The sequence below is a fragment of the Ruegeria sp. HKCCD4315 genome, from assembly GCF_013112245.1.
Classification (GTDB): Bacteria; Pseudomonadota; Alphaproteobacteria; order Rhodobacterales; family Rhodobacteraceae; genus Ruegeria.
Genome location: NZ_WVRN01000002.1, coordinates 691,828 through 749,498, shown reverse-complemented (window position 1 = coordinate 749,498; position 57,671 = coordinate 691,828). Strand labels below are relative to the sequence as shown.

Annotated in this window: 46 protein-coding genes (2 of these 46 only partly in view); 32 read left to right on the top strand and 14 right to left on the bottom strand. The window is 58.0% G+C overall.

Features of this window, described 5'->3' with window-relative positions; all coding sequences use genetic code 11:
• The 22 genes from GS646_RS21195 to GS646_RS21090 form a co-directional block, all read left to right on the top strand.
• Positions 1 to 526, top strand: partial view of an FAD-dependent oxidoreductase gene (locus GS646_RS21195; protein WP_171187679.1) — the 3' end only. Its footprint begins 1,508 nt before the window's first position; 526 of the gene's 2,034 nt are visible here — the last part of the coding sequence; its start codon lies off the left edge, out of view; the stop codon is at positions 524 to 526.
• 70 nt (positions 527 to 596) lie between these two features.
• A complete protein-coding gene (locus GS646_RS21190; protein ID WP_171187681.1) occupies positions 597 to 1,616 on the top strand; it encodes a TRAP transporter substrate-binding protein in 1,020 nt (339 codons plus the stop codon).
• A 57-nt stretch (positions 1,617 to 1,673) separates the two neighbouring features.
• Entirely contained in the window at positions 1,674 to 2,177 is a 504-nt protein-coding gene (locus GS646_RS21185) for a TRAP transporter small permease (protein WP_171648069.1), read from the top strand.
• A complete protein-coding gene (locus tag GS646_RS21180) occupies positions 2,177 to 3,529 on the top strand; it encodes a TRAP transporter large permease (RefSeq protein ID WP_171095159.1) in 1,353 nt (450 codons plus the stop codon). Before GS646_RS21185 ends, GS646_RS21180 begins: the two co-directional genes overlap by 1 nt.
• Positions 3,529 to 4,716, top strand: coding sequence for a cytochrome P450 (locus GS646_RS21175; RefSeq protein WP_171187685.1), 1,188 nt, complete (start codon positions 3,529 to 3,531; stop codon positions 4,714 to 4,716). Before GS646_RS21180 ends, GS646_RS21175 begins: the two co-directional genes overlap by 1 nt.
• Before the next feature lie 117 nt (positions 4,717 to 4,833).
• Positions 4,834 to 6,864 (top strand): phenylacetic acid degradation bifunctional protein PaaZ, encoded by a 2,031-nt coding sequence (gene paaZ / locus GS646_RS21170; protein WP_171187686.1) that lies wholly within the window; start codon positions 4,834 to 4,836, stop codon positions 6,862 to 6,864.
• Between the two features lie 61 nt (positions 6,865 to 6,925).
• Positions 6,926 to 7,741, top strand: coding sequence for a PaaX family transcriptional regulator C-terminal domain-containing protein (locus GS646_RS21165; protein WP_171648071.1), 816 nt, complete (start codon positions 6,926 to 6,928; stop codon positions 7,739 to 7,741).
• A 221-nt stretch (positions 7,742 to 7,962) separates the two neighbouring features.
• Complete coding sequence (gene pcaF, locus GS646_RS21160; protein WP_171648073.1) at positions 7,963 to 9,165, top strand: 3-oxoadipyl-CoA thiolase; 1,203 nt, start codon at positions 7,963 to 7,965, stop codon at positions 9,163 to 9,165.
• Positions 9,166 to 9,180: 15 nt separating this feature from the next.
• Entirely contained in the window at positions 9,181 to 10,158 is a 978-nt protein-coding gene (gene paaA, locus GS646_RS21155; protein WP_171648075.1) for a 1,2-phenylacetyl-CoA epoxidase subunit PaaA, read from the top strand.
• An 18-nt stretch (positions 10,159 to 10,176) separates the two neighbouring features.
• Complete coding sequence (gene paaB / locus GS646_RS21150) at positions 10,177 to 10,461, top strand: 1,2-phenylacetyl-CoA epoxidase subunit PaaB (RefSeq protein ID WP_010437865.1); 285 nt, start codon at positions 10,177 to 10,179, stop codon at positions 10,459 to 10,461.
• Complete coding sequence (gene paaC / locus GS646_RS21145) at positions 10,461 to 11,219, top strand: 1,2-phenylacetyl-CoA epoxidase subunit PaaC (RefSeq protein ID WP_171648077.1); 759 nt, start codon at positions 10,461 to 10,463, stop codon at positions 11,217 to 11,219. Before paaB ends, paaC begins: the two co-directional genes overlap by 1 nt.
• A gap of 6 nt (positions 11,220 to 11,225) precedes the next feature.
• Entirely contained in the window at positions 11,226 to 11,684 is a 459-nt protein-coding gene (gene paaD, locus GS646_RS21140; RefSeq protein ID WP_171648079.1) for a 1,2-phenylacetyl-CoA epoxidase subunit PaaD, read from the top strand.
• Positions 11,685 to 11,697: 13 nt separating this feature from the next.
• Positions 11,698 to 12,771, top strand: a complete 1,074-nt coding sequence (locus GS646_RS21135) for a 2Fe-2S iron-sulfur cluster-binding protein (protein ID WP_171648081.1) — start codon at positions 11,698 to 11,700, stop codon at positions 12,769 to 12,771.
• Between the two features lie 13 nt (positions 12,772 to 12,784).
• Entirely contained in the window at positions 12,785 to 13,546 is a 762-nt protein-coding gene (locus GS646_RS21130) for a Phenylacetic acid catabolic protein (protein ID WP_171095143.1), read from the top strand.
• A 269-nt stretch (positions 13,547 to 13,815) separates the two neighbouring features.
• Positions 13,816 to 16,290, top strand: a complete 2,475-nt coding sequence (locus GS646_RS21125; RefSeq protein WP_171648083.1) for a CoA transferase — start codon at positions 13,816 to 13,818, stop codon at positions 16,288 to 16,290.
• Between the two features lie 9 nt (positions 16,291 to 16,299).
• Positions 16,300 to 17,940: a N,N-dimethylformamidase beta subunit family domain-containing protein gene (locus GS646_RS21120; RefSeq protein ID WP_171648085.1), complete on the top strand. Its 1,641-nt coding sequence runs from the start codon at positions 16,300 to 16,302 to the stop codon at positions 17,938 to 17,940.
• A gap of 132 nt (positions 17,941 to 18,072) precedes the next feature.
• Positions 18,073 to 18,348: a PepSY domain-containing protein gene (locus GS646_RS21115; RefSeq protein WP_171648087.1), complete on the top strand. Its 276-nt coding sequence runs from the start codon at positions 18,073 to 18,075 to the stop codon at positions 18,346 to 18,348.
• Between the two features lie 56 nt (positions 18,349 to 18,404).
• Positions 18,405 to 18,926 (top strand): LuxR C-terminal-related transcriptional regulator, encoded by a 522-nt coding sequence (locus tag GS646_RS21110; RefSeq protein WP_171648089.1) that lies wholly within the window; start codon positions 18,405 to 18,407, stop codon positions 18,924 to 18,926.
• Positions 18,927 to 19,148: 222 nt separating this feature from the next.
• Positions 19,149 to 21,245, top strand: a complete 2,097-nt coding sequence (locus GS646_RS21105; protein WP_171648091.1) for a hydantoinase/oxoprolinase family protein — start codon at positions 19,149 to 19,151, stop codon at positions 21,243 to 21,245.
• Positions 21,242 to 22,894: a hydantoinase B/oxoprolinase family protein gene (locus tag GS646_RS21100; protein ID WP_171187708.1), complete on the top strand. Its 1,653-nt coding sequence runs from the start codon at positions 21,242 to 21,244 to the stop codon at positions 22,892 to 22,894. Before GS646_RS21105 ends, GS646_RS21100 begins: the two co-directional genes overlap by 4 nt.
• Positions 22,891 to 23,958: a histidinol-phosphate transaminase gene (locus tag GS646_RS21095; protein WP_171187710.1), complete on the top strand. Its 1,068-nt coding sequence runs from the start codon at positions 22,891 to 22,893 to the stop codon at positions 23,956 to 23,958. The genes GS646_RS21100 and GS646_RS21095 overlap by 4 nt, the downstream gene beginning before the upstream one ends.
• Positions 23,955 to 24,695: an Asp/Glu racemase gene (locus tag GS646_RS21090; protein ID WP_171187712.1), complete on the top strand. Its 741-nt coding sequence runs from the start codon at positions 23,955 to 23,957 to the stop codon at positions 24,693 to 24,695. Before GS646_RS21095 ends, GS646_RS21090 begins: the two co-directional genes overlap by 4 nt.
• Before the next feature lie 32 nt (positions 24,696 to 24,727).
• Here the strand turns inward: GS646_RS21090 and GS646_RS21085 are convergent, their stop codons facing one another.
• The 7 genes from GS646_RS21085 to GS646_RS21055 are packed head-to-tail and all read right to left on the bottom strand — an operon-like array spanning position 24,728 to position 33,483.
• Positions 24,728 to 26,275, bottom strand: coding sequence for a trimethylamine methyltransferase family protein (locus GS646_RS21085; RefSeq protein ID WP_171187714.1), 1,548 nt, complete (start codon positions 26,273 to 26,275; stop codon positions 24,728 to 24,730).
• Position 26,276: 1 nt separating this feature from the next.
• Complete coding sequence (locus GS646_RS23270; RefSeq protein WP_171648093.1) at positions 26,277 to 27,242, bottom strand: D-2-hydroxyacid dehydrogenase; 966 nt, start codon at positions 27,240 to 27,242, stop codon at positions 26,277 to 26,279.
• Positions 27,239 to 27,790, bottom strand: a complete 552-nt coding sequence (locus GS646_RS21075; protein WP_171648095.1) for a hypothetical protein — start codon at positions 27,788 to 27,790, stop codon at positions 27,239 to 27,241. Before GS646_RS21075 ends, GS646_RS23270 begins: the two co-directional genes overlap by 4 nt.
• Before the next feature lie 2 nt (positions 27,791 to 27,792).
• Positions 27,793 to 30,615 (bottom strand): 2Fe-2S iron-sulfur cluster-binding protein, encoded by a 2,823-nt coding sequence (locus GS646_RS23155; RefSeq protein WP_171187720.1) that lies wholly within the window; start codon positions 30,613 to 30,615, stop codon positions 27,793 to 27,795.
• Entirely contained in the window at positions 30,612 to 30,872 is a 261-nt protein-coding gene (locus GS646_RS21065) for a sarcosine oxidase subunit delta (RefSeq protein ID WP_171187722.1), read from the bottom strand. The genes GS646_RS23155 and GS646_RS21065 overlap by 4 nt, the downstream gene beginning before the upstream one ends.
• Before the next feature lies 1 nt (position 30,873).
• Positions 30,874 to 32,115, bottom strand: coding sequence for an FAD-dependent oxidoreductase (locus GS646_RS21060; RefSeq protein ID WP_171187724.1), 1,242 nt, complete (start codon positions 32,113 to 32,115; stop codon positions 30,874 to 30,876).
• Between the two features lie 15 nt (positions 32,116 to 32,130).
• Complete coding sequence (locus GS646_RS21055; protein WP_371732120.1) at positions 32,131 to 33,483, bottom strand: MmgE/PrpD family protein; 1,353 nt, start codon at positions 33,481 to 33,483, stop codon at positions 32,131 to 32,133.
• A gap of 223 nt (positions 33,484 to 33,706) precedes the next feature.
• Between GS646_RS21055 and GS646_RS21050 the strand changes: the two genes are divergently transcribed.
• From GS646_RS21050 to GS646_RS21040, 3 genes are all read left to right on the top strand, one after another.
• On the top strand, positions 33,707 to 34,618 hold the full coding sequence (locus tag GS646_RS21050; protein ID WP_171187728.1) for a LysR substrate-binding domain-containing protein: 912 nt from the start codon (positions 33,707 to 33,709) through the stop codon (positions 34,616 to 34,618).
• A gap of 165 nt (positions 34,619 to 34,783) precedes the next feature.
• Positions 34,784 to 36,034: an aminotransferase class V-fold PLP-dependent enzyme gene (locus tag GS646_RS21045; RefSeq protein ID WP_171187730.1), complete on the top strand. Its 1,251-nt coding sequence runs from the start codon at positions 34,784 to 34,786 to the stop codon at positions 36,032 to 36,034.
• Between the two features lie 28 nt (positions 36,035 to 36,062).
• Positions 36,063 to 38,480, top strand: coding sequence for an FAD-dependent oxidoreductase (locus GS646_RS21040; protein ID WP_171187732.1), 2,418 nt, complete (start codon positions 36,063 to 36,065; stop codon positions 38,478 to 38,480).
• Positions 38,481 to 38,592: 112 nt separating this feature from the next.
• Here the strand turns inward: GS646_RS21040 and GS646_RS21035 are convergent, their stop codons facing one another.
• A complete protein-coding gene (locus tag GS646_RS21035) occupies positions 38,593 to 39,471 on the bottom strand; it encodes a LysR family transcriptional regulator (protein ID WP_171187734.1) in 879 nt (292 codons plus the stop codon).
• A 107-nt stretch (positions 39,472 to 39,578) separates the two neighbouring features.
• Between GS646_RS21035 and GS646_RS21030 the strand changes: the two genes are divergently transcribed.
• Genes GS646_RS21030 through GS646_RS21005 form a run of 6 tightly spaced genes read left to right on the top strand, consistent with a single transcriptional unit; the run spans position 39,579 to position 50,260 of the window.
• Positions 39,579 to 41,123 (top strand): trimethylamine methyltransferase family protein, encoded by a 1,545-nt coding sequence (locus GS646_RS21030; protein ID WP_171187736.1) that lies wholly within the window; start codon positions 39,579 to 39,581, stop codon positions 41,121 to 41,123.
• Entirely contained in the window at positions 41,120 to 42,412 is a 1,293-nt protein-coding gene (locus GS646_RS21025) for an aspartate aminotransferase family protein (RefSeq protein WP_171187738.1), read from the top strand. Before GS646_RS21030 ends, GS646_RS21025 begins: the two co-directional genes overlap by 4 nt.
• Positions 42,409 to 44,808, top strand: coding sequence for an FAD-dependent oxidoreductase (locus tag GS646_RS21020; RefSeq protein ID WP_171187740.1), 2,400 nt, complete (start codon positions 42,409 to 42,411; stop codon positions 44,806 to 44,808). Before GS646_RS21025 ends, GS646_RS21020 begins: the two co-directional genes overlap by 4 nt.
• Entirely contained in the window at positions 44,805 to 47,216 is a 2,412-nt protein-coding gene (locus tag GS646_RS21015; protein ID WP_171648097.1) for an FAD-dependent oxidoreductase, read from the top strand. The genes GS646_RS21020 and GS646_RS21015 overlap by 4 nt, the downstream gene beginning before the upstream one ends.
• Positions 47,217 to 47,219: 3 nt before the next feature.
• Positions 47,220 to 48,587 carry an amidase gene (locus tag GS646_RS21010; RefSeq protein WP_171187744.1) on the top strand — a complete coding sequence of 456 codons (1,368 nt, stop codon included), beginning with the start codon at positions 47,220 to 47,222 and terminating at the stop codon, positions 48,585 to 48,587.
• Between the two features lie 2 nt (positions 48,588 to 48,589).
• Positions 48,590 to 50,260, top strand: coding sequence for a thiamine pyrophosphate-binding protein (locus GS646_RS21005; RefSeq protein WP_171187746.1), 1,671 nt, complete (start codon positions 48,590 to 48,592; stop codon positions 50,258 to 50,260).
• Positions 50,261 to 50,448: 188 nt separating this feature from the next.
• On the opposite strand, the gene GS646_RS21000 is transcribed toward GS646_RS21005, so the two are convergent.
• The 6 genes from GS646_RS21000 to GS646_RS20975 form a co-directional block, all read right to left on the bottom strand.
• Complete coding sequence (locus GS646_RS21000; RefSeq protein ID WP_171187749.1) at positions 50,449 to 51,390, bottom strand: hypothetical protein; 942 nt, start codon at positions 51,388 to 51,390, stop codon at positions 50,449 to 50,451.
• Positions 51,391 to 51,397: 7 nt separating this feature from the next.
• Positions 51,398 to 52,711: a TRAP transporter large permease gene (locus tag GS646_RS20995; protein ID WP_171095090.1), complete on the bottom strand. Its 1,314-nt coding sequence runs from the start codon at positions 52,709 to 52,711 to the stop codon at positions 51,398 to 51,400.
• Between the two features lie 3 nt (positions 52,712 to 52,714).
• The gene (locus tag GS646_RS20990) at positions 52,715 to 53,248 is read right to left on the bottom strand and encodes a TRAP transporter small permease (protein ID WP_171187751.1); all 534 of its coding nucleotides are present in this window, start codon (positions 53,246 to 53,248) and stop codon (positions 52,715 to 52,717) included.
• Positions 53,249 to 53,316: 68 nt separating this feature from the next.
• Positions 53,317 to 54,294: a TRAP transporter substrate-binding protein gene (locus tag GS646_RS20985; protein WP_171095086.1), complete on the bottom strand. Its 978-nt coding sequence runs from the start codon at positions 54,292 to 54,294 to the stop codon at positions 53,317 to 53,319.
• A 52-nt stretch (positions 54,295 to 54,346) separates the two neighbouring features.
• On the bottom strand, positions 54,347 to 55,597 hold the full coding sequence (locus GS646_RS20980; protein WP_171187753.1) for an FAD-binding oxidoreductase: 1,251 nt from the start codon (positions 55,595 to 55,597) through the stop codon (positions 54,347 to 54,349).
• Positions 55,594 to 56,727 carry an enolase C-terminal domain-like protein gene (locus GS646_RS20975; RefSeq protein WP_171187755.1) on the bottom strand — a complete coding sequence of 378 codons (1,134 nt, stop codon included), beginning with the start codon at positions 56,725 to 56,727 and terminating at the stop codon, positions 55,594 to 55,596. The genes GS646_RS20980 and GS646_RS20975 overlap by 4 nt, the downstream gene beginning before the upstream one ends.
• A gap of 97 nt (positions 56,728 to 56,824) precedes the next feature.
• Here GS646_RS20975 and GS646_RS20970 point away from each other — a divergent pair, with 97 nt between their 5' ends.
• A protein-coding gene (locus GS646_RS20970) for a LysR family transcriptional regulator (protein ID WP_171187757.1) crosses the window boundary here: on the top strand, positions 56,825 to 57,671 show its 5' portion. The gene runs 74 nt beyond the window's last position; 847 of the gene's 921 nt are visible here — the first part of the coding sequence; its start codon is at positions 56,825 to 56,827; its stop codon lies beyond the right edge, outside the window.

Here is a 57,671-nt window from a genome sequence, read left to right as displayed (position 1 = left end):
GATGCCCATGGGACCTTATGAGCTGCAGGATCTGACTGGTCTTCAGATCGCCTGGGCCAACCGGCAGCGCAATGCCGCAACTCGCGACCCAAACGAACGCTATGTGCCCATCCCTGATCAACTGTGTGAGATGGAGCGTTTTGGTCAGCGTGCGGGCAAGGGTTGGTATCGTTACGCGGATGGCGACCGCACACCGACCCGAGACCCTGAAGTTGAGGCTTTGATCGAAACCTATTCAGCCGAACAGGGCATCACCCGCCGGACTTTCACAGAACAGGATATTTCATCCCGTATTCTGGCGGTTCTGGCTAACGAGGGTGCCCTGATCATCCAAGAGGGTATCGCAGAGAACGCAGACGCTGTCGATATGGTACAAATCCATGGATACGGTTTCCCGCGTTGGCGTGGAGGGCCAATGCACTACAGCAACAAGATCGGTATCGAAGTATCTCACGCAATGATGCTGACAGTTGCAAACGAAAACCCTGGGTCGTGGCGCATCGCGGACCGTGAAGGGAACCATTAACATGTTGATGGTTACAAAAGCGACCATTAACGCATTCTTGACTCATGTTTCACTGGGAGGAGACAGAACCATGAAATTCACCAAGATAAGCACATTATTGGCGTCGGCCGCGTTGGCCGTTTCGGGCACAGTGGCACTGGCTGCGGATTATACGCTGACCATTTCAAGCTGGGCGCCGCCGACCCATGGCATCAATGCCAAGATGTGGCCGAAATTCGTCGAGATGGTTGAAGAGGCAACCGACGGTAAGGTCACGGCAGAACTCAAGCTGGGCATTGCGCCGCCACCGGCGCAGATGGACTTGATCATGGATGGTGCAGCTGATGCGTCGATCATCTTCCATGGTTACCAGCCGGGTCGCTTTGTCACCACCAAGATGATCGAACTGCCCGGATATGAGGGTTCGGCCGAGGACGCCTCGGTCGCTTATTGGCGCACCTATGACAAGTTCCTCAAAGAGGCAGACGAACATCGCGGTGTGAAGGTGATCGCTCTGCACACGCATGGCCCTGCCCAGTTACATTCCAGCAGTCCTGTGACCTCTCTGGATGAGGTCTCGGGTCTCAAAGTGCGTATCCCGGGTGGCGTTGGCGGGGACGTCGGCACGGCTCTGGGTGCGACCGGCATTCAGGTGCCTGCGCCGAAAGTCTATGAAACCCTGGCCTCGAAAGCTGCGGATGGGGTTGTGATGCCCTTTGAATCCCGCAAGGGCTTCAAGCTGACCGAAGTGGCGCAGAATGTTTACGAAGTTCCAGGTGGTCTTTATCGCGGATCGTTTGCCTTCATCATGAACGAAGACACTTTTGCCGATCTGCCCACCGATCTGCAGGCTGCTTTGGAAGAGAACGTCTTTGGTGAACCGCTGAGCCGTGAGATTGGCAAGATCTGGGACGAGATCGACGCTATCGGTCGCGAAGCAACCGAAACCACCGAGGGCAACGCGATCAACGCGGCCTCTGTTGAAGATCTTGAGAAATTCAACACCATTGCCGTCGATGTGCGCGCCAAGGTCATTGACGAAGTCAACGGCGCGGGTATCGACGCTCAGGCCGCTTATGACATGATCGTAAATGAAATGGCTTCGCAGTAATGCAGCCCGGCTGGCGGGTGTGACCCGCCAGCCATTTTCACCCGCTGGGGACCAATCATGTACTCACTCGTGACCTTTGCGCGACGCATCAGTGTCGTTCCGACGATGCTGGCCTGCGTGGCGCTATTCATCCTGATGGTGATGACCTTCTTCGACGTCATCCTGCGCTCTGTCTTCAACGCGCCAATCGAGGCTGCAACCGAGCTGACGCGGATTCTGATGGCGATCCTTGTCTTTTCGGTCCTACCGATAATCTCGGCCGGACGCGGACAGATCGCTGTGGACCTGACAGATGGAATTTTCGCACGTTTGCGGCTAAGCCGAGCGCGTGACGCGATTGTATTTCTGGTATCCGGTATCATGCTGATCTGGCCAATTCAGCGCGTGTGGGTGCTGGCAGAGCGGGCGCGGGATTACGGCGATGTCACCGAATACTTGTCGATCCCTGTCTTCTATGTGGGCTGGTTCATCGCCGCCTTCACCGCGATCACTGCTTTCGCGATGATCATCACCGGGATTTTGCACATTTTTGCCCCCCAAGCCTTGTCGGAGCACTCCTGATGACTGCCGCTTTGATCGGTTTTGCCCTTGTCCTTGTTCTGGTGCTGCTGCGCCTGCCCATAGTCTTTGCGATGGGCCTGGTCGGGACGCTTGGCTTTGCATACGAACGCGGTGGCAGCATCCTGTCCGAACGTGGGTTGAAGGCTGCGATGTCCATGGTTGGCCGCCAGATAACCGACACGGCCCAGGATTATGGGCTGTCTGTTGTGCCGCTGTTCATCCTGATGGGCCTGTTCGTCAACAAGGGTGGCCTTGCGCGTGAACTTTATGCGGTGTCGAATGCCTTCCTGGGCCATTTCCGCGGCGGCATCGCCATGGCAACGGTTGCGGCCTGTGGTGGGTTTTCTGCCATTTGTGGCTCGTCGCTGGCCACAGCGGCAACGATGTCCAAAGTCGCAATGCCGGAAATGCGCCGCTACGGTTACTCGGATGAGTTGTCGACGGCGTCGATTGCGGCGGGTGGAACACTGGGCATTCTGATCCCGCCATCGGTCATTCTGGTGATCTATGGCCTTTTGACCGAAACCTCGATTGGCAAGCTGTTCGTTGCGGGCATCATCCCCGGTGTGTTGGGCATCCTGTTCTATCTGCTGGCGGTGCGTTGGACCGTTTGGCGCAGGCCCGACGCCGGACCAGCAGGAGAGCGGCATGGCTGGGGCGAACGCCTTTCGGCGCTGCGCTCGGTCTGGGCCGTGCTGCTGCTGTTCTTCCTTGTGATCGGCGGGTTGTACGGGGTGTTTGACTTCTATCCGCTGAACCTGACCTTCAGCCCGACCGAGGCAGCTGGCATGGGCGCAATGGGTGCCTTCCTGATTGCGTTGTCTCGGGGTGGGCTAACCCTTGGTTCCACCTTTGAAGTGTTGAAAGAGACCAGTTTCACTGCTGCGGCATTGTTCTCGGTTCTGATCGGGGCGCAGATCTTTTCGAACTTCATCAACTTGGCCGGTCTGCCCGAAGCTTTGATCGCATTGGTCACAGCCTATGAGGTGGAGCCGTTTGTGGTGATCCTGATGATTCTCGGGATCTACATCATTCTGGGCTGTGTCTTTGAATCACTGTCGATGCTGCTGCTGACAGTGCCGATCTTCTTCCCGCTGGTGACATCGCTGGGTTATGATCCGATCTGGTTCGGTATTGTGGTTGTCGTCGTGACTGAGATCAGCCTGATCACTCCCCCAGTCGGTTTGAACGTGTTCATTCTGAAGGGTGTGGTGGGGGATGTCTCGACCGGGACCATCTTCAAAGGCGTCACACCGTTTTGGGTGGCCGATATCTTTCGCCTGGCGCTGATCGTTCTTGTACCATGGCTGGTGCTGGTTCTGCCTGAACATATGGGGGCGATGGGACACTGATGTTCTCGCTGACCGCACTTCCAACCGGTTTTCACGCAGACCCTTATCCGGCCTATGCTGCGCTGCGCGAAAACACGCCCGTCTGCTTTCAAGCCGATGGGTCTGTCATCCTGTCGCGCTATGACGATCTGGATCTGGTGTATCGGGACACAAAACGTTTCATTTCGGACAAGAAGGCGGTTTTTGGGCCGAAATACGGGGTCGACAGCCCTTTATACGAACATCACACGACCAGTTTGGTGTTCAATGATCCGCCTTTGCACACCCGTGTTCGTAAGGTGATGGTCGGTGCGATGAACCCGCGCGCGCTGGCGCAGATGGAGCCTGGCCTGGTGCAGCTTGTCGACGGCTTGCTGGACCAGATGCAGGCCAAGGGCTCTGTTGAGTTGATCGAGGATTTTGCCGGGGCCATCCCGATTGAAATCATCGGCAACTTACTGGGCATTCCCCGATCCGAGCGCGGCCCACTGCGGGATTGGTCTCTGGCCATTTTGGGCGCTTTGGAGCCTCAGCTGACCCGGGAACAAGAAGACTGGGGCAATTGCGCGGTGTCTGACTTCAAGGCATTCCTGCGCCACATCATGGATGATCGTCGCGCCAATCCAGGTGACCCGTCAACGGACGTGCTGACACGATTGATGCAGGATGACACCGATGGCGGGTTGACCGAGGTCGAGCTGTACCAGAACTGCATTTTCATCCTGAATGCTGGGCATGAGACCACGACCAATCTGATCGGCAATGCGCTGGAGTTGCTGGACCGGCACCGTGACAAGCGTGCCGAGTTGCTGGCCGACCCAGAGCTTATAAACACCGCCGTGGACGAGTTTCTAAGATTGGAAAGCCCCAACCAATTCGGCAACCGTTTAACCGCCGAGGATGTCATCTTCCACGGCCAAACCATTCCCGCTGGAACAGATATCCATCTTTGCATCGGAGCCGCCAACCGCGACCCGCGACAGTTTGCGCAGCCTGATGAAGTGATGTTGGACCGGCGCCCCAATAAACACCACGCCTTTGCAGGTGGACCCCACACCTGCGTTGGCCTGACCTTGGCCCGTATGGAGGGCCGCGTGGCAGTCGGGCGGTTTCTGGCCCGCTTCCCGAATTTTTGCATCACCGATGGTGCTGAACGCGGTGGCCGTATCCGGTTTCGGGGTTTCGCGCGATTGCCCGCGCAGGTTTGAAGGGTACGGTTTGTGGTGTTGCTGTGCAAAAATAACGACCGACCGTACGGTTAAAGATATGACCTCACACGTTCGACTAGGTGATGTGAGGATCCAGACACTGATGAGGAGACGCTCATGACCATCCAACAGATATCCAGCTTTGTCGCCGGTGCATGGGTGCCGCCTGGTGCCGGGGCGCGCACTATTGCCAGCGCCGTAACGGGCGAGGTCATTGCAACCGCAGGCAACGCGGCACTGAATGTGCAAGGAATGCTGGACTATGCGCGCGACGTCGGCGGGCCGGCCCTACGCAAGATGACCTTTCATGAGCGGGCCAAAATGCTCAAGGCGGTGTCGTTGCATCTGGGCCAGCACAAGCAGGCGCTCTATGATCTGTCTTTCAACACAGGCGCGACGCAGTCGGACCATATGATCGACATCGACGGCGGCATTGGCACGATGTTTGTCTTTGCCTCGAAAGGACGCCGGGAAATGCCGGATGGTCATGTCTATCTGGACGGTGATGTTGAGCAACTATCGCGCAACGGGACGTTTTTGGGCCAACACATCTGCACCCCGTTGCACGGCGTGGCGGTTCACATAAATGCGTTTAACTTTCCGGTCTGGGGTATGTTGGAGAAACTGGCGCCAACTCTGTTGGCAGGTGTTCCTGCCATCGTTAAACCGGCGACGAATTCTTGCTACGTGACCGAGCTGTGTGTGCGGTTGATGTTGGAATCCGGTATTTTGCCCGCCGGGGCGCTTCAGTTGGTGTCGGGCGGTTTGGGCGACATGCTGGACCGTTTGACCCTGCAGGATGTGGTCAGCTTTACCGGCTCGGCAGATACGGCGTTGAAATTGCGATCCAACCCCGTGATCCTTGAAAACTCTGTACGGTTCGTCGCCGAACAGGACAGCCTGAACTGTTCGATTCTTGGCCCTGATGCCGTACCGGGTACACCCGAGTTTGACCTTTTCGTCAAAGAGGTCCAGCGCGAGATGACGGCGAAGGCTGGTCAGAAATGTACCGCAATCCGTCGGATCATCGCGCCAGAGGCGCAGGTGCAAGCCGTGATAGAGGCGTTGTCCGCACGGCTGGCCAAGACCGTTATCGGCGACCCAAGGCTAGAAACCACCCGCATGGGCGCATTGGTCTCGAATGGTCAGAAACGTGACGTTCTGGAAAAGGCGGCGATCATTGGCCAAGAGGCCGAGCGTGTCTTTGGCAACCCGGATGATTTTGAGGTCGATGGAGCAGATCCCGAAAAAGGGGCGTTCCTGCCGCCCATGCTTTACCATTGTGCCAACCCTGACGCGGCGCAGCGTGTGCACGATACCGAAGCTTTTGGTCCGGTCAGCACGGTCATGGGCTATCGCGATCTCGACCATGCGATTGAACTGGCAAACCGAGGACAGGGATCCTTGGTGGCGTCGGTCATCACGCATGATCCTGACGTGGCGCGTCAGGTCGCCATTGGGGCAGGGGCCTATCATGGGCGTTTGTACTTCAACAACCGTGACTCGATGAAAGAATCCACCGGTCACGGTTCACCTTTGCCTCATATGGTGCATGGTGGCCCCGGGCGCGCCGGCGGCGGCGAAGAGATGGGCGGCGTGCGTGGTGTTAAACACTATATGCAAAGGACAGCCATTCAGGGTTCACCTGATCTGTTGACCGCGATTGGAAAAAGATGGGTGCCCGGCGCGACCGAGGTCAAAGGCCCAGCCCACCCGTTCACGCGGCGGTTTCATGACCTTGCGATTGGCGAGACGATTCACACGGAACCCCGCACCATCACCATGGAAGACATTGAACACTTCGCCACTTTCACAGGAGATACCTTCTACGCCCACATGGATCAGGCCGCGGCGGAACGGAACCCATTCTTTCCGGGGCGCGTCGCCCATGGCTACTTGTTGCTGTCATTTGCCGCTGGATTGTTCGTCGAACCAAATGAAGGGCCGGTGCTGGCCAACACGGGCCTTGATGGGTTACGCTTTATGAAGCCGGTTGAAGCCGGTGACAGCATCAAAGTTCGCCTGACGGTCAAGGCCAAAACCAAACGCAATGATGAATATGGCGAAGTTCGTTGGCACGTCACGCTAACCCAGCAAGATGACGAACAGGTCGCAGAATATGAGCTGTTGACGATGGTTGCTTACTAGCTACTTGCATGCGTGCGATGGGCCGGATGGTAATTCCCTTCGGCCCGATTATACTTCGTGTATGAAAGACATCAGCCCTGATTGGTTCGAAACCTGTGTCAGTCAACTGACCAACACCGGCACACAGCGGGTGTGGTCAGTGCTGGTTACGATATTTGGAGATTTGGCGCCCAGCGGATCGGACCAGGTCAGCGGCAGCTTGATCACGGCGCTCACCAGTCTGGCCGGAATCAAGTCTGAGGCGACGCGTGTTGCACTACATCGGCTGCGGAAAGAAGGTTGGATCGAAAGTACGCGGGTGGGGCGCAACAGCGTGCACCGCTTGACGGATTTTGGTCGCAGCCAAAGTGCCGCCGCCGCGCCGCGTATTTATTCCCGTGAGACCGAAAAGCCCGACATCTGGCATGTGCTGATCGCCAGCAGTTCTGAAAGTTCCCGCAAAGAACTGTCAGATCTGATGCTCATTGGGGATTATATCTCTGTCAATGCCTCTATGGCCATGGCGCCGGGCCCGGTCCCTGATGGGCTGGAAGACCTTTTGGGGATTGAAAGCAGTGCCATATCAGTGCCCGATTGGATGCGGGATCTATGTGGACCTGAACCTCTGAAAGATGCTTACAGTCAGTTCTGGACCACACTTCAGTTCGTCGAACAGCATTTGCCGACCAAAGGGATGGGCGACCCCATGCAAACTGCCGTTCTGCGTGTTCTGATCGTTCATGGGTGGCGGCGGCTAATCCTGCGCCATCCCCCTTTGCCACCTGCCTTTCTGCCAGAAGACTGGAAAGGTGCGGAGTGCCGACAGTCCGTGGCGCAGCTGTTAGACAGGTTGCCTCGCCCGAGCCTTGCGTCACTGGAAGCCGTATTGGGGGATTGATTCCGAGCGGGACGTGAGTGTCGCGCGGTCAGCTTAATGTTGTTGGGATCACCGCCCTAATCGGCCCCAAATATCGCAACGATAAAGTTCTGATCTTTTATGTTACAAAAATGGTGAAAGAGATCAAATAAAGGTAACATAAAGCTTGCCTCGAATCGGTTGCTTTTATAAAAACCGACCAGACGGTTAATGAATACTGACGCGAACAGGAGACCTCAGGCATGGACGCATTCATTTGCGACGCGACGCGTACACCGATTGGGCGGTATGGCGGAGCGCTGTCTTCCGTTCGCACGGATGATCTTGCGGCTTTGCCATTGGCGGCGTTGAAAGAACGCAACCCTCAGGTCGATTGGGCCAGCGTCGACGATGTGATCTATGGCGATGCCAATCAGGCCGGAGAGAGCAACAGGAACGTTGCACGCATGGCGGCCTTGTTGGCCGGGCTGCCAATCGACGTTCCGGGCACAACGGTGAACCGCCTTTGCGCCAGCGGTATGGATGCCGTTGGAATGGTAGCCCGTGGCGTCAAGGCAGGCGATTACGATCTGGCCATTGCGGGGGGCGTGGAAAGCATGTCCCGCGCACCGTTTGTGATGCCTAAGGCAACTTCGGCGTTCACTCGCAACAACGCAGTGTACGACACCACGATCGGATGGCGTTTCGTGAACCCGAAGATGAAACAGGACTACGGCGTGGATTCCATGCCGCAGACTGCCGACAACGTGGCCGAAGACTATGGTATCAGTCGTGAAGATCAGGATGCCTTTGCTGCGCGCAGCCAGGCCCGGTGGGCGGCCGCTCATGCGGCGGGTGTTTTCGGCGATGAAATCACTCCGGTTTCGGTGCCACAGCGAAAGGGCGACCCTATCATCGTGGATACGGATGAACACCCGCGTCCGGGAACCACAGCAGAAAAGCTGTCGGGTCTCAAAGGGGTGAACGGACCGGAAAAGACCGTCACAGCAGGCAATGCTTCGGGTGTAAATGATGGCGCGGCAGCCATTCTGATGGCGAATGAGGCGGCAGCGGCCAAGAACGGTCTGACCCCTATGGCCCGTGTGGTGGGGATGTCGGTTGCGGGTGTTGCACCGCGTGTGATGGGCATCGGCCCGGTGCCTGCCAGCCGCAAAGTTCTGGCCCGTGCAGGTCTGAGCATCGAACAGATGGATGTGATCGAATTGAATGAGGCATTTGCCTCTCAGGGTTTGGCAACATTGCGCGAGTTGGGCCTGCCGGACGATGCGCCCCACGTAAACCCCAATGGCGGGGCCATCGCTTTGGGCCACCCGCTGGGCATGAGCGGCGCGCGTCTGGTGCTGACTGCAGCCTATCAATTGAAGCGAACCGGGGGTCGCTATGCGCTCTGCACCATGTGTGTGGGCGTCGGGCAGGGCGCGGCCCTCATTCTTGAACGCGTGTAACGGAGGAGACGGGACATGTATGCTCAGATGGTTAAATCCGAAGCATCAAACGAAGATCCGGAGAAACTGGCAGAGTTTCAGGCGCGGATTGATGCCGATATCAAGATCGAGCCCAAGGACTGGATGCCTCAGGCTTATCGTAAGACCCTGATCCGTCAGATCGGTCAGCATGCGCACTCTGAGATCGTGGGGCAATTGCCCGAAGGCAACTGGATTACCCGCGCGCCGACACTGGAGCGCAAGGCGATCTTGTTGGCCAAGGTGCAGGATGAAGCCGGGCACGGGCTTTACCTCTACTGCGCAGCTGAGACGCTGGGTGTCAGCCGGGACGAGATCACCGAGATGCTGCTTGATGGGCGTATGAAATACTCGTCGATCTTCAACTATCCGACGTTGAACTGGGCCGATATTGGTGCTGTTGGATGGCTGGTTGACGGTGCGGCGATCATGAATCAAGTGCCGCTGCAACGCACGTCTTACGGGCCTTATTCACGCGCAATGATCCGTATCTGCAAGGAAGAGAGCTTCCATCAGCGGCAAGGTTACGACGCGATCCGCAAAATGGCCGAAGGCACGCCCGAGCAGCGCAAGATGGCTCAGGATGCGATGAACCGCTTCTGGTATCCGTCACTGATGATGTTCGGCCCATCCGACAAGGACTCGGTTCATTCTGCCCAGTCGATGGCGTGGAAAATCAAGATCAATACAAATGATGAGCTGCGTCAAAAGTTTGTCGACCAGACCGTGCCGCAGGCCGAGTATTTGGGCCTGACCATCCCCGACCCAGACCTGCAATGGAACGAAGAACGTGGGCACTATGATTTCTCAGAACCTGACTGGTCGGAATTCTTCGACGTGATCAAGGGCAATGGCCCGTGCAACGTGGATCGTCTGGCTGCACGCAACAAGGCCTGGGATGACGGGAAATGGGTGCGGGACGGTCTGTTGGCGCACGCCCGCAAGAAGCAATCCGGCAATCTGGCAGCAGAGTGAACCCAAGGAGGAAACCCGATGAACAACGAATGGCCCCTGTGGGAAATCTTTATCCGTGGCCAACACGGTATGAGCCACCGACATGTTGGATCGCTGCACGCCCCGGATGCCGAAATGGCAATCAAGAATGCGCGTGACGTCTATACGCGCCGTAACGAAGGCGTTTCGATCTGGGTTGTCGAGGCAAACAACATCTCGGCCTCATCGCCCAGTGATAAAGGCCCGCTGTACGAACCCAGCGAAAGCAAGGTGTATCGTCACCCGACTTTCTTTGACATCCCCGATGAAGTGGGGGCGATGTGATGACCCGGGATGAAGCATTCCTGCAATTCCTGCTGCGGATGGGAGACAACACTCTGATCCTCGGTCATCGCGTCAGCGAGTGGTGCGGCCACGCGCCGGTTCTGGAGGAAGACATAGCGCTAGCCAACACAGCGCTGGACCTGATCGGTCAGACCCAGATGTGGCTTGGTCTTGCGGGTGAGATAGAAGGTGGCAAATCCGCCGATGATCTGGCCTTTCTGCGCGACGCCTGGGATTTCCGCAATATACTGCTGGTCGAGGTTCCGAATGGAGATTTCGGCCGCACATTGATGCGCCAGTTCCTGTTCGACGCCTGGCATTCGATCATGCTGGGGCGCTTGATGGCATCCTCGGACGAACGTGTCGCTGCAATTGCTGCCAAAGCCAGCAAAGAGGTTGCCTATCACCTCGAACGCTCGGGCGACACCGTAGTGGGGCTGGGCGACGGGACAGAGGAAAGCCATGCCCGTATGCAGGAAGCTCTCGATTATTTGTGGCCCTATGTCGGTGAGATGTTCGCAAGCGATGAAGTCGACGCCCAGATGGTCGCCGCAGGTATCGCACCCAATCCGACTGACTTGCGAGAAGAATATGACGCTTTGATCGGAAGGATCCTGACCCAGGCAACACTGAGCATTTCAGAAAGCCAGTTTGCCCATAAGGGCGGGCGTGACGGGCGCATGCATACCGAGCATCTGGGTCATCTGCTGACGCAGATGCAATGGCTGCAACGCGCCTATCCCGGAGCCAAGTGGTGAGAGCGGATGCAATCCTCGACTGATCAGATCTGGAGTTGGTTGGATGCTGTTCCCGATCCCGAGATACCGGTGATCTCGGTCGTGGATCTGGGAATCGTTCGCGGTGTGCATTGGGACGCCGGAACGTTGGTTGTGACCGTCACACCAACGTACTCAGGCTGTCCGGCGACTTCCGTCATCAGCATGGATATCGAAACCGCGCTGCGAGACCATGGGATCAGCGAAGTGAGGATCGAAACCAGCATTTCGCCCGCCTGGACCACCGATTGGCTAAGTGAAAAAGGCCGCGCCAAGCTGGAAGACTATGGCATTGCGCCACCGCAACCGGCGGGCGGGCCAGAACGGTGCCCGCATTGCGACAGCAAGGCTGTTGAAAAAGTCAGCCAGTTCGGCTCGACCCCATGCAAGGCCCACTGGCGCTGCACTGACTGCCTGGAACCTTTTGACTATTTCAAGTGCATCTGAGGAGGAGCACCGGATGGCACGTTTTCATGACCTGAAAGTCACCGACATCCACAAAACCATCCGCGATGCGGTTGTTGTGACGCTTGAGCCTGTGAATGGCGCAGCGGAACAGTTCGATTTCACTGCGGGTCAATACCTGACCTTCCGGCGCGATTTTGAAGGCGAAGAACTGCGCCGCTCGTATTCGATCTGCGCGGGAAAGGATGACGGCGTTCTTCAAGTTGGCATCAAACGCGTCGAAGGGGGCGCTTTCTCAAGCTGGGCCAATGTAGAGTTGAGCGTTGGTGACGTTGTTCAAGCGATGCCGCCAATGGGCAGCTTTCATGTGCCAATCGAAGCGGACGCGGAAAAACAATACCTCGGCTTTGCTGGCGGATCGGGGATTACACCCGTCCTTTCGATCCTGAAAACAACGCTGGCGCGTGAACCCAAGTCCCGCTTCACGCTGATCTACGCCAACAAAGGCATCAACACGATCATGTTCCGAGAGGAGCTGGAGGACCTGAAAAACCTCTATATGGGTCGCCTGAACGTGATCCATATTCTTGAGACCGACGCGCAGGAGATCGACTTGTTCACGGGGCTTGTGACGCAGGAAAAATGCGGCGAGCTGTTCGAACACTGGATCAACATCAAAAACGTGGATACGGCCTTTATTTGTGGACCAGAGCCAATGATGCTGGGGATCGCGGCTGCTCTGCGAGATCACGGGCTTGAGGACAGCCAGATCAAGTTCGAGCTATTTGCCAGCGCCCAACCTGGGCGGGCCAAGCGCAAGACAAATGCAGCAGAGGCGGGCACGCAGGCGAACCAGACTAGCGCTTCAATCACTCTGGACGGCTCGACCCAGACAGTAACCCTGCCCAAGGATCAATCCATTTTGGACGCAGCCTTGGAAAACGCTATGGACGCGCCATACGCGTGCAAGGCCGGGGTTTGTTCCACCTGTCGCTGTCGCATTCTGGAAGGCGAAGTCGAAATGCTCGCCAATCACGCGCTCGAGGATTACGAGGTCGAAAAAGGCTATGTGCTGAGCTGTCAGGCTTATCCGGTGACCGACCGTGTGGTCGTGGACTACGACCAGTAAAGGGAGAGGATCAATGACCGAAGCCATGACACTCGACAGCTATCTGGCCGCAGGCGGAGTTCTGACCAATCCGACAAACGTGCCACCACGCTACCGCGCCGAATTGATGAAGCTGATGGCCACCTTTGTGGACAGCGAATTGGCTGGCGCCGCGGGTTTTGCGGATATCATCAATCAGGGGCCGGGCATCAAGGAACGGATCGCGGCAGCAAAAATAGTGCTTGAGAAAACCGATCATGCAGATCGCGTTCTTAAAATAATGGGCGAGTTTGGCGCAGATACCGAACGATACGCCACGCACCATCCATGGACCGCGCGACTGGATCGCGATGACGATATCGGCGCAACGCGCAGCGCACATGACATGCGCCTTGCTGTGTTCAATTATCCGATCTCGGGCTGGACCGACGCTGTGATCATGAACCTGTTGATGAGCCGCGCGGTGGCCGAACAACTGGCTGAGTTTTCGACGGTTTCTTACCAACCGCTGGCTGAAGCCTTCCGACAGATCGCCCCTGTCGAAGCACATCATGGCGCACTTGCCCTAGAAGGCGCAGTGAAGCTGGCAGAAGGCGGAGAAACAGAGCAGATGCAACATGCCGTGGACTATTGGTGGCCCCGCGTCGCGCTGTCCTTTGGTGGAGATGATCCGAAACGGTTCGCTTTCCTGACTTCAATCGGTTTGCGTCACAACCGAAACAGCGCTTTGAAAGAACGTTGGAGCCAATCGGCACAGGCCGCTCTTGGGCAGTTGGGTCTGACCACACCCGAATAACTTCCTAATTTCCCCGTTTCGCCTTTCTGCAATGAAAGGCTCTTCCAAGCGCCGCGCTGCACCAAAGACCTTTTTGCTGCGATTAAAGCGGTCAAATTGCGACATTGGCTGGTCGATTCAAACAACCTCCTCCGCTCATTCGCGCCCAAGATGGTGCTAACGCGCTTGGGAGGACACAATGCGGTGCAACCAAACCCTGATCACTCAGATGTGCCTCTGTCTTCCTGCGGTGTGTTTTCTCATATCAGCCTGAAACAAAAGTGCCGCGCATGACATCAAGACCTCTCGACCATATCCGCGTTCTCGACTTTGGCCAGTATCTGGCTGGTCCTTTGGTTGGCATGATGCTGGCCGACATGGGGGCCGAGGTGATCCGTATCGATCCGCCCGGCGGACCGCGCTTAAAGGATCCGGCCACCGACATGCTGTCGCGGGGCAAGTCGGCCATTACCATCGACCTCAAGTCGGATGAGGGTTTGAAATTAGCGCGCGATCTGGTGGCAAGAGCCGACGTCGTGATCGAAAACTTCCGCCCCGGCGTGATGAGCCGCTTGGGACTTGGCCCTCAGGCGCTGCGTGATATCAATCCGCGCATCGTATCTGTCTCATTGCCGGGGTTCGCGTCGAACGACCCGGCTCTTGCGAATTTACCAGCGTGGGAGGCGGTGATCGCTGCGCGCACAGGGCAGTTTACGGATATGGGGTTGAACCGGCGTTTGATGGGGATCAACCCGTCCTTTACGCCGCTCACCCTGGCATCGGCTTACGGAGCAGCCTTTGGGGCAATGGCGGTGCAATTTGCCTTGACAGCGCGCGACCGGAATGGGGGGGATCACATCGAAGTCCCTTTGGCCTCGGCCTTGCTGGAAGGGTTGGTTTATAATTGCGAGCAGATTGAGGATTATCCCGAACGCTACAAATCCCCTCGAGAGGTGGAGCTGGACCGACGCACGGCCGAAGGTCTGCCAATGGACCTGAGCTTTGCAGAACTGGAAGAGTTTCTGGATCCATTCTACCGAACCTATACCTGCGCTGATGGCCGAGGATTTTATGTGGTCGCAGGCAGTGTGAAAACGCATCCCCGGCGCGTGCTGGAGGTTCTGGGTCTAGGGGCGTTGGCAGACGAATTGCCGGATTTTGATGCTTACTTGGACACAACAGACTGGCCTGATGAATGGTCTTTGCGAAATTACCCGGTCGGCGCCAGAGACCGGGCACGGGTATCTGCTGCAATGAAACAGGCGTTTCGAACCAAGCCTTCTCATGAATGGGAAGCCTTGTTCGGTGCCGCCAAAGCTCCTGCTACGGCGCAGCGGTTCACCGGGGAATGGCTGGCAGATCCGCACGCTTTGGCTTCGGGACTGGTGGTTGAGGTGCAAGACCCGCGTCACGGCGACATGAAACAGATGGGCAATGTGGCTTGGCTTGCCGATGACGCCGGGGCGCTTGGCAAACAGCCGGGACCGGACCCGGACAATGCGCCCATTTCCGCTATCCTGGCCGAGTCACCGCGCAACGGGGTGGCGGGTGTGGAAGAAAGCTGCTGGCTCGAGGGGCTTAGAGTCCTGGACCTGACCAATGTCATCGCTGGTCCAACCATAGGCTCTACGCTGACGCGCTACGGGGCTCAGGTTACCTCGGTTCAGCCGGCAGAACCTTCGGTCGATCCGTGGAACACGGTTGTATTTGGTTTACACGCCCATCGTGGCAAACGCAGCGTGTTGCTGAACCTCGGTTCAGAGCAGGGACAGCGCGCTTTGCGGCGGCTCATCGAAGCGTCAGACGTCATTACGATGAACGGCACGGACGAACAGCGCGACGCCTTGGGCCTTGGCCCAGAGCAGCTGGCCGCGATCAACCCACGGCTCATTTTGGTTCAACTGGATGCTTTCGGGGGTCCTGCACGCGGCCCCAAATCGGACCATTTGGGCTATGATGATCTGGCACAAGCCGCGACCGGGGTGATGGTGCGCTTTGGCGGAGGGATGGAGACACCGGAAGAACACGCGCATTTCGGCACGATCGACGTTCTGACCGGATATTGCGCCTGTGTTGCGCTGGGCGCGGCACTTCTGAGGCTGCAGAAAACCGGCAAAGGCGGAATCGCGCGAGCGGCGCTGGCTGGGGCAGGGAACCTCATTCAAGCACAGCTGATGTATGATTTTGAAACCCGCGCCCATTTTGACGAACCCGCAGGGCGTTCGGCGTTGGGATGGGGCCCGTATTACCACTGTTACCGTGCCGCTGACGGTTGGCTTTTCTTCGCGGCACCAAAAGATCAACGAGACGCCTTGCGCCACGTTGACGAACTGGCAGATATTGCTGACATGCCGGAACCGCAGATGGCCAAAGCCCTGGCAGATCGGATTGCCACGCAACCCGCCGCATTTTGGCAACAAGCTTTCACGGGCACGTCTTCAACTGTTGTGCCGCTGGGTTCGCTGCACGACACACGTGATGCTGTTTTGCATCTCGAAAGCTCTGGTCAGGTTGATCTGACGCAGAATACGTTCAGCGTCATCCGGCATGATTTGCACCCTATGGGTCGTTGGTGTGATCTTGTTGCTCCGAACGCAGTTCGGCCTGAACGAGCTAGGATCGTAATCCCCGGACCGATGCCAAAGTACGGCGCGGACACACGATCAATCCTGAGCGAAGTCGGGTTTTCTGACGCGGAAATTGACGCAATGATCGCCAGCGGTTCGGCAGGTGAAAGCTGGTCAGACCGCTACCTGCCGGAGTGACACCAACCCATGACGCGTTCTGAGGACCAAGGCCCTGCCATCACCCCAAGAACCCGCGCCAAGGCGCGACATATTCTCGACCACTACTACATCGGGCCGTCCCGTGACGCGTCGGTTCTTGAGATATGGGGGTACACAGAGCGTATGACTTATGCGCCGGGCGAACTGTTGGCTCTGCGCGTTTCTACCACCGCTCGGGAGTGGGATCTGGAGATCGGGCGCGATGGTGCAACTTACGAGGTGATGCATCGCGAGAGCGGCTTGAAAGGTGTGCATCAGAGGACGCCCAAAGATTGCTCGGTCACCGGATGCGGGTGGGAGGTGACTTACGAGTTCAGGATACCGGACGACTGGCGTGAAGGCGGCTACCTGGTGACATTGCGTGCGGAACAAGATGGGGATCGGGTGGAAGAGCATCACTTGTTCCTGCTGCGGCGCGCGCCTGAAAAACCAGCAGCACCTTTTGTACTGATCTGCGCCACTGGGACATGGCTGGCCTACAATTGCTGGGGAGGGTCCAATCACTACGAAGGCATCACCGGACCCGAGGGCAAGTCGTTCTCTCCGGTGGTGTCGACACAACGGCCGTGGTCACGGGGATTTTGTAAGCTTCCTGTAGGTGCCCCGCGTGCTGTGCCGGATACACCGCATAAACCAGGAGATATGGTGCGCTACCCCTATATGGAATGGGCCTATTCCTATGGATATTCCAAGAAATACGCCTCGGCGGGATGGGCCAGCTACGAGCGTCATTTTGCGCGCTGGGCCGAAGCGGAAGGGTACGAGTTCGATTTCGCGACCCAGCATGATCTTGAGGCTGACCCGGACCTGTTGAAGGACTATCAATGCGCTGTTTTTGTGGGCCACGACGAATATTGGTCAGCCAATATGCGCCACGCTGTCGACAGCTTTACGGAAGGTGGCGGGCGTGTCGCCCGATTTGCTGGAAACTTCCTGTGGCAAACCCGGATCGAAGATCAGGGCCGAACCCAGGTTTGCTATAAATACACCGCAGATCTTGACCCTTTGGTGGCGAGCGACCGCGAACATCTCGTGACATCGGCGTGGGAGGTCTTTCCCGCTAACTGGCCTGGTGCCCGGACCTTTGGGGTTAACGGCTTGAAGGGCGTCTATGCAGGTCTGGGCCGATGTGTCGGGCAGGGAAGTGGCGGATTTACGGTCTATCGACCCGACCACTGGGCGTTTGAAGGCGCACAACTGGGATACGGCGACCAATTGGGCGCAGGTGCGCGTATCTTCGGGTATGAAGTCGATGGGCTGGATTACAGAATGGATGACGGGCTGCCCTTTCCCACCGGCTTGGATGGCGCGGATTTGGGCGTACAGATCCTTGCACTTGGTCTGGCGACCAATATCGAGCCTGACCACGAAATCTGGGGCGAGACCTTGTATATCGGAAGCTCAGATGCGGTGTTTAAAGCCGAAAGCATGTTTGGGGTTTGCACGGACGAGACACTGGATCGCAGCAGCCGGGGCAACGGGGCGGTCATCTATTGGAAACGTGGGCTTGGAGAGGTCTTTACCGCAGGCACGTGTGAATGGGTGATGGGCCTTGTGCGCCAAGATCGTCAGGTCGAGCAGATCACGCGCAATGTACTGAACAGGTTTGGAAACTGTCAGCCGCTCTAACGTTTTTCTGCATAAACCTTTGACCTAAGCCGGTTGAATTCTGCCAAAAGTCCAATTTTGTTGAGCCAGCAAGCCGCACAGTTCAGGACAACCGCAATCTCGCGGTGACTGATATCCTTGAAAGGAATGCAAATGAACAAAATTGGCAAACTGGCAGTGCTGGCGGCTTTTGCGACACCGGGCTTGGCGTTGGCGCAAATCAACGTGAATGATGTGCTGGGATCCTCTGAGGGTGCAATTCGCGCGGCTTTGGAAGCCAAGGGCTATTCCATCACAAAGTTCGAAGTCGAAGAGGACGAGATTGAAGTTTATGCGTCACTCGACGGCAAGACCTATGAGATCGAAGTTTCGCCCGAAACCGGCGCCGTTCTGGAAATTGAGCTGGAAGACGACGAGGACGACAGCTGATATAAATGGGGTGTGTCCAGCTCCGGACGCACCCCGGACTGACCGAAAGCAAAATCATGACACGTGCCACAGTTTTATGGTCCTTATTTGCGGTGCAGGCTAGCTGTAGCGCTTACTTCCTGTTGGACATTGTTTTGGACTTTTGGCCCAACTCCACTTTTTTTCTGGCAGAAAGTGATCTTGTCGAATTGCTGGTCACCGTCGCGTTGATTAGTGGGTTGGCGTTCACCACGGTCGAGCTGCGCAAAATGCTGAGCCGTCAGGCCAAGCTTGAGGATCAGATGAAAGTCGCCTCTGGCGCGTTTGGCGAGGTGCTTGAAGCGCGGTTCCAGGCATGGTCGTTGACTCAGGCCGAACGGGACGTCGCCATTCTGGCGATAAAAGGATACGCGATCGCTGAAATCGCTGAAATTCGGGCGACAAAACAGGGCACGATCAAAGCGCAATGTGCGTCAATTTACCGAAAGGCCGGAGTATCGGGCCGATTGCAACTTTTAAGTCTTTTTGTTGATGACTTGCTTGCGGATGATCTGGTCTCTGTCCCCTCTCATCAAACACACAAAGTGGATATGACCTGAAGTCTATCGGCGAGGTGGACAAGATTGTGTCGCTTGAGGACAGTAATGTCGCAAACTCGCTAGTGGGATTTTGGTCAAGGGGCCAAAAAACGGTATGACTCGTTTGTGTATCCCCAATCGTCTGGACCGCCGTGCAACCGGTTGTGATCTGGTGACACCGCGCCGGTAGCCGCCCTGCGGGGCGAACTACCTGCATGCTTTCAGACGACAACGGAATACCAAATGACTACCGCGTTACGCCTTGCCATCGATATTGGTGGCACCTTTACCGACACAGTTCTGGTCTCGGGGGATGAGACGATACTGGCGTCGACGAAAACCCTGACCACGCATAAAAACCCAGCCGAAGGCGCTATGGAAGGCGCTCAGCGTGTCATGACGCAGACCGGTCGGTCGCTAAAGGAAGTTACCGGGTTTATTCATGGTACGACGCTTGCGACCAACGCGCTGATTGAACGGCGTGGGGCGGTTGTGGCAACGATCTGCACCGAAGGGTTCCGAGACATTCTCGATATCGGGTACGAGCGGCGCTATTCCCAATACGACATTAATCTTGAAAAGCCGGACCTTCTGGTGCCGCGTGAACGATCCTTCGTCATCCGCGAACGTATGTCGGCCGAAGGCGAGGTTCTGATCGATTTGGATGAGGCGCAGATTGAGCACCTGCTGATCGAGCTCGATGCCAGCGGTGCCGAGGCGGTGGCGATCTGCCTTATGCACTCTTACGCCAACCCCACCCACGAACAACGCTTGCGCGATCTTCTGGCTGAACACCGTCCCGACTTAACGGTTTCGATCTCGTCCGACGTCAGTCCCGAAGCGCGTGAGTTTGACCGGCTCTGCACCACCGTCGCAAACGCCTACATTCAACCGTTGATGGAATCTTATCTGTCCCGGTTCGTCGAGCAGTTCGCGGCCGAGGGTGTAACTTGTCCGATCTTGATGATGACTGCGGGTGGTGGGATGTGCACCGTGGAAACTGCTGCACGGTTTCCAATCCGTCTGGTTGAATCCGGCCCTGCGGGTGGGGCCATTCTGGCTGCACGGATTGCGGCGCGGTCTGGGCTGGATCAGGTCCTGTCATTTGATGTCGGTGGCACCACAGCCAAGCTTTGCCTGATCGACAACGCGCGTCCTCAGACTTCCAGATCCTTTGAAATTGCCCGTGCGGCACGGTTCATCAAAGGCTCGGGCATGCCGGTGCGTATCCCGGTGATTGAGATGATTGAAATCGGCGCTGGTGGTGGCTCGATAGCAGGTGTTGACCGTCTGGGCCGTCTGACCGTTGGCCCCAAATCCGCGGGGTCAGAACCCGGGCCGGTGGCCTTCATGCGCGGCGGCACGGATCCAACCGTGACCGACAGCGACATCACGCTTGGCTATATCGTGCCAGACACGTTTGCCGAGGGGCATATTCAACTGGACCCCGAAGGCTCAAAGGCCGCGTTGAAGCGCGTGATTGGCGAGAAACTGGACTTGGATGCGGTCGGATCGGCGGACGGCGTCAGCCGGATCGTGGATGAAAGCATGGCCAGCGCCGGGCGTATGCATGCCGTTGAAAGCGGTAAGGATCTGGGGCCGCGCACGATGATAGCCTTTGGCGGCAACGGGCCGTTGCATGCAAGCCGCGTTGCACGCTCAGCCGGGGTGTCGCGTATCGTGATCCCACCCAATCCGGGTGTCGGTTCGGCGGTTGGCTTCCTGTTTGCGCCGGTGTCGTTCGAAATCGTCCGCTCACGCTATTCCTTGCTCGACAGTATGGATATGGATGGGGTGAACGCCCTTTTCGATACAATGATTGCCGAAGCAAAAGAGGTTGTTGCCAAAGGGGCAGGCGATGCACCGACCGAAAGCCAGCGCACTGCCTTTATGCGATATAACGGGCAGGGCCACGAGATCGAGATCCAGCTACCGGATCGTGCCCTGACGCGCGACGATATTACGCCGCTGACCGCCGCCTTTGAAGAGGAATACAAAAAGCAATTCTCGCGCCCCGTGCCGGGGATGGAGATTGAGATTCTCAATTGGGCGGTTCGGGTCGCAACGCCGGACAGTTCTGTGCCGCCGGTGCCTCAAACACCGGACCTCTCGGCGTTTGACGTCACTGAAACGCGACCCATCACCTGCGATGTGGATGGTGCTGCGAAAAACGCGGCCTTTGTGGCCCGTGCCGACCTGAAACCCGGTGACCATGTACGCGGCCCGGCGCTGATCCATGAACCGCAAACCACCACGCTCGTATCTGCCGATTTCTCGGCGCACATGGATGCCATTGGCAACCTTGTCCTGGTCCAGGACCAGAAAGGAGGCGCAAAATGACTGCTGAACTTTCCCCCGCCCGTTTGCAAGTGATGTGGAACCGCCTGCTGGCCGTAGTAGAAGAGCAGGGCCAAACCCTGATCCGTGCCGCGTTCTCGCCCATTGTACGCGAATGTGGCGATATTTCCGCCGGTATCTTTGACGTCAATGGTCGGATGCTGGCCCAGGCCGTGACCGGCACGCCCGGCCATATCAACACAATGGCCGAAGCTGTTCTGCACTTGCGAGAGCGATTTGCGCTGCAGGACATGAAACCCGGCGACATCTACATGACCAATGATCCGTGGCTGGCCTCGGGGCACCTGAACGACTTTCTGCTGATGATGCCCGCGTTCAAGGATGGCAAAGTTGTTGGGTTTACATCGTGCACCTCGCATCTGGTCGATCTGGGTGGTCTGGGGATGGGGCCAGAGGGGTCAGACATCTACGACGAAGGCCTTTTGATCCCGCCTTGTAAACTGGTCGAAGAAGGTACGCCCAACGCGCTTTTGATGGACATTATCCGCGCCAACTCGCGCGAGCCGATTGCCAACGAAGGCGACATCTACGCTCTGATCGCTTGTTGCGAAGCCGGTGTGAACCGTCTGGTGGCGATGATGGAAGAGTTCGGGATCGACGATCTGGACACGTTGGGCAGCTATATCATCGAAACCTCGCGCAAGGGCGCGCTAGAGGCCATCGCCGAGGTGCCAGAAGGCGTTTACAAGAACGTGCTGCGCATGGACGGATATGAGAATGAGCTGGAGTTGCACGCCACGCTGACTGTCACCAAGGACGGGATGCATGTGGATTTTACCGGCACATCGGGTTGTTCGAAAAAAGGTATCAACGTCCCGTTGAACTATGCAACGGCCTATACGGTGTTTGCCTTGCGCTGCATCGTTGGCCCGGACATTCCGAACAATGCAGGCTCGCTGGAGCCGTTCACGGTGGATGGCCCCAAGGGCTGCATCCTGAATGCGCAACGCCCGGTGCCGGTTGCGATGCGCCATACGTTGGGACAGGTGACACCTGATTTGGTCCTGGGGTGCTTGCATCAAGCCTTGCCGGATCAGGTCCCGGCTGAAGGAGCTTCTTGTATGTTCGACCTGCCGATGCGCCACGCGCCCGAAGTTGCAGCCAATGGCGGGCGGGAATTTGCGATCGAACCGGTCCACAATGGTGGCACCGGCGCGCGACCCCACGCAGACGGATTGTCTGCAACCGCCTACCCCTCGGGCGTGTTTGGATCGCAGGTCGAGATCACTGAAAGCGTCGCACCAGTCGTGATGTGGCGGCGCGAACTGCTGCCGGATTCAGGCGGCGCAGGTAAATATCGCGGAGGGTTGGGACAAAGGATCGAAATGACCTCGTCCAACAACGCGCCTTTCATCGTTTTCCTTTCGGTCGAGCGTCTGAAGTTCCCAGCCTTGGGCCGAATGGGCGGCCAGCCCGGTGCCCCGGGGCGCATCCGGTTCCGCGATGGCAACGGTGACATTCCCGGCAAAGGAGAACTGCGAGTGGAAGGCGATGATTACCTGATCTTCGACACGCCGGGCGGTGGAGGCTTTGGCGATCCTTCAGAACGGGATCCAAAGGCTCTGGCGCTGGACCTCAAACGTGGTCTCGTGACCGAAGCAGGCGCGAAAGCATATGGAGGGACGTCATGATCCGCGCAGTCGAGCATGTCCGCCTGATGGCAGCTTACGCGCTGGCGGATTTGGGTGGGCCCGAAACCGTGTCTCTGGCCCAAAACGAAAGCGCCTTTCCAGCCAGTCCAGCGGCGGTTGCGGCAGGGCAGGCGGCGTTGGATCAAATGCCACTTTACCCCGATCCCGATTGGCCAGAGCTTCGCGCTGCAATTGCCGAAACCCATGGTGTCGCGGCCGGGAATATCCTGTGCGGTGCGGGCTCTATGGAGTTGATCGGATGCCTGATCCGGGCATTCGCCGGGCCGGGCGACCGGGTGCTGGGAACGGATTATGGCTATGCTTACGTGGCTTCTGCAACGGCGCAAGTGCAGGCCGACTACGTGAAAGCGCGTGAGGTGGATTTGACCGTTTCGGTTGATGACATATTGGCCGCTATCACACCTCAAACGCGGATTGCTTTTGTCTGTAACCCGGGCAACCCCACCGGGACATTGATCCCGAATGCCGAAATTGTCCGCCTGCGTAACGCGTTACCGGCGGACGTGTTGTTGGTGTTCGACCAGGCCTATGCCGAGTTCGCCGATCAGGATCAAAACCCGGACGAAGTCTTCGCGCTGGTAGATCGCGGCGACACTGTGGTCATGCGAACCTTTTCCAAGGCCTACGGATTGGCGGGCGCGCGCGTGGGTTGGGGTCTGTTCCCCGACGCTATTGCCGGTGAGGTGCGGAAGCTGTTGAACCCGAACAATGTCTCGATCCCTTCGCAGGCCATGGCGACCGCAGCGATGCGGGATCAGGACCATATGCTGGATACGGTTTCCAAAACCGCTGCTATTCGGGATCAGTTCGCCAATGGGTGCCGCGCTCTGGGGCTGACGGTCGCGCCCAGCCATACGAATTTCGTGTTGATCCGTTTTGCGGATGTGGAGATGGCGCAAAAGGCAGATGCTGCCCTGCGTGCCCAAGGTTTACTGATGCGCGGCATGGGGGGCTATGGTCTGGGCGATTGTCTGCGCGCCACCATCTGTGAAGAACCCGTAATGGATCGGTGCCTGACCGTTTTGAAAGAGGTGACGTCATGACCCACGAAACCCGAACACGGGCCAAGATCGGTGTGCTGGTGCCGTTCACCAACACCAACCTTGAGGCAGACATGATGCTGATGCGTTGCCCGGACACGACGGTGCATTTTCAGCGCATGGGTGGATATGATGTGGATGAGATCCCAGGTTCGGACCAGATGGCTGGACTCGGCGCCTCGGACATCAGCCATGATCTGAAGATGATAGCAGGCGTGCGGCCTGATGCGGTGCTCTATGGCTGCACGTCCGCCACCCTGACACACGGCCCGTCATTTGATGAGCAATTGGCACAGGACATCAAGGCAGGGTCCGGTGCACTATCTTTTACCGCCGCCGGATCATTGATCTATGCGATCAAGGCTTTGGGCGTGACCAAAGTGGGGTTCTCGTCACCCTATCTGGGCGAGATCAACACGCAGGCGGTTGATTTTCTGGCACAGAACCAGATCACAACAGTCAAATGCGCAGATATTGGTCGTGAACTTGGGAATTACGGGCAGGGTGAACTAACCCCGGATGAGGTGTTCGATCTGGCCTGTCAGGCCGACCATCCAGAAGCCGAAGCCATCGTGCTCAGCTGTACCGACATGCGCGCGGTCGAGGCCGTAGACCGGATCGAAGCCACGCTGGGCAAACCCGTGGTGACGTCCAATCAGGCCATGATGTTTGCGCTGATGCGGGCTTTGGGCTTGCCCCGACAAGGAAACGTGCCGGGGCGCTTGTTCGATCTGTTGTAAACAAAGGCCGGGCTGATAACCCGGCCTTTTCTTTAGGGCTCGTCGGAACCGATTTCTTCTTTGCGCTTGGCAATATAAGCGTCCAACTCCTCGCGGATCGCTGGGTCCATTACCGGTTCTTCGTATTCGCGCAGCGCCTGCTGCCAGATTTCGGTAGCCCGGTTCAGCGCTGTCTTGGACCCCGCGGCTTCCCATGCGCCATGGTTTTGCCAGTCGGACAGCATGGGGGCATAAAACGCAGTTTCATAGCGCTCCATCGTGTGTTCAGTGCCAAAGAAATGGCCACCAGTGGGCACGTCTTTGATCGCGTCCAGCGCCAGTTCGCTTTCGTCGAATTTCAGAGGCTTCAGATACTCCATCATGTTTTGCAGGATTTCCACATCCATGACGAGCTTCTCATAAGACGCCGTCAGCCCACCTTCGAGCCAACCGGCTGCGTGATAGACCAGATTGGCCCCACCCAGCACAGCGCCCCAAGTTGCCATCATCGTCTCATAGGCTGCCTGCAAATCGACCACGTTCGAGGCGTTGGCGTTCGAAGTTCGGTAGGGAATGCCATAACGGCGGGTCAGCTGACCGCTGATCATATTGGCCTTGGTGTTTTCTGGCGTTCCAAAGGCGGGCGCCCCCGAGCGCATGTCCACGTTCGACGTGAACGCCCCGTACATCACCGGCGTGCCGGGATTGACCAATTGGGTCAGGGTCACGCCGAACAGCGCCTCGGCATTTTGCTGGGCCAAAGCGGCGGGAAGGGTGACAGGGGTCATAGCGCCCATCAGGGTGAAGGGCGTGATCGTGACCGGCTGGCCATGTTCGGCCATGGCAATCAATCCGTCGCCCATCGCGTCATCAAACAGGCGGGGCGAGTTCACGGAAATGATGGTAATCAGCCCCGGATCTGCTCGCATTTGATCCAACGAGATACCCCGCGCGATGGCCATCATATTGATGCCATCCATCGCCCGCCCTCGGCCAATCGCTGTGGCGTGAAAACTGAGGTCGCTATAACTGAGGTTTGCGTTGTAGGTATCCAGATGTCGGTTGTTGGCTGGCATTTCCTGCGGCGCGGTCACCTGATTGCCGATCAGGTGGATGGCGTTGAAATGATGCGCCAGCTTGATGAAGTTGCAATAGTCTTCATAATTGCCCGAACGTCGCCCGTTGATGCAATCATGCACATTCGGCGGACCGGCCACGAGACCGAAATTGACGTGGTCGCCACCCAACGTAATCCGTTTGTCCGAGTTGCGGCCTGTCAGCGTAAAGGTCTTCGGAACGGTTTTCAGAGCCTCATTGACGATGCTTTCGTCGATACGGATCGTCTTGGTGTCGCGGTCCACCAGGGCTCCGGCCTGTTCAAACAGGTCCATCACGTTGTCGCCCATGACACGAATACCTGCTTCAGACAGGATACGCATCGACGTGGCGTGAAGCTGATCCAGTTGCTCTTCGCTCAGCAATTCCATCTTGGGTGACGTGTTGATCACATCCTGCCAGGGCAACTGCCGGATGGCCGCGCTACCGCGATCGCTTTTGCCACGTCGCCCGCCACCCCGGGTGCTGCGTCTTTCTCTTGCCATGTCAGTATCCTCGTTCGGGGTTAACGATATTGGTCAGCGCTTCACCCTTGCGATAGCGCCAGAGGTTGTCAGAAAACATCTCGACCGATTTCAGGTCCCACCCCTCATAAACCGATGAGCAATGTGGGGTGATGATCACATTTTCGAAGCCCCAAAGCACATGGTCTGAAGGCAGTGGTTCGATGGTAAAGACATCAAGCGCCGCGCCTTTCAACGCGCCGGTTTCCAGCGCGTAAACCAGAGGGGCTTCATCTATCACACCGCCGCGCGAGACGTCGATGATCACGGCGCCGGGCTTCATGCCGGCAAATGCGCGGGCATTGACCAGACCTTTGGTACTGTCCAGCAGCGGGACACAGACGACGATGAAATCCGCACGCGCCCAAAGGTCGTGCAGATCGTCCATGCCATACACTTCATCTACGTTTGGGGTCTGTTTTGGACGGGCCCGTACACCGACCGTGGTCAAACCCATCGCCTTGTACCGTGCGGCGACAGCCATACCGGTTTGGCCGAGGCCGAGGATTAGTACCGTTTTGCCGTCAATTGGTTCAACCGTGCCCGACACCCATTCGCGACGGGTTTGAGCCGCGCGAAACCCAGGCAGTTCCAACGTAAAGTGGAACATTGCCCCCAGCGCATATTGCGCCATCATGTCAGCGGCCACCCCGGCGGCGTTGGTCACGGTAAGGGTTTCAGGGTCCCAAGGATTCATATGGTCGGTGCCCGAGCCGCCGACCGAAACCCATTTGACGCTGGGCGCATCAATCAGTACCTGGCGGGGAAAGCCGGGTGTGCCTGCAAAGCGGACGGAATAGACCACCTCAGCTTTGGTATCCGCGATCATCTGCGGCAAAGCCTCGTAACTGTCACAGGTGTGGATTTCCAAATCCGGGTGCCGCTGGGCCAGTAGGGCCTTGGACGCAGCGGGGTTGTCTGTGTGAAGGATGGTGACAGGGGAATTCACAGTGCAGCCTCTTTCTTGAACTCCTGAGCGGCGGTTTCAATGGCTTGGGCGAAAAAGGCAGTGGCGGAGATGTCGAAAAGAACGCAGAATCCGTCCAACCCCTTATGATGCGCGCGCCACACAACCGCTTCTGTGTAACCGACGCGGGTTTGGAAGATATGGCCTTCGGTGAATGCGTTTGCACGCAGGTTCACTGGGCAAATCTTGGCCATCAGATCATCAAGCCGCGGGCCGGACAAATGCATCCAGGCCCATGTTTCTTCGCGCCATGCATTATAACCTTTGGGCGCGTCTGCTGCCTGCCATGCGGCGCGCAGGTCGTCGGCCCCTTCGATGACAACAAGATCATTGCCGCCAAGGCGTAGAACACCATCGCTCAATCGATTGATCTCGGGCAGTTTACGCCCTTGTGCGGCAAGCCAGTCGGCGCTACCGCGGCCCTTCAGGCCAAAGCGTGGCAGAGCGGTCATTTCAGACAGCGTGACCGGTCCTGACGCAAGGGTCACACCCTCGGCGGCCCCGCCCGGTTGCAACGGATAGATCTGCATCCTTATACCTCCTGCCGCGTGTTGTCCGGGTCAAAGAAGGCATGACCTTCGACCGGCACCTGAACCCGATTGCCATTGCGACACTTCACCGTGACAGGAGAGCCGATTTCAGCGTCGCGCCCGTCCACATAGGCCAACGCGATATGTTTACGCAGGGTAGGGGACCACAGAACCGAGGTTACATGCCCCACCGGCACTTCGTCACGCAGAACCAGACAGCTTTCGTGCGGAACATCGCCCCCTTCAAAGCTAAGGCCCACCAGCTTGCGGGACAGCCCCTTGTTCCGGCGCATCTCGATGGAGCGTTTGCCGACGAAGAACGGTTTGGTCTTGGACACGGCCCAGTCAAAGCCCAGCTCGTCCGGCGAGGTCAGCGCGTCTGTATCCTGCCCAATCAGAATATGCCCTTTTTCTAGGCGTAAGATCCGGCTTGCCTCAAGGCCGTAAGGGCGTAGACCAACGGGTTCGCCCGCCGCCAAAATCGCATCCCATAGGGTTTTGGCGTAGCTTGAAGGGCAGTGAAGCTCATAGCTCAGCTCGCCGGTAAAGCCGATCCGCATGGCACGTACTGGTATGCTCGACACCGAACCCGAGCGCCCGTCAAGATAGGCAAACCCGTCGCGCGAGAAGTCGATGTCGCTGTCCAGTGCTTCGACCACCTGACGCGCCTTTGGCCCGGTGATGTTGAACCCGGAGAAAGCAGAAGTGACATTCAGCACATCCACATCCAGCCGCCATTGCGCGTTCCAGAACAGCATATCCGCATAGACGCGGGCCACAGCACCGGTGGTGGCTGTGACATAATACATGTCTTCAGCCAGACGATAGGCGACGCCATCATCTATCACGGTGCCCATTTCATTGGTCATCAGACAATACCGGCATCTTCCGACGGGCTGTTTTTTATACGCCATCGTATAGATACGGTTGAGGAATTCGCCCGCATCCGGGCCGCGCACTTCCAACCCGCCAAGGGTCGAGACATCCAGCACGCCGACACCTTCGCGTACCGCTTTGACTTCTTCTTCGATCAGCCGGTTGGCATCGGCTTTAGGCCCGTAGAAATAGGGCCGCCACCACGCGCCGACCGGTCGCACATCAGCGTTAAGGCGAAGGTGCTCCTGATGCAACGCGCTGCGCCGCTGCGCGGGATGGTGATGCCCGGACAATACCCCCAGCGTTTCCGGCGCAAAAGGGGGCCGCGCCGTGGTCACGCCGGTCTCGGCAATACTGCGCCCGGTGGCGTCGGCCACAACCCGCGCCGTTGCCAGAGCGGAGTGGCGACCCTGCGATGGTCCCATGCCCACAGTGGTAAACCGCTTGATCAGCTCCAGCTCGCGATAGCCCTCTTTCGCCGCATTTTGCAGGTCTTTGACTTGAATATCCTCGTCGCGGTCGATGAAATCCTTGCCTTTGGGGTGCGGGGTGATGTTGGGCTCGAAATTGGCCAATTCAGCTTCAGGGTCGGCGATCTGGGCTATCTTTTCATGCGGCAGACCCAGCCGAGCCAGCGCCGCATGGCTCGCGATGCGGGCATCATTGATCACCACATCCGCAGCGACCGGTCCGTTGATGCTGCCTGCGGTTCCAAGTGGGCCACTGGGCAAAGTCAGAGAGAACCGGGCGGTCGCGTCATCGTAGCTGAGTTTTGCGCCAGCCTGACAAGGCAACTGCCAACTGGGCGCTGACCCGACGGAGACCACCACCAGATCGCAGTCGATCCGCTGACCGGCGACTGTGATGCCGGTGACATGGGTTTTACCGTGCGCCTCAGTGATATCGCCTGCAATGGTCTGGACGCCCTGTAGTGCTTCGCCCGAGCCGCCATCGCGCGGGTCAACAATTGCGGCCAGTTCGACCCCCGCGTCCCGCAAGTCCTGCGCGACGCGATAGCCTTCGGGATTGGCGGCCAGAACCACCGCACGCTGACCGGGTTTGACCGCATAGTGGCGTATCAGACGTTGCGCGGCCGAACCCAGCATGATCCCTGGCAAGTCGTTGTTGCGGAACACAGCGGGCTGTTCGATGCAGCCGGTTGCCAGAATGACCTCTCGCGCGCGGGTTTTGAACAGTTTGTTGCCTCGGATCAACGGCAACCAGTTATCCTCGTACCAGCCATTCACAATCGTTGAGGTCATGATCCGGAGGTTGGCCAATTTATCTGCGCGCTCTGTCAGGTGTGCCAGCCGGTCCGCGCCGTCGCGGCGGTAAGTTAACGCACCACCCAGATCCGGCTCCATCTCGGCCAGGATCACATCGGCGCCTGCCTCAGCGGCTTCAATCGCTGCAGTCAGTCCCGCCAGACCGCCACCCACGACCAGCAGGTCGCAGAACAGGTTTGCTTTTTCGAAGTCCTTATGTTCGGCGTTTGTGTCGAGCACACCCAGACCCGCCTTCTTGCGGATCAATGGCTCCCAGAGCTTTAACCAACTATTACGCGTGGGGCCCATGAAGGTGCGGTAATAGAAGCCCACGGGCATGAAACGGCCCAGCTTGTCGAGAAACGCATCCCGGTCCCGCGCAAGTGAGCCATTGACGTTTTGTGCCGTGACCGTCAGCCCTTCGGTGATCGGGTGGCGGTCCGCCTGCACGTTGGGGTCCGAGGGCAACTGCACCAGCGTGTCCGCCTCTGATCCCGCCATAGACATCAACCCGCGCGGGCGGTGGTACTTGAAACTGCGCGACAGCATCCACTGGCCGTTCACGGCCAGCGCCGAGGCGATTACGTCGCCGTCAAACCCGCTAAAGTTTTGACCTTCAAAGGTAAACCGCACCGGGGTGTCGCGCCGAATGCGCGTGCCATAGGGTTCGGGCAGGCGGGTCATTGAGCGATCTCCGATGCGTCGAAGGTACGCATCACCTCGTTGGTCGTCGCGTTGCGCTCGGCCAGAAAGAAATAGTTCGACGGCACGTGTCGCCACCACTCGGTGATCACTCCGGTCGTATTGTCAGCACGGAACAAATGCCGCGCCCAATCCTGATCCGAGGTTGTGGCAGGATCGGGGTCGGCTTTCACGGGGCCAAAGCACTGGAATTCGTTGATATTGCGGGGGCCGTTCATCGGGCAGGTCAGGATCTTCATGTCAGTGGCTCGCGGCGGTTGCGCCCATTTCATTGAGCAGAGCGAACGTTGCGAAGCGTTCCATGGTGAAGGGTTCGAGGATCGGCGCGACCTTTTGGTTGGCGATGGTCTGGGCCATGTACTTCCCGGCTACGGGCGTCGCCTTGAACCCCCACGTGCCCCAGCCGCAATCCAGCCACAGGTTCGACAGCGGGCTGGCCCCCATGATGGGCGAATAATCGGGCGTCATATCGGTGATCCCGGCCCATTGCCGCAGCAGACGCACACCTTGCAGGAAGGGGAACAGATGCACTGCGCCTTCGGCCAGATGCTCTTTCATATCCAGCGTCGAGCGAGTGGAATACAGCTGATACGGGTCCGAGCCGCCGCCGATCACGATCTCTCCGCGAGAAGATTGCACCAGATAGGTGTGCAGGCTGACCGAGCTGACCAGCGTGTGCAGCCAGGGTTTCAGCGGCTGTGTCACCATGGCCTGCAAGGGAAAGCAGCGGATCGGCAGCTCAACGCCTGCCTTCAGGGCCATATCGTAATTCATACCGCCCACGGCAATCATCACCTGACCGGCAGAGATGTTGCCCCGGTTGGTGCGGACCGTGGTGATCTTGCCGCCGTTGATGTCAAAGCCTTCGACCTCGGTGCGCTGGTGGATTTCTACGCCCCGACGGCTGGCCTGCGCCGCATAGCCCCATGCCACCGCGTCATGCCGAGCTGTGCCGCCATCGGCGTGCCATAGCCCGCCCATGATCTCAAGCGGGCCGCCTTGGTCCATGTTCAGATGCGGGCTGAGTTCTTTTACGGTTTGCGCATCCACCACTTCAATATTGGTGCCCGCGTGCTTGCCCATCTCGGCGCGCAGGTGGAAACTGCGCAAGGTGGCCTCGGTATGGGCCAAAGTCAGCTGACCGCGCTGGCTGAACATCACGTTGAAGTCTAGCTCTTCGCTCATCTCCTCATAAAGCTGAACGCCTTCCTTGTAGAATGCGATGCCCTCTTTGGTGATATAGTTCGAGCGGATTGTTGTGGTGTTCCGGGCGGTATTGCCACCGGCCAGATAGCCTTTTTCTAGAACGGCGACGTTTGAGATGCCGTGATACTTGGACAGGTAGTGTGCGCAGGCCAAACCGTGGCCCCCGCCGCCCACGATCACCACGTCATAGTTGGGCTTTAGATCGGGCGTCGCCGGGATGTCACCGGTCACGGGATAGGTCGAAGACAACCCGTATTTCAGGAGCGTAAATGGCATTCCAGTAAGCCCCACCTACGCTTTTGGCGCGTCATAGAGCAGCGCTGAAAGGTCCGAGAACCTGGAACCCGGCTGGCACAGCCCCCATACGGCATCGCGGATGGCAGCGGCGCGGGTGTCTCCCAGCGAGGGGGCCGCAAACTCCATGAATTTTTCGTCCACTTCCGCGTCATTCATCGGCGCCTCGGGCCCACCCCGGGCGTGAACGTCGCCAGAGTCCAGAATGCGGCCGTCTTTCAAGGTTATGGAAACATCAGCAATGCGGCTTTTCGGGAAACGCGCCGAATGGCGTTCGGTTTCAAAAACGGAAACGCGGTCTACAATCGACGCAACAAGAGGGTCTGACAATCCGGACCCTGTTATATGTTCGACCCCTATCCGCCCATACGCGGCCATGGTGGCGACCGCAAACGGCAGGGAGTATTGCGCCTTTGACGTGTCGTCCGGCATTCCCTGAAACAAACAAGCACTTTCGCGGAACGTGTTGACGCGGATTGATGCGATGTCCTTGTGCGTAATGTCATGATCCCGCATCAGGGCGCGTGTGGCGTCGATTGCAGCGTGCGCCCAGCGGCAGATCGGATAAGGCTTCACGTATTGATGCTCCATCTGCCAGAACTGGCCCAGATCCTGCCAATATGGCGCGACCTCGTCGGCTTCGACGGTGATGGCGGGGGCGCCAGTAAATCCTTTTTCGGCCAGTAGGGTCGACGAGAGCCCGACCAACGCACCCCAGCCCGAGCCGTCATGCAGCATTGTGGGATTGGCGATTTCGCGCATCATCTGGCTGCGGGGTCCGTGATACTCGGCGATACCCATGGCCTGCCGCATCTGGTCTTGGTTCATTCCGCGCAATCGCGCAGCGACAGCCACCACCCCCAACGCGTTCCAAGCGCCTGAAGTATGGTAATCGCTGACAGTGTTGTGCAGTGAAATACCGGCGCGCCCTGCAACTTCGTAGCCGATGGTCACGGCGCTCAGTGCCTCGGGGCCAGAAATATCCCCTATCGTTTCCGCGACTGCTGCAAGCGCGGGAACGACCGCCACCCCGATATGGCCTTTGGTCGGGTTGTAGCCGTCATGCCCGTCCAGGTTGTCAGTTTGTGTAGCAGCGGCATAAGCCGCCCCAGCGGCGCTGACCCGACGCCCATCAAACATCATACGTGCGCTGAATGTTTCGTCACCGGCGCCGTACAAGGCAAGTGCGCTTTCGCGCGCGATCACCCCTGCTGTCATGGGGCCTGAGCCGATTGTGATGCCCAGCGTGTCCAGCGTCATTCTGGCTGCGGCGCTCAGCGTCGACTCCGGGATATCTCCGGCAGTCGTTTCAAGAGTAAAACATGCTATTTTGTGAAATCTGTCTGCCACGGGCTGCCTGCTTGCGTTTGAAGTCTGGATACCGGTCTCAGCTCGCATGGTAGGCTTAATTGTGTCCGGCGGCACGAAAACAATCTTTGGGCTATGGCACCGGAATTTTTGTGGGTCCGCTGGTGGCCATGTCGCTTGCGTAACAGTGTTTATGTCGCAAAAGAACGAGAGGCCGGGCCGGTCACGCCATACTCGACATATATACCGCACCGGATCACTGCACATGATGAACCTGCCGCACCTGTCTTTTCTGCGCTCCTTCGAGGCTGCTGCCCGCCATCTGAGCTTTACAAGTGCCGCGGAAGAGTTGAATTGCACGCAATCTGCCGTCAGCAATCACGTCCGGTCGCTTGAGGAGTTTCTCAAACGACCGCTATTTGTGCGCCACCCACGGTCTCTGTCACTCACCGATGTGGGCAAAGCGTATCTACCTTCAGTGCGCCATGCGTTGCAGGAAATTGACGTAGCCACTCAGTCACTTGTACTTCGACCGCATACCCGAACTGTGGTCGTCTCCTGTCCTGTTAGCCTCGCCGCAAACTGGCTGCCCGACGTCATTCGGGGATTTTCCGAAAATCACCCGGGTATTTCCGTGACTGTCCACGGGACCATCTGGACGGATGTGGACCCCAACGTTTCGGACATTTCGATCACGGTTAACCATAGGGATGATGCATCTGAAAGTCTGACGCGTTTGTGGGCGGAAAAGCTGACGGTGGTCTGTGCGCCGGGCTATACCGTCGGTGATCAACCTTTGACTGACCCACAGCAATTGCACGATGCGCAACTGATCCATATTCTGGGTCGCTCGGCGTATTGGGAAAAAGTGGCGGCAAAATTTGGGCTAAAGGATCTGGACCAGAAAGAAGGCCCAAGAAGCAACAGTTCGAACCTGGCGCTGGAATTGGCGGCAAAATCCCTGGGATGTGTGGCTTTGCCGAAATCGCTGGCCCGGCCTTATGTCGAACGGGGGCTTCTGATCGAGCCATTTGCCCTGAACCTCGACAGCCCATGGGCGTATTATGCCAATCTGCGCGAGGCGAATGCCACGCCAGCGGTTCGACTGTTTCAAAACTGGTTGTTGAAAGTCGCGGCTGAAACGGAGGGTCAGATTGGTCAATCTGTCCATTCCTAGCTGTGCGTTCGATACCCCGACTGCACCCCAGCCAGCCAATCGGTGTTTGCCTTTGGTGCAGAAAATTCGACTGCATTGCATCCGTTTTTTTTGCATGTCCTGCAGGTGGAACCGTCATAGGGTCCGCGACATACCGTGCACCATCAACACAAAGCATCGCGTGTCATGAGCCAGATATCAGAAAGCCTGCTAGAGCAGATCCGCAACCAGTTTGCCCAGATCGACCATTGCCCCGAACAGGGTGAGCGCATTTTTTTCGAAAATGCAGGCGGCGCGCTGACCCTGAATTCGGTTCTGGACAGTTCTGTGCGTTACGCGGCGATCCCGGACAATCAGGGGCGCGACAACCCGGGGTCACATGCGCTTGTTGATACCATCAATGCCGCAAAAGCCGATATGCGAGATTTCATGAATGCGCCCGGCGGGCAGTTCTTTGTTGGGGAAAGCGGCACTGAATTACTGTTTCGGTTGATCATGAACGCCTGTCTGGGCACAGGTTCAGGTGTCGTACTGGGATCGACGCTGGAACACCCCGCCACGCGTTCGGCGTGCGATCGTTGGGCACGCATTGCCGGGCAGGAACATGTGTTGATACCGCATGATAACGAGACGGGGCTTGTGACGGCCGATGCCTATGCAGCAGCCGTCACCCCGGAGACAAAAGTGGCAACGATCCTGCACACGTCGCCGGTGACAGGGATGGGCGTGGATGTGGCCGCCGTATCAAAAGTAATCCGCGCCGTAGCACCCGACTGTTTCATTATCGTCGATGGCATCCAGCACGCGGCGCATGGTCGGATCGACCTGACTGCCTATGACGTCGATGGATACGTGATCTCACCCTACAAAGTGTTTTCGCGTCATGGATATGGTGTTGCCTGGATATCCGACCGATTGACCGCGTTGGACCACAACGCTCTTTTGGATGGCCCTGCGGAAAATTGGGAAATGGGGACACGCGACACCGGGGCTTATGCCACCATGTCCGATGTTGTGTCTTATTTCGAGTGGTTGGGAAGCCAAGTCAGCGATGCCCGAGACCGGCGTGGCAAGTTCCTGGCGGCGGGTGATGCCATCCACGCGCAGGAAAAAGCGCTGACCGATGCGATGATCCACGGCACTGGCAACCTGAGCGGCCTGGCCGAGATGGAGAAAGTCACCATTCTGGGTGGGGTCGACAACCCGGCGCGCGAAGGCTTGGTCTCGCTGCGTGTTGAGGGTGTAGCCTCTGTCGATGTGGTGAAACGACTGAACGATCAGGGCATTCGTACCCATCTGCGCAAAGCAGATCACTATTCAGGGAATATTCTCACCCCGTTGGGCTACGACTCGTGCGTGCGGGTTTCGATGTGTCACTACAACTCAACTGGCGAGGTCGCTCAATTCCTTGCCGCTATGAAAGAAATCGCCGCCTGAGCCGCGTCATATCTAGGGAAACAGATTCATGAAAACCCACGCACAAGCTGTTGTCATCGGTGGCGGTCTCGCCGGTACGTCGATTTTGTATCACCTTGCCAAACTCGGCTGGACGGACTCGATCCTGCTGGAGCGTGATGAACTGACCAGTGGCTCGACCTGGCACGCGGCGGCCAATATTCACGGGCTGCACGACAACAACAACATCACGCGAATCCAGCACTATACGATGAACCTGTATAAAGAGCTGGAGAAGGAAACCGGCCAAAGCTGCGGCGTGTTCCAGCCGGGCTCGCTGTACTTGGCACAAACCGAAGAACGCGAGCAGCAATTGCGCCTGCAAGAGGCCAAAGCGCGTTTTTACGGCCTGAATTTTCACGAGGTCAGCCGCGAAGAAGCAAAAGAGCTTCACCCGCTGGCTCAGTTCGATGACATCCGTTGCATCATGTACGAACCCGATGGCGGCAATGTGGACCCTTCGGGCGTGCCCCATGCTTATGCTGCCGGGGCACGTGCCATGGGCGCAACAATCGAGCGGTTCTGCCCCGTAACAGGGACCGAGCAGCAACAGGACGGCAGCTGGATTGTTCGGACACCAAAAGGCGATATCCACACACAATGGGTGGTCAATGCATCTGGTCTTTGGGGTCGCGAAGTGGCGGCTCTGGCAGGGCTGACGCTGCCGCTGCAACCGACCGAACATCAGTATTTCGTGACCGAAACCATCGATGAAGTCGCCAATCTGGGCCGTCGCTTACCTTCGATCGCCGACCGGGATGGCGAGTATTACTTCCGGCAGGAAGGCAACGGGCTTCTTATTGGTGCCTATGAAAAGGATATGAAGTTCTGGGCCGAAGAGGGCACACCGTTGGATTTTGCCCACGATCTGTTCCCTGACGATTTGGACCGGATCATGGAAAACGTGATCCGCGCGACCGAACGCGTACCGGTTGCAGCAACAGCCGGGGTCAAGCGGGTGATCAACGGGCCGATGATCTGGTCGCCCGATGCCAACATGCTGTGGGGGCCTGTGCCAGAATTGAAGAATTATTTCCTCTGTGGCGGTCTGATCCCGGGCTTTTCGCAATCAGGTGGGTTGGGCTTGCTGGCAGCGCAGTGGATGATCGAGGGCGAGCCGCAATATGACATGTTCGCTTGGGATCTGGCACGGTTTGGCGACTGGGCCGACAAGAAATTCACCAAAGCGCGGGTGGAAGACGCCTATACGCACCGTTTCAAGATCCACTTCCCCAATGAAGAACGCAGCGCTGGCCGTCCGGCCCGTGTGCGCCCGGCCTTTGAGATGCAAAAACAGATGGGCTGTGTCTTTGGTCTGAACTGCGGTTGGGAACACCCGCTGTGGTTCGCGGATGAACCCGGCGCCCAAGAGACAACCGGTTTTACCCGCCAAAATTGGTTCGATCCGGTTGGTCGCGAGGTGCAGATGCTGCGCGACAGCGTGGGCGTCATCGACATCTCGAACTTTGCAAATTACGTGATCAAAGGACCGGGTGCTTACGACTGGCTGGACCGTCTAGTGGCCAACCGTGTGCCAACCGAAGTCGGGCGCAGTTGCCTGACGCCTCTGATCTCGGTTCGCGGTGGCGTGGCAGGGGACTTTACCATTACCAAGCTGGCCGAAGACGAATACATGATGATCGGATCGGGTATGGCCGAGCGCTATCATCAACGCTTTTTCCAGATGGTCGAGATGCCCGAGGGCACCACGCTGGAGGTCGCGACAGACCGCATTGCCGGGTTCAACGTCGCAGGTCCGAAATCGCGTGAGGCATTGGCACGTCTGACCAATGCCGATCTGTCCAATGAAGCGTTCCGTTTCATGCGATCCCAGAAAATCACCGTTGCAGGTGTGGACTGTGTGGCCATCCGCGTCAGTTTTTCAGGTGATCTGGGTTGGGAGCTGCACTGCGCCGAGGCTGATCAGGTCGCGCTTTACACCGCATTGCTTGAGGCCGCCAAAGACTGCGGTGGCGGTCCCGTTGGCGGGCGTGCGCTGGGGTCGTTGCGCATCGAAAAGGGCTATGGATCCTGGGGTCGGGAATACAGCCAGGAATACTGGCCGCAAGAGGTTGGGCTGACCGGTCTGATCAAGCTCGACAAGGATTTCCTTCACAAGGACGCCTACCTTTCCGTAAAGGACAACGCCCCACGAGAAGTTCTGACGGTCTTCGAACTGGACGTGACCGAGGACGCAGATGCCACCGGCAGTGAGCCGATTTTTACACCCGACGGCACGCCTGTTGGCCGGGTCACATCCGGGGCGTATGGCTATTCGGTCGGGAAATCACTGGCCATTGGCTTCCGCAACCCCGAAGTGGCGCAACCCGGAGATGAGGTGGTGATTCAGGTGATTGGCAAGGCGCACAAAGGGCGTGTTCTGTCAGAGGCGCCGTTTGACCCCATGGGCAGCAGACTGCGAAGCTAAGCTTTACATAGGCTTAGAAGGACGCGCCAGGTCAAAACCGATCTGTGTCCGACGAGACAAATTAAGCGCGCTGCCTTCAGCGGCGTGCTTTTGCGTTCAATGGCCAATGTTTTTAGCCAGGTTCGCAGCTCTGGGACCTCAGCCACTCAATAACGTCCCGGACTTCACGCTTGTCCCGGCTTCCGTCCTGTGCCTCGACAAAATAGCCGTGTGTGGGTTTGATATCTTCGTCGAACAGGCGCAAAATCCGCCCCTCCCTGAGATCTTGATCAATCAGTGGCAGCCAGCCCACCACTGCGCCTTGTCCTTCGGCAGCCCCGCGTAACAGAATGTTTGCATCTTCAAACACAACGCCCATCAGGGGGGACCCCGGCTGCACGTTCATCGCGGCAAACCAGTCCAACCAGCCCCAATGATTGCGTTGGTGCAGGATGGGTTTGTTCAATAGATCTTCAGGCGCATCGATGGGCCCATATTGGTCGATGTACTGCGCGCTTGCTATGGCGACAGGTCGAAGTTCCAGCAGTTTGAGTGAGCCGCGCGGCATGTCCGCCAATCGATGCCAGCTCAGAACAATATCTGCGTGGGTTTGGTCCGCCATCCGCGGACGATACGAAGGCACGACCTCAAGCTCGACCTCGGGGAAACTCTGCCAAAGGTCGCTGATGCGTGGCATCAGCCACCGGGCCGTTAAGATGGGTCCGGCGGCCAATCGCACAACCTTGCGTGATGTTCTGCGCAAGGCTCCAACCGTGTCTTCCAGCATCCCAAACGCCCGTCCAGTCGTTTCGGCCAGCCGTGTTCCATCCTCCGTTAGTCTGACCTCGCGCCCCACGCGTTCAAACAATAGGGTGCCCAGTTGATCTTCCAGTCCACGGATGTGGTGGCTGATGGCCGTTGGCGTCACCACAAGATGCTCGGCGGCGGCGCGAAAACTGCCGGTTTTCGCGGCTGCATCGAAAGCGCGTAGTGCGGAAAGAGAGGGGAGCATAACCGTCCTAATGATGAGTGAAACTTACTAGTCGCTGAGGAAAGACCATTTGTAAACTGCTGTTTGGGCTGTAATCATGGCAAGTAGGTAATCTGGACTCATGTAAAATGACCGCTACAGTGCGCAGGCGTGGCCGCAAACAGCGCCTCACCCAAACAACAGAACCCGAGTCGAACCCGCCTGTTTGGCCAGGTATCTGTGGCGGGCGTTTCAAGCCGCTTTCTCCCCAAGAGGTCGCGCTGGTTGAAGAAACGGCGCTGACCCTTCTGGAAACGCTTGGCCTGAGTCAGGCTATACCTTCGATGATCGAAAAGGTGGTTGCTGCGGGTGGGTCATTGACAGATGACCACCGTTTGCAGTTCCCCCGCGCTTTGGTGCGTCAGGCGATCAGCGAAGCAAACCGTGATTTTAGCCTTTGCGGTCAAGTTCCTGAACATGATCTGGATATCAGTCAGGCCCGCGCGCACATGTCCAGTGGCGGCGCGGCCCCCGGTGTTTTTGATCTGGACACGGGCGTCTATCGGGACTCGACACTGGCTGACCTGTATGACGCGGCCCGCATTGTCGACCAGATGGACAATATCCACCATTTCAGCCGTTCAGTGGTTGCCCGGGATATCGAAGACAACGCGGTTATGGATCTCAACACGGCTTATGCATGTCTGGCGGGGACGTCCAAGCATGTGTCGATCTCGATCACCGAGCCCGACAATGTGCCCGCGATCGCACAGCTGTGTTATGCCATTGCCGGCAGTGAAGAGGCCTTTCGCGCGCGTCCTTTCTTGACTGTGATGGTGTGCCACGTCGTGCCACCCATGCGCTTTGCCGAAGAAGCGTGTGAAGTTCTCGAAGCCGCAATTCTGGCCGGGTTCCCGGTTCAATTGATCAGCGCTGGACAGGCCGGTGCTACCAGCCCGGCAACCATTGCCGGTTCATTGGTTCAGGCCGTTGCGGAAACGCTGGCAGGGCTGGTGTTCGCCCGTCTTGTCGACCCAGAGGTCAAGGCGATCTTTGCACCAAAACCGTTGGTTGCGGATCTGCGCACCGGCTCTATGTGCGGCGGCGGAGGGGAGCAGGCGATCCTCATGGCGGGCGCTGCACAGATGGGGCGGCATTTCGACCTGCCAACCTCCTCTATTGCGGGCATTACCGATGCCAAGTGTTTGGATGCGCAATACGGGGCCGAGAAATCGCTTGCTGTCACCATGGCTGCACACGCGGGTTCGAACATTGTCACCCAGGCGGCCGGGATGCAGGCCAGCTTGCTGGGCGTTAGCCATGCGGCTTATGTCAGTGACAATGACATGCTGGGGAATATCCTACGCACTTTGCGCGGGATCGAAGCCACGCCTGAAAACATCGCTGCCGACGTAATCGCCGACGTTTGCCGGGGCGAGGGGCATTATTTGGGTGAACAGCATACATTCAACAGGATGAAATCAGACTATTTCTATCCCGAAATCGGTGACCGGAGGACGCCGCGGGAATGGCAGGAAGACGGCTCTCAGCCTGTCGGTGACGTTGCTCGGGAAAAAGCGCGCGAGATTTTGTCCAATCACTTCCCGCAGCACATTCCCGACGACGTTGACCGCGCGTTGCGCACGTGTTTCGACATCCGTCTGACACGACAGCAAACCGGCAGATCCTCATGAAAAGTCAAAACCTAAGCGCCCGCGCCCGTGCGGTTATGCCTGGTGGCGTCAGTCACGAGTTGCGTTACAAAACCCCGTATCCGATCTATTTCGACCGCGCCAAAGGGGCCGAGAAATGGGATGTGGACGGCAAGCGTTACATCGATTTCAAACTAGGCGCGGCCAGTCAGATTCTGGGTCATGCCCACCCTGAGATTGCTGAAGCAGTGGCCCGTCAGATGGAGAGGATGCCTTACACCGCAGACTGTCATCCGCTTGAGGTTGAATGGGCCGAATGGCTGGCACGCCTGTTTCCCTCTGCCGACCGTGTGCGGTTCACCGGGTCTGGTACAGAGTCAACAATGCTGGCCCTGCGGCTGGGTCGGGCGTACTCGGGCCGTGACAAGGTGCTGCGTATCGACGGCCATTTCCACGGCTGGCATGACATGTTGATGAAAGGTGCCAAACCCGGCACCAACACAGCGCCGAGTCTGGGTATACCGCAGGCCGTGACCGACCTGACGGTGGTATCCCCGCCGGATCTGGACGCCGTTGCCGACCTGCTGGACAGCGATCCACAGATCGGAACCGTCTTTGTCGAAGCCTCCGGCGCAAATTATGGCTCGGTCCCGCTGCCGGACGGTTTTCTGCAGGGGGTGCGAGCCTTGACCGAAAGAACGGGCCATGTGCTTGTTTTTGATGAGGTAATCACGGGTCTACGCTGGTCGCCGGGCGGCCGTCAGGCGCGAGATGGGGTGACGCCGGATCTGACAACATTGGCCAAGATCGTCACTGGTGGTCTGCCGGGCGGGGCCGTTGTTGGTCGGGCTCACGTCATGGATTTGCTCAGCCCCGGCGAGACTCGTGAAGGGCTATCGCCTCCGGTCGGACACAAAGGCACTTTCAACGCGGCCCCCTTGGTGGCTGCGGGGGCGGTTAAGGCGATGGAAATTCTTTCGACCGGCGACGTTCAGGCCCATGCCGATGCAATGGCCGCGCGTCTGCGGGATGGCTTCAACGCAGCCTTCATTGAACTGGACGTGCAGGCATTGGCTTATGGCGACAGCTCGACCTGCCACCTCTATTTCGGTGGACGATCCATTGAAGGGCTGGATGCCGCAAAAATCCGAAAAACGCCGCCCGCTGTCGTCAAAAGCTTGCGTGACGGGTTGTTAGAGCGAGGCGTGGATTTCATGTCTTTCACCTCCTGCGTAACTGGCCTGCCGCATACACCCGGCCTGATTGACGAGGCGGTCGCACTTTTCCGCGACACTATTTCGGATATGGTCCGCGACGGAGTGTTGTCATGACATTGCCCACCCATGCCCGCACCGTCATCATTGGTGGCGGCGTCATCGGCTGTTCGATTGCCTATCATTTGGCCCGCGAAGGTCGGAAAGATATTGTCGTTTTGGAACGCTCGAAACTGACCAGCGGCACGACGTGGCATGCGGCTGGTCTGGTGCGGCGCTTGCGCCCGTCGGCGACACTGACCAAGCTGATCAACTATTCCATCGACCTTTATGGTGAACTGGAACGTGAAACCGGGCAAGCCACGGGATGGACCCAAACCGGCTCGCTGACGCTGGCCACCAACCAGGACCGACTGACGAATATCAAACGTCAGGTCTCGCTTGGCCGCGCCTTTGGGCTTGAGGCCGAGGTTGTGGATGCGTCCCGTGCCAAGGACTTGTGGCCGCTGATCGAGGTCGATGACGTGATCGGCGCGGTTTGGTCGCCGTCGGACGGACGGGTCAACCCCTCCGACGTGGCTCTGGCGCTGTCCAAGGGTGCACGGGCACGAGGGGTTCAGATCTTTGAAGATACCCGCGTGACTGGGCTGCAAAAGATAGGCGGGCGGATATCGGGCGTCGAGGTCGGTGACCATGTGATCGAGGCCGACGAGGTTGTGATCGCCTGTGGGCTTTGGTCGCGTGAGGTCGCGGCCATGGCCGGGGCGCACATGCCGCTTTATGCCTGTGAACATTTCTACATTCTGACCAAGCCCTTGCCCGAGGTTCAGGCCCTTGGCAAAGGCGCGCACCTGCCAACGCTGAACGATCAGGATGCGTTTCTCTATGCCCGCGACGATGTCGAAGGGCTGCTTGTTGGCTCGTTCGAACGCCATGCCAAAGGCCTGCCGCTGGATCGGCTGCCCGCCGATTTCTCGTTCGATCTGCTGGACGAGGATTGGGATCATTTCATGCCGATGATGGAAAACGCACTGCGCCGCATTCCGGCACTGGAAAAGGCCGAGGTTCGGATGTTGCTGAACGGCCCGGAAAGCTTCACGCTCGACAGCCAATTCATGCTGGGCGAAAGCCCCGAAGTGCCGGGGCTGTTCCTGATGGGAGGGATGAATTCGACCGGAATTGCTCTGGCAGGTGGGGCAGGCAAAGCCATGGCAGAATGGATCATCGCCGGAGAACCCACGATGGAGTTGAACGAGGCCGACATTCGCCGCTTCAGCCCCGAAATGAACGTTCTGGGCGCGTTGGAAGCCCGTATTCCTGAAGTTCTTGGACGCCACTATGACAACCCGTTTCCCGGTCGTTCGATGGAGACCGCAAGGGGTCAGCGTCGTTCGCCAATCCATGCCGGTCTCGTCGCCGCCGGGGCGCGGTTCGAAGCGCGGGGCGGTTGGGAACGTGCCGTGCATTTCGGGGGCGAACCTGCCCATCTGCCACTGACCTTCGGCGCGCCTGCATGGCGCGAACAGGTCGGGCAAGAGGTCGAAACCTGCCGATCGGGCGCTGCCATTCTGGATCAAAGCGCCTTTGGTAAAATCATGGTGCAGGGGCCGGATGCCTGTGCCTTTCTGAACCGGCTCTGTGCCGCGCAGATGGACGTGCCCGAGGGGCGCATTGCGTATACCCAGATCCTGAATGCGAAGGGCGGCGTGGAAAGCGATCTGACCGTTCAGCGGCATGGGCAAGAAACTTTTCTGCTGATCGTCGGGGCCAATGAAACCGTTCGTGTGATGCAGCGGATGCGGGACACAAGAAGTGATTACCGTGCGGAGTTCACGGACGTTACCAGCGGGTATGCCATTCTGGGCCTTGCTGGTGCACGGGCCCGAGACGTGCTTCAGGCCACGACAAACGCGGCTGTCCCGGACCTCAAGCGGTTCTGCTTTGCACCCGTCGAGATTGGTTTGGCCCGAGGTTGGGCAGGTCGGCTGAGCTTTACCGGGGAAGAAGGCTTTGAGCTTTACATCCCTGCCGACATGGCCATGGCCGCCTATGAGGCGCTGGTCACCGCAGGTGCAACCCATGCGGGTCTTTACGCAAGTGGATCTTTGCGCATCGAAAGCGGTTTTCGGGCATTCGGTCACGAACTCACACCGGGCACCACGCCGCTTGAAGCCGGGCTAGGTGCGTTTTGCGCCATGGGCACGGGTTTTGTGGGCGAAGACGCCTTGCGCGATCACAGTCCCGAACGGCAAATCGTGTCGATCCTGTTCGACGATCCTGACGCGATCCCGCTGCATGATGAACCCATTTACTTTGACGGCAAGGTCGTGGGGCAGATCACCTCAGCCGCATGGAGCTACCGGTTTGGTCGTTCCGTGGCGCTTGGCCTGATCAACGCGCCTTTGGGCCTGCTTGAAACCCAAGACGTTTTGGACGGGTTCGAAGTCGAAATCGCGTGCGCCCGTTACACAGCCAAAGCCTCTCTCAAACCCGTAAAGGTAGCTTTTGCATGAGCGACACGATCCAATCCACCCAAGTGGCGATCATTGGCGGCGGTATCATGGGCGTGGCCGCGCAGTTTCAACTGGCCGAGAATGGCTGGACTGACACGATCCTTTTTGAAAAGGCCGAATTGACCAGCGGTTCCACTTGGCACGCGGCCGGACAGATTGCCCATGCGGTAGGCAGTCGCCTGATGGGGTGGATCAACAAAACCTCCATCGAAACCTATAAACGGGTCGAGGCCGAAACCGGACAGAGCATAGGTTGGCACGAAGTCGGCGGCATCCGGATTGCCACCACCGACGATGAAGTCGATTGGATGAAGTCGATCATGGGCGTGGGCAAGCTGTTGGATCTGCCAATGGATCTGATCGGCCCGGAAGAGGTGGCGCAGGTTAATCCCTTCTACAAAGTCGACGACGTTAAAGCTGCGGTGCGCACTTACGAGGATGGTCATATCGACCCCTCAAGCGTGACCATGGCGCTGGCTGCTGCAACCCGGTCGCGCGGCGCCCGGATTGAACGGCACAACCGGATGATCGGGGCGTCCCGCAAAGGCGATATGTGGCTGTTGCGCACCGAAAAAGGCGATGTGCTGGCCGAACATGTGGTGATTGCCGCTGGGTCTTACGCCAATCAGGTGGGGGAGTGGTTCGGGCTGAAAATCCCCTCGGTGTCGTGCCTTCACCACTATCTTGTGACGGACACCGTACCACAGTTCGCCGACCGTCCGGAATTGCCCGTGATGCGGGACAATGCCTTTGGCGGTTACATCCGGCAGGAGCAGAAATCCGGCTTGATCGGAATTTACGAAGGCCATGTCTGCCCAACGGTCTGGGAAATGCCCGAAGGCGCGCCTTGGGCGGCGGAGAATGAGCTGTTCCAGGCCGATTACGACTCGATTGGCGATTTCCTGATGGTGGCTTTCGACAAAATGCCAATTCTGGCTGATCTTGGCATCAAACGCGTCGTGCGTGGGGCAATCACGCACACACCTGATGGCGGAATGCTGGTCGGGCCATCGGGTGCGCCGAACGTCTGGTTGTCCTGCGGCTCGTCCATCGGGCTGGCCTGGGGCGGCGGCGCGGGCAAAGTGCTGGCCGATTGGATGGTGCATGGTGAAGCCGAAATCAACACCCGCGGTTTCGACCCGCGCCGATACGGAGATTTCGCCTCGGACAACTTCATTGTCGAGCGCACCAAGGACGAGTTCATGCGCCGCCATGACACGCCTTGCCCGGGTAAGCAGTTCCACAGCCTTCGGCCGCTGAAAAAACACCCACTGTATGACCGCCTTGCCGCCAAGGGTGCAGTTTTCGGAGAAGTCGCCGGTTGGGAGCGTCCGCGCTATTTCGGTGGAGTAGGCGAAGCAGAACAGATCGGCTGGGGTCATCAGCCGTGGCATGCAAACGCGACGGCCGAGGCAAAAGCAACGCGCAATGCCGCCGGTGTCATCGATCTCTGCGCTTTTGCCCAGTTCGAGATCTCGGGCAAGGATGCGGGCGCTTTGCTGGACCGGCTGTCGGCCAACCGAATACCTTCGAAAGACGGGCGGATGAGCCTGAACCATTTGCTGACGGCGCAGGGAAGGTTCGAGACAGAAATCACGATCTGGCGCATGGCCGAAGACCGGTTCTTCACAGGTTCCCCCATTGCCCGCGCCACACCGGATTTCGATTGGATCAAGTCCCACATCCGACCCGGCGAGGATGTGACGATGATCAACCGCTCGGCAGATTGGGGGATGCTGGCACTGTCAGGCCCCGCGACCCGCCGTATCCTGTCTGAACTGACAGACGTTGATCTGTCCAATCGCGCTTTCCCTTGGTTATCTGGGCAGGAAATCCGCGTTGCAGGAATTCCTTGCTATGCTCTACGCGTTTCGTTTGTCGGCGAATTGGGCTGGGAATTGCACGCGCCGCTGGATCAGATTGGTGCAATCTACGACGCGCTTTTCGAAGCCGGGTCCAAACACGGTTTGACGGATCTGGGTTCTTACGCGTTCAACGGGATGCGTATGGAAAAGGCTTATCGCGCCAGCGGGGATCTGACCACGGATGTCGGCCCGCTTGACGTCGGTCTCGAACGCTTTGTCGTGAGCGAAGGACGCGATTTTCTGGGCCGCAATGCGCTGCTCAGCCGAGATCCGGCATGGCAGCTATTCTATGCAGAGCTGCACTCAGAAGACATCGACATTCATGGTGGCGAACCGGTGTTGCTGAACGATCGGCCTGTGGGCCTGACCACATCGGGTGGGTATGGCTATACGATCGGCAAGTCCCTGGGGTGGTTGTTTGTTCGCAAGGGTACCCCGCAAACGGGCCTCAGCGTTCGAATTCTAAATCGTGACATCCCGGTTACGGTACATCAAGATGCGCTCTTCGATCCGCAGAATTTGCGACCCCGATCCGAGGAATAACTCTTGCTGCAACCGATAGATATCACTCAGAAGTCGGCCATCGAGCTTGCGGGAGACCTGCGTAAAGGAACCCTGAGCAGCTCGGAGGTTTTGGCAGCCTATCGCGCGTGTATCGAAGGCGATCCAGCCGGTGTGAACGCCTTTGTCACGCTGGATTGGGACGCTGCCAGCGCCCGTGCTGATGAACTGGACAGGATGGCCGCGCGGGGGCAGTTCGCAGGGCCACTGCACGGGTTGCCGGTCGCGATCAAAGACTGTTTTGATACCGCCGGTCTGCGCACAACGCATGGATCAAGAAGCTTTTCTGATCATGTCCCGTCCAGTGACGCGCTACACGTCGCGCGTCTGAGGGCGGCAGGTGCCGTGATCGTTGGCAAGACAAACACGCCCGAGTTCACATTTTCTGGCCAGACCACGAACTTTGTATCGGGCACGACGCGCAATCCATTGAACCCTGAAAAGACGGTTGCGGGCAGTTCTGGTGGCGCGGCTGCCGCGTTGGCGGCCAACATGGTTGCCCTTGCTGATGGCTCGGATCTTGGGGGCAGTGCCCGTACACCTGCTGCATGGTGCGGTGTAGTAGGTATGCGGCCAACATCGGGTTTGGTGCCCATGGATCCAAACCCGGCCCCGTTTGACGGTTTGTCCGTGCCATGCCCGATGGCGCGTACGGTTTCGGACCTCGCTTTGATGCTGAGTGTGATGCAAGGCCCGACGCCCAACCAGCCATTGGCATACACCGGCGCTTACCCGGCCCCGGTTGAGATTGATACCCCGCTGACTGCGGGCCGCGTGGCGTTGAGCCTTTCGCCCTTCGGGTCAAGTGTTGAGCCATCGGTTCAGGCGGCATTGGCACCAATCGCAGATGTTTTCCGCGCTTTGGGCTGGCATGTCGATGAAAACACAGCCCCGGACCTTGCGCCGCTGCTTGCATATGGCGACATCATTCGGGGCCAATGTGCCCTGCAAATTCGCGCGGCGCTCGATCCCGACATGACGCTGGCCACAGACAGCTATCGCACGGCTTGCGCACAGGGAGAACGGCAAAGCTTTGCCGGTTTGATCGCCTATCAGACGACACGCCGTCATGTCTGGGACTCTGTTGCTACATTCTTCGCCCACTATGATTTTGCCCTTTGGCCCACCGCCACTGGATTGCCGTTCAGCGCTGACCTGCGAGACGGGGAAATCACCGAAGACTGGCGTACAGTGACTCTGACACCGACGTTAGAGCTTCCATCGATTTCCATCCCCATGGGGCAGTCCTCCGACGGTATGCCCGTGGGTCTTCACATCACCGGTCCGAAAGGGTCGGACGCGCGGCTGCTGCGCTTTGCCCGCCAGATTGAACGCCAAATTTCCGGAGACTGAACATGACCACCATCAACGGCGGAGAAGCCGTCTATCGCGTTCTGAAAGCCAACGGCATCGATACCGTTTTCGGCCTGTTGGGCGGCTCGATGCTGGAACTCTACGATGCCATGTATAAAGGCGGTCAGATCGCATATGTCGGAGCGCGGGACGAACGTGCTGCGGGCCATATGGCTGATGCTTGGGCACGGATGACGGGCAAACCTGGTGTGGTTCTGGGCGCGCAAGCGGGGCCCGGCGTGGTCAACATCGTGACAGCAGTGGCCGAGGCGCAACTGGCCTATTCCCCACTTGTGGTGATTGCCGGAGCGATCACCCGTGCCGATCAATGCAAGGATACGTTTCAGGAAATAGATCAGGTCGCGTTGTTTGCACCTATTTCCAAGCGTTCGGTCATGGTGACAGATCCGGCGCGGCTGGCACCGATGCTGGAAGACGCCATCCGGTTGGCCAACACTGGCCGACGCGGACCAGTGGTGCTGCATGTCCCGCGTGACTTGTTTGCCGCTGAGATACCAGCTTTTGAGCCGACCCGGGTGAACATCGCGCGCCCCGGCCCTGCCGCACCGTCGGACGTCGCCGCCATTGCCAAGCTGCTATCTGGGGCCGAAAGGCCGGTGATCTTTGCCGGTGGGGGCTTCAAATGGGGGGACGGGCGCGACGCTTTGACGGCGTTGGCCGAAAAGCTTGACGTTCCTGTCGTCGCCTCAACCGGCCATGCCGACGTCATGCCCCACGGCCACCCGTGGTTTGCAGGGCAAGCCGGGCCACGCGGCAATGTGGTCGCCAGCAGGCTGACGCGCGAGGCGGATGTCATGGTGGTCCTCGGAGCCCGCCTTGGGTTCAACTCGACCTTTCATTCCAACGACTATGTCGGGGCTGATACCCGGATTGCCCATGTCGATATCGAAGGTGCAGCAGTTGGTCGTTATTTCCCCGCCGAGATCGCGGCACAGGGCGATGCCCGCCTGACTGCCGAAGCTTTGACAGATACAGCAACGCGCCCGGATTGCGATCCGTGGCGCGAAGCGTTTCGGTCTGGCATGTCCGACCTCGAAGCCGTGCGCGCGACTGAGGCAGAGCTAGACAGTTTGCCTATGCACCCGCGCCGTGCTCTGGCCGAAATCCGCGCGACCTTGCCCGAAAACGCCATCGTAACGCTGGACACGGGCAACACTTGCCTGCAAGCCGCAGACCGGCTGGCCCACTATGCACCGATGTCTCTGATCACACCTTTGGATTTTGGTCTTGTTGGCTTTGGTCTCGCTGCCGCAATCGGAGCCAAGGCCGCTACGCCAGATCGCCCTGCCGTGGCTGTGATGGGTGATGGCGCCGTCGGCTATACAATGATCGAGATTCAGACTGCCATTCAGCACAATCTGCCAATCACCATCGTTGTTTTGGACAACCAGGCTTGGGGAGCGGAAAAGGCTTACCAGCAAGAGTTTTACGGAGGCCGTTTGCTGGGTTCAGAAATTCAATCGCCCCGTTTTGACAAATTTGCCGAACTATGTGGTGGGAAAGGTATATGGGTCGATGGGCCCGGTGGCATGGGCCCGGCGTTGCAAAAGGCCATCGCGTCGAATGAAACAACGGTTATTCAGGCCAAAATTGACCCAAGTGCGTTGATGACCTTGCGCAAAGACCTGTTCACGGCACCGCAAAAAGACTGAGCTCTCCCCGATCGATCTATGCGGGTTAGTCTTGGCTGATACCCCGGCGTGGAAGGTTAACACGGGTTCTGGCATTGCGCCGGAAGCGACGCGCGTACTTGTGTTGACCTTCAACAAAATCGTTCTTTTTGCATTAGATTGGGGTGTTCGCCGGGCCGATCCTAGGATTCTGCGCGTTTGGTCAGCCTTTACGTCGAACGGCCATCAGGGGTTCCGCGACCGTAAAAACGCCGCATGATCATGGGCGTGAGGTACATAGGTATCTGATAGGCGCCGATGAAGGCCATGATTGGCGCAGTCACCTCGGGCGGCAGGGCTACAAAAAAGATCGCGATGTTTCGGTTACCAGCGATCAACGAAACTGCCGCTGCCCGCGCCGCGGGAAGCCTGCTTCGCGTCAATTGAAACATGACAATCTGTGCGCCAAAGTTGGCCAGACAGGCAAAGGCGATCCAGAATGCAGCCAAAGCCGGATCCTCCAACGCTGTTGCGCTGACCGACGGCATCAGGCCAATAACAAATATAGCCAGCGTAAGCGTTCCCAATCCTTCAAGACTTAGCAAAGTGGATTGCGAAGGCGCGCGCAGGACTGTCTTTCGTACGAATATGGCTGCACCGGTTGCACCTAAAATTGTAAGTGAAAGACGCAAGCCAGCCTCTAAAACCGCCTGAATATCGCCAAGTGCGGGCATGAACAGGAAAATGGGCAGTGCGGTCAAAGGCAGCAGAGCTGTGCTGACAACCATCAGCCGCATCGCGTGTTCTGGTGCGTGACCCATCATCATGCACATATTCGGGCTGCCTGAAATAGACGGGGCCGCCGTCATGATCAGCAGGCACAGCAGCACTGGCGTTCCGGTCCACCCACAGGCATATCCAAATGCTATGACGATCATCGGCGTCACCAGCTGAAATCCGACAACTGTAAGGGCGACTTTGGGCAGGTCGCTCAATGACCCAACGATGGCTTTGGGGTCCATCCTCAGCACAGTCACGAACAGCAACAGAACGACCAAAGGGGCCAGCAGATCTCGCATTGGTTCCGCCAGAGATGGCAACAGAAGACCTGCTGCCAATCCGCCGATCAGAACATAAGGTCCATGGCGCGCGGCCAGATGAAGCGGGTTCAAAACCGCCTTATCCGCCAGGGCTTTGTCGCAGGTTTTCAGGCAACCAGGTCGCGAGATCAGGGAACCAGATCAGGATAAAGACCATCAGAACCATGATCAGGAACATTGGAATGGCCGCCCGCGCGATATAGCTCATCTCGTGGTTGGTCATGCCCTGCATCACAAACAGGTTGAACCCGATCGGAGGCGTGATCTGCGCCATCTCGACGACGACCACAATGAAGATGCCGAACCAGATCAAGTCGATCCCGGCGTCGCGGATCATGGGCTCGACCACCGCCATTGTCAGTACGACCGAAGAGATACCGTCCAGAAAACAACCCAGAATGATGTAGAAAACCAGCAGCACCATGAGCAGTTCGAACCGGGTCAGTTCCCAGCCAGCAATCAGATCGGCCAGACCACGCGGCAAGCCTGTAAAGCCCATGGACAGCGAAAGGAACGCCGCGCCCGCCAGAATGAGCGCAATCATCGCGCTGGTGCGAGTGGCCCCCATCAGACTTTCGGTAAAGGTTTTCCAACTCAAAGATCCCTGACCCGCCGCCAACAGCAGCCCGCCGATGACCCCAAAAGCCGCGGCCTCGGTCGCGGTGGCATATCCCAGATACATCGACCCAATAACCACCATGATCAAAAGGATTACAGGCAGAAGGAAGCGAGAGTTCTTGATCTTTTCTGAGAAACTCAGCTTGGCTTCGGTATTGGGGCTCCAGTCTTTGCCGAGTTTGGAATAGATCGCCACGTATCCCATGAACATCGCCGCCAGAACCAGACCGGGAAGGATCCCGGCAAAGAACAGCTTGGTGATGGATTCATTGATTGTCACACCGTAGACGATCAGGGTCAGCGAGGGCGGGATCATCAGCCCGAGTGTCGCCGCGCCGGTCAATGTTCCGATGATCATGCGTTCGGGATAATTGCGCTTGCGCAGTTCGGGGATCGACATTTTGCCAACCGTTGTAAGCGTGGCCGCTGACGAGCCCGAGACAGCCGCAAAAACCGTGCAACCAACGATATTGGTGTGTACCAGCCCGCCTGGCAAAGGGGCCATCCACGGGGACAGGCCCTTGAACATGTCTTCCGATAATCGCGTTCGATACAGGATTTCACCCATCCAGATGAACATGGGCAGTGCGGTCAGGGTCCACGACGACGACGCCGACCAGATGGTGGTGATCATCACGTCCCCGACGGGGCGGGTGGTGAACAGTTCCATCCCGACCCAGGCTACGCCCATCAGGGCCAACCCGACCCAGACGCCGGTGCCCAGCAAAGTGAAGAGAACAAAGAGAAAGAGGATGATGACAGAGAGGTTTTCCATGATTTACTCTCCGTGGCTCTGATCGGCGAGATCGCGGACGATGCGGTGTTCGCCCTTGAAAAGCACGTGGATTAAATGATCAGTCAGTGCAATGGCCAGAATGATCGCGCCTAACAGCATCGCGGATTGTGGGATCCAAAGGGCAGTTCGGTCCTGGCCTTGGCTAATGTCGTTGAACTTCCAGCTCCAATAGACAAAGCGATATGCGTACCAGCAAAAATACCACATGACAGCGGTGCCTATGGCGAAGCACCAGACCTCCAGAATACGCCTTACCCCATCCGGAACGGCGTTCAGAAGGATGGAAACCCGGATATGACTGCCCCGGTTCAGTGCATTGGCAAAAGCCAGAAAAGATGCTGCGGCCATCGCGTAACCGGCATAGTCGGGTGCTCCGGGAAACACTTCACCGGTCCAGCGGGCAAGCATCTGCACGACGATCAGCAACAGAATGGCGATCAGGCTGAGTGCCGCTAAAACCCCTGCCGCCAGATAGATGAAGTCGAGTACGGACCGAAGCCCTCGCAAAACCGCCATACTGTCCCCGCTGTTTTTGATTGGATGCGAAAAGGGCGGCCGGATGAACCGCCGCCCAAATCGAAAGGTTACTGAGACGCGTTGAATGCGTCGACGATGGCTTTGCCTTCGTCACCGGCAGCTTCCAGCCATTCGTTGGTCATGGTCACGCCGATCTCTTTCAGCTCGTTGGTCATCTGTTCAGAGGCCGGACCAACAGTCATACCGCCATCCCGCAAACCCTGCAGGGTGAACCCGGTATATTCCTTGGCGCGCCAGTTGCCTGCGTACTCTGCCAGTTCAGCGCAGCCTTTGATGACGTTCTTGTTGGCATCAGACACACCAGACCAGACATCAGAATTGACCATCACGTAATTACGCGGCAACCACGCATCGACTTCGTAGAAATAGTTCAGACTTTCCCAGACTTTGCGGTCATAACCGGTCGATCCCGATGACACCATCGAATCTGCCACACCCGTTGCAAAGGCCTGACTGATTTCCGCCGCTTCAATCGTCACCGGTAGCATCCCGGTCAGCTCGGCCAACCGCGAGGTCGCATTGTTGTATGAGCGGAACTTAATGCCCTTCATGTCAGCGACCGAGTTTACCTCGTTCTTGAAATACAGACCCTGAGGCGGCCACGGTACAGCGTAAAGCAACGTCAGGTTCTGTTCGGCCAGTACTTTTTCAATAGATGGCTTGGCGGCCTCCCAAAGCTTGGCGCTGTCGTCGAAAGAGGTCGCGAGGAACGGAATCGAGTCAAAGCCAAACAGCGCGTTTTCGTTTTGGTGGCCGGATAGAAGACGTTCACCAATCGGGGCCTGCCCTGTCTGAATTGCGCGTTTGATATCGGCGCCCTTGAACAGTGAACCGGAAGGGTGTGTGACGATCTCGATCTCACCACCAGTGCCTGTGGTCACGCATTTAGCGAACTCCGCGCCTGTGGCCGAGTGGAAGTTTGACGCCGAATAAGCCATCGGCATGTCCCATTTTTCGGCCATGGCCGGTGCGGCTGCAGCTGCAGTCAGAGCTGTCGCTGCCAGAAGGTTTGTCAGTTTTTTCATCGTTTTCTCCCTAGTGGATTTTGAAACGCCGATGTTTCTCATCAGCTTGTTCTTATGTTGTGTAGCGTGACGGCGCGTAGACGCTGACATCCGCGTTTGGGGTTCTGCCCGCGATCATTTGGGCCAAAAGGCGTCCGGTTTTTGGCCCGCCTGTCAAGCCGATGTGATGGTGCCCAAAGCCCATATAGGCCCCCTTGATGCCGGGCACGTCGCCAATAATCGGGATCGAGTCAGCCGGGGCAGGCCTGTGCCCCATCCATTCCACTTCCTCCTTCCATGTTATGCCCGGGAAAGCTGCCCGGGCATTCTTGCGCATCAATTCAAACGGCGCGCGAGAGGGCGGTGCATCCAGCCCTCCGAACTCTACAATGCCTGCCAAGCGTATGCGCCCATCCATGGGTGTTGCAACAAACTTACCCGATGCAACCATGACCGGGCTGCGCGGCATGGCAGAAGGTTCCACCAATTCAAGATGATACCCGCGTTCGCTTTCCAGTGGGACCGAAACCCCCAGGCGCTTGGCCAAAGGTCCTGACCAGACGCCTGCCGTCACGATAGCTGTGTCGCACGCAATGGTTTCACCGCTCGTGCGAACGCCGGTGACGCTTCCGCCTTCGCGCCTGACGTCTTCGACATTGGCTCGGATGATCCGACCTCCTTGCGCTTCAACATGTGTAGCTAGGTCTTTGACATATCGCCCCGGATCAGTGATGTGGCCATGGTCTGACAGCTTGGCCGCAAACCCAATATCCTGACTGAACACGGGATCGTAATCGTGGAAAGCCTTGCCCTCCAATTCTTCCCACGCAAAGCCATGCTTACGCCGAATGCCCCAACCAAAGGCATCGCCTTCGAAATGGGCTCGGTTTTCATAAAGGAACAGATAATCGCTGGGGACGATCCATTTCTCAGCGCCAGTTCCGGCGGCCAGCGCTTTGTGGTCGTTCAGGCTGTCGCCCACGATGGGCGTCAGGGCTGCTGCGATCCGCTCCACGTCTGTGGCGTTTGCATGGCTTAAATACTGCCTTAGCCATGGCAATAACTTCGGTAAGTACCCCCATTTCAGGAACAGCGGCTGAGAGGGGCTTAACAGCATCTTCGGCGCTTTGCCGAGCAGTCCCGGAACCGTCACAGGCACGATAGAGCATGACGCAAGCACGCCGCCATTGCCATGCGAGGTTCCTTCGCCCGGTCCGGCCTTGTCGATCAAAATCACATCGTGACCGTCGCGCTGCAGCCAGATAGCCGCGGAGACTCCGACAATTCCAGCCCCGATGATGGCTATGGTCTTCTTCTCGCTCACGCCGCCACCGCCTTTGACACTGCGAAGTGGTTCAGTTTGTCCAAGTCTGGTTTGCTGCCAAGCCCAGGACCATCCGGCACGCACACCTGTCCGTTCCTGATCTGGAACGGTTCTTCCAATATGTCCTCTTTCAGGAAATACGACGCCTGATAGAACTCACAGCCCAGAGTGATTTCTGGTGTCGCGGCAATCATGTGCGTGCCGGCCAAATGGGCCAGGCCAGCCTCGAACATGTCGCCACCATAGGCTGTCAGGCCGTGAGCCGCCGCAATACGCGCAACGGTTTGACCGCGCGTCAGGCCGCCGGATTTCATGATCTTGACGGAAACACCGTCGCAAATCGCTTCGCGTGCCGCACGCTCTATGTCTTCGGGGCCAAAAACGCTCTCGTCTGCCAGCAAAGGCACATCTGTCATTTGGCGCAGCTTGGCCATCATGCCGAAGTGATGAGCGCGCACGGGCTGTTCGATGAAATCGGGATCGAACCGGGCGACGTCGCGGACCTGTGCCGGGGCATCCTCGATACTGAGTCCTTGGTTATAATCCACGCGCACCGAAAACTCGGGGCAGTTCTGGGCCAGGTATTCCAGCCGCATGATGTCAAAGGCGTGATCCTTGAACCCGGTCTTGAGTTTGACAATCCGGACACCATCGTCCTGCAACCGTGCCAACAGGTCGACGTCTTGCGAGAAATCAGGGTTGGCGATGGAACAACTCAGCGGTATTGCGTCCCGGCATTTCCCGCCCAACAAGGACCAAACAGGAACGTTGCTGATCTGGCCTGCAAGATCCAGCAGCGCGGTTTCCAGTGCGGCTTTGGCCTCGGTGCAATGCGCCACGGCATAAGCGGCGCGCGCCATGATCGCGGATCTGTCTCCGACCTTAGCGCCCAAAACAAGTGGGCGCAGATACCGATCGAGCGCAGCAAAGGTTGCCTCTGGCGTGCCGGTGAATACTGACCAGGGCGATGCTTCGCCAAACCCTTGCGAGCCGTCCTCGGATGTCAGCCGCAGGATAACAATTTCACAAAAGCCTTCGACAGATCCAATGCCGTGATCCCGCCGCGAGGTCACTGGCAGCTTGAGGTGCCATAGGTCATAGCCCGTGATTTTTTGTGACAGATCGCTCATTCGGCCCCCTATAGATGTGCGGAAGCCTGCCTTGACCGGCATATCATTTCAAATACTATATCTTCGACAGTTCATCAAAAAAAATGATACTATACCGATGTCATTGCGCTTTCGTCAGCTTCAAGCCTTTCACGCCATCATGGAAACCGGAACCGTGACCGGCGCAGCATCGGTTCTTGGCATCTCGCAACCCGGCATCAGCAACCTTTTGGCGCAACTGGAGCGCGAGGCGCGATTACCTCTGTTCGAACGCAACAAGGGGCGTCTGTTGCCTACGCCCGAAGCCGAGTTGTTGTACCGCGAAGTCGACACTGTTGTGCGTGGGTTGGACCATGTTGCGCAGGCAGTAACGGATTTGCAAAACAAGCATCCCGGTCAGTTACAGGTTGCTGCGCCACACCTGCTTTCATTTGGTTTCATGCCACGTGAGATCGCGCGGTTTGCCGAAAGTCGCCCGAACCTGTCCGTCAGCTTTCAGTCGCAATACTCGTCGAAGATTCAAGAATGGGTGACGTCTGGCCTGTTTGAGATCGGTATCGTCGAGATGCCCATTTTGCATGACACGCTGAACTATCAGGTGTTTCAGTTCGAAACGCTGGCCACTTTCCCGGAAGACAGTCCTTTGTCAGCGCATGACGTTCTGACGCCAGAAATTCTGGAAAATGAGCCTTTTATTGTCATGGGCCCGGAACACCAGACGCATCGTAAAACCCGTGACATCTTTCAACGTGCCGGGCGGACATGGCGAACGCAGGTTCACACACACTTGTCAGAAAACCTGCTGAGCTTCGTGAAGCAAGGCATGGGGGTCGCGATGATCGACCCCTTCACCGTAACATTCGATGAAGAGAGCGGATATCAAACCCGCCCTTTCAAACCCGCAGTCATGTTGGAACTTGCAATCATCACAGCCAAAGGTCGCCCCTTATCCAGGATCGCTCAGG

Excerpts from the sequence above, each read along its gene's own strand:
- GS646_RS21190 (WP_171187681.1), top strand. The coding sequence starts at position 597 with ATGAAATTCACCAAGATAAGCACATTATTGGCGTCGGCCGCGTTGGCC.
- GS646_RS21185 (WP_171648069.1), top strand. The coding sequence starts at position 1,674 with ATGTACTCACTCGTGACCTTTGCGCGACGCATCAGTGTCGTTCCGACG.
- GS646_RS21180 (WP_171095159.1), top strand. The coding sequence starts at position 2,177 with ATGACTGCCGCTTTGATCGGTTTTGCCCTTGTCCTTGTTCTGGTGCTG.
- GS646_RS21175 (WP_171187685.1), top strand. The coding sequence starts at position 3,529 with ATGTTCTCGCTGACCGCACTTCCAACCGGTTTTCACGCAGACCCTTAT.
- paaZ (WP_171187686.1), top strand. The coding sequence starts at position 4,834 with ATGACCATCCAACAGATATCCAGCTTTGTCGCCGGTGCATGGGTGCCG.
- GS646_RS21165 (WP_171648071.1), top strand. The coding sequence starts at position 6,926 with ATGAAAGACATCAGCCCTGATTGGTTCGAAACCTGTGTCAGTCAACTG.
- pcaF (WP_171648073.1), top strand. The coding sequence starts at position 7,963 with ATGGACGCATTCATTTGCGACGCGACGCGTACACCGATTGGGCGGTAT.
- paaA (WP_171648075.1), top strand. The coding sequence starts at position 9,181 with ATGTATGCTCAGATGGTTAAATCCGAAGCATCAAACGAAGATCCGGAG.
- paaB (WP_010437865.1), top strand. The coding sequence starts at position 10,177 with ATGAACAACGAATGGCCCCTGTGGGAAATCTTTATCCGTGGCCAACAC.
- paaC (WP_171648077.1), top strand. The coding sequence starts at position 10,461 with ATGACCCGGGATGAAGCATTCCTGCAATTCCTGCTGCGGATGGGAGAC.
- paaD (WP_171648079.1), top strand. The coding sequence starts at position 11,226 with ATGCAATCCTCGACTGATCAGATCTGGAGTTGGTTGGATGCTGTTCCC.
- GS646_RS21135 (WP_171648081.1), top strand. The coding sequence starts at position 11,698 with ATGGCACGTTTTCATGACCTGAAAGTCACCGACATCCACAAAACCATC.
- GS646_RS21130 (WP_171095143.1), top strand. The coding sequence starts at position 12,785 with ATGACCGAAGCCATGACACTCGACAGCTATCTGGCCGCAGGCGGAGTT.
- GS646_RS21125 (WP_171648083.1), top strand. The coding sequence starts at position 13,816 with ATGACATCAAGACCTCTCGACCATATCCGCGTTCTCGACTTTGGCCAG.
- GS646_RS21120 (WP_171648085.1), top strand. The coding sequence starts at position 16,300 with ATGACGCGTTCTGAGGACCAAGGCCCTGCCATCACCCCAAGAACCCGC.
- GS646_RS21115 (WP_171648087.1), top strand. The coding sequence starts at position 18,073 with ATGAACAAAATTGGCAAACTGGCAGTGCTGGCGGCTTTTGCGACACCG.
- GS646_RS21110 (WP_171648089.1), top strand. The coding sequence starts at position 18,405 with ATGACACGTGCCACAGTTTTATGGTCCTTATTTGCGGTGCAGGCTAGC.
- GS646_RS21105 (WP_171648091.1), top strand. The coding sequence starts at position 19,149 with ATGACTACCGCGTTACGCCTTGCCATCGATATTGGTGGCACCTTTACC.
- GS646_RS21100 (WP_171187708.1), top strand. The coding sequence starts at position 21,242 with ATGACTGCTGAACTTTCCCCCGCCCGTTTGCAAGTGATGTGGAACCGC.
- GS646_RS21095 (WP_171187710.1), top strand. The coding sequence starts at position 22,891 with ATGATCCGCGCAGTCGAGCATGTCCGCCTGATGGCAGCTTACGCGCTG.
- GS646_RS21090 (WP_171187712.1), top strand. The coding sequence starts at position 23,955 with ATGACCCACGAAACCCGAACACGGGCCAAGATCGGTGTGCTGGTGCCG.
- GS646_RS21085 (WP_171187714.1), bottom strand. The coding sequence starts at position 26,275 with ATGGCAAGAGAAAGACGCAGCACCCGGGGTGGCGGGCGACGTGGCAAA.
- GS646_RS21075 (WP_171648095.1), bottom strand. The coding sequence starts at position 27,790 with ATGCAGATCTATCCGTTGCAACCGGGCGGGGCCGCCGAGGGTGTGACC.
- GS646_RS23155 (WP_171187720.1), bottom strand. The coding sequence starts at position 30,615 with ATGACCCGCCTGCCCGAACCCTATGGCACGCGCATTCGGCGCGACACC.
- GS646_RS21065 (WP_171187722.1), bottom strand. The coding sequence starts at position 30,872 with ATGAAGATCCTGACCTGCCCGATGAACGGCCCCCGCAATATCAACGAA.
- GS646_RS21060 (WP_171187724.1), bottom strand. The coding sequence starts at position 32,115 with ATGCCATTTACGCTCCTGAAATACGGGTTGTCTTCGACCTATCCCGTG.
- GS646_RS21050 (WP_171187728.1), top strand. The coding sequence starts at position 33,707 with ATGATGAACCTGCCGCACCTGTCTTTTCTGCGCTCCTTCGAGGCTGCT.
- GS646_RS21045 (WP_171187730.1), top strand. The coding sequence starts at position 34,784 with ATGAGCCAGATATCAGAAAGCCTGCTAGAGCAGATCCGCAACCAGTTT.
- GS646_RS21040 (WP_171187732.1), top strand. The coding sequence starts at position 36,063 with ATGAAAACCCACGCACAAGCTGTTGTCATCGGTGGCGGTCTCGCCGGT.
- GS646_RS21035 (WP_171187734.1), bottom strand. The coding sequence starts at position 39,471 with ATGCTCCCCTCTCTTTCCGCACTACGCGCTTTCGATGCAGCCGCGAAA.
- GS646_RS21030 (WP_171187736.1), top strand. The coding sequence starts at position 39,579 with ATGACCGCTACAGTGCGCAGGCGTGGCCGCAAACAGCGCCTCACCCAA.
- GS646_RS21025 (WP_171187738.1), top strand. The coding sequence starts at position 41,120 with ATGAAAAGTCAAAACCTAAGCGCCCGCGCCCGTGCGGTTATGCCTGGT.
- GS646_RS21020 (WP_171187740.1), top strand. The coding sequence starts at position 42,409 with ATGACATTGCCCACCCATGCCCGCACCGTCATCATTGGTGGCGGCGTC.
- GS646_RS21015 (WP_171648097.1), top strand. The coding sequence starts at position 44,805 with ATGAGCGACACGATCCAATCCACCCAAGTGGCGATCATTGGCGGCGGT.
- GS646_RS21005 (WP_171187746.1), top strand. The coding sequence starts at position 48,590 with ATGACCACCATCAACGGCGGAGAAGCCGTCTATCGCGTTCTGAAAGCC.
- GS646_RS20995 (WP_171095090.1), bottom strand. The coding sequence starts at position 52,711 with ATGGAAAACCTCTCTGTCATCATCCTCTTTCTCTTTGTTCTCTTCACT.
- GS646_RS20990 (WP_171187751.1), bottom strand. The coding sequence starts at position 53,248 with ATGGCGGTTTTGCGAGGGCTTCGGTCCGTACTCGACTTCATCTATCTG.
- GS646_RS20985 (WP_171095086.1), bottom strand. The coding sequence starts at position 54,294 with ATGAAAAAACTGACAAACCTTCTGGCAGCGACAGCTCTGACTGCAGCT.
- GS646_RS20975 (WP_171187755.1), bottom strand. The coding sequence starts at position 56,727 with ATGAGCGATCTGTCACAAAAAATCACGGGCTATGACCTATGGCACCTC.